Source organism: Ruegeria sp. CDSC052 (assembly GCF_059610685.1).
On record NZ_JBXWOB010000002.1, the window covers coordinates 110,993 to 165,397 of the forward strand.

The window sequence follows — 54,405 nt, forward strand, 5'->3', positions numbered from 1 at the left end:
GAACGAAGCTGCGAAAGAGGCGGATGTTGTTCTGACTAGTGGCGGCGCGTCGGCAGGGGACGAAGACCATGTCTCCGCGCTGTTGCGGCAGGCCGGAGCGATGCAGGAATGGCGTATTGCCCTGAAACCGGGGCGACCTCTGGCTTTGGGGATTTGGGACGGAGTGCCGGTTTTCGGACTGCCCGGCAATCCAGTAGCGGCATTGGTCTGCACCCTAATCTTTGCCCGCCCGGCGCTGGGCCTGATGGCTGGCGAGGGCTGGCGGGACCCGCAGGGGTTCGATCTGCCAGCCGCCTTTGATAAGCGCAAGAAACCCGGGCGGCGGGAATATCTGCGGGCCCGTATCCGAGACGGAAAAGCCGAAGTTTTCAACTCGGAAGGGTCCGGGCGGATCAGCGGGCTCAGCTGGGCCGAAGGGCTGGTCGAGATCGAAGACGGAGCGCGCCACATCCAACCGGGTGATCTTGTCCGGTTCATCCCCTATGGAAGTTTCGGAATCTAGTCGAAGGTTCCGGCCACACGCCCCAGCAACATGAAGGCCCGCGCGGTTCTTGTATCACCCAAAGCGGTCAGCTCTGCATCGCTGGCACGGGGTTCAAACTCGATGATCATGTGATCGAACCTGCGTAGAAAGTGATGGGCGGCGTCCCGGAAAATGGGATCCTGCTTCATCCGGGCCGAAGTCAGCGCCAGCGAGGAGCGGTCGCGAATGCCGCCCAAGGCCGCAACAGCCCGTCCGCGCCCACCCTGCGCAAATTGCCGCCAGATCTCGGGGCGGGCCATGTCAGGGCGCAGGTCATCCATATAGATGCCCTCTTGGCTGAGCAGGGTCAGCACGTCCTGAGAGGCCTGTACAAGCTTGGCTGTCTTGCGGTCCTTGAGCGCCAGCCGTAGGGCATCAAAGCCTTCGGTATCTTCCTGTGTTTCCGGAAAATTCAGCGCACGGATAAAGATGTCGGTGCCAAGCGGGGGCACGATATCCCCAGCTTGTGTACCCAGTTCCAGCGAAGTCTGATCGCCGTTCCCCACGGCTGTCGGTTGCTGTGCGGGTTCCCTGCGCTTGGTTGAAAACGTGGCCAGCGCGCTTTCGGCTTTCTTGGCCGTTTCCGCGATCTGATCCAGCTTTTTGGATACGGCTGGCTCATAGGTGCTGGAAGATCGCTGTTGCTGAGCGATATATGCGTTTCGGATGGCGTCAATCGAGGTTTGTAGTCGTGCGCTTTCCTCGCGCATGATCCGGCTGGCGCGCATGGCCATTGCCGCGACCCAGATCATCGCTACCGGCATGAAGACCGCCAGCAAGGTCACGACAAAGCCTCCGCCGTCGACCTCGTCGGGCAGCACCAGAAAAACAACCGAGACGATCAGCCAGATCACGCTGAGGGCGACGGCTGCAATTTCGATCTCGGTTATCGAAGGCTTGGTTGGCCTATCATATATGCCCAGTGAGGTTGGCCGATTGGCTTCCTGCTCTGGCGTGGGCTCGGACATTGTGAACGCTCCGGGGCTCAGGCGTAGGTGATACTCAGGACTTCATAAGAACGTACGCCGCCAGGTGTGCGTACCTCGACACTGTCGCCTTCGTCCTTTCCAATCAGGGCGCGGGCAATAGGGGATTTGATGTTCAGCAGGCCGGCTTCGATATTGGCCTCATATTCCCCTACAATCTGCCAGGTCTTTTCCTCGTCAGTGTCTTCGTCAACAAGCGTGACCTTGGCGCCAAATTTGATAGCACCAGACAGTTTGGCAGGGTCGATCACATCGGTCAGTGAAAGGATGCCTTCCAACTCTTTGATGCGGCCTTCGATAAAACCCTGCTTTTCCCGGGCCGAATGATATTCGGCGTTTTCTTTCAGGTCACCCAGTTCCCTGGCCGAGGCGATGGCTTCGATAATAGCTGGCCGCTCGACGGATTTTAGGTTCTTGAGTTCGGCCTGAAGCGCAGCATTGCCCGCAGGCGTCATGGGAATTTTTTCCATATTCTTGTCGTCCACGCTGAAATTGTAACGCCCCGCCGCATGGAACCAGCGCCGGGGCGATTTGATGGGTTGGCAAATACCTGACCCAAATGATGCGTGAAATGCAAGAGGTCAAAGAAGACAGCAAGCTGGATTTGCGACTTAACGCCGTTGGATCGGGCGCCGTGGGCACCTGTTACGCTGTCCAAACAGCTGACCGCGCTGCCATTTCCAGGTGGTTGAGGCCATCCAGAGTGCTTCAAGCATATTGCACCACCTCAAACTCGATGCCGTTCTCATCATCGAAATAGAACCGCCTGCCGGGCTCGTAATCTGCATGCGACTTGGGGGTGAAACCTGCTTTGACCACCTTGTCTTCGGTTGCGTCGATGTCTTCGACCAGAACGCCGACATGATTCAGCCCCCCGATGATGTCATAGCTGCTTTCACCCGAGGGTTTGGGATCGCTGGGTGCATAAAGCGCCAGGTAGGTATGTGCGCTACCGACATGCACGGTATAGCCACCCGCGATTGCAGGGCCTTCCCAGCGGGTTTTCCAACCGAAGACATCCTGCATCCATTTTGCCGAAGCCTGCGGGTCGCGGACGGTGAAATTGGTGTGTTCAAGTGTCGCCTTCATGGGATCTCCTATTCAATTTGAGGCTTGTCCCGACTCACCGTAATTTCTAAACCTAACTTTAGGTCAAGGAATTTTTTTTGAGGGCGAGATGGCGATTTCAGAGGGGCTGGCAATAGGCGCTTTGGCCCAGCGCACCGGGCTGGCGGTTTCAGCGATCCGATATTACGAGGCGCAGGGTCTGATCGCCCCATGGCGCAATGCGGGTGGGCAGCGGCGATATCAGCGCGCCGACATAAGACGGTTGAGTTTTGTGATGATAGCGCAGCAATTCGGACTAACCCTGCCCGAAATCCGAGAAGTCCTGTCCGGCTTGCCCGGAAATCGTACACCAACGCCGCAGGATTGGAAAAACATCAGCAAGGATCTGCGGTCGCATCTGGATCAGCGAATCGATACGTTGATGCGCCTGCGTGACAATCTGGACGGATGCATTGGTTGTGGGTGCCTTAGTTTGCCCAAATGTGCTCTTTACAATCCTGATGACCGTGCCAAATCCAAGGGAAGTGGCCCCAGATACCTGATGGGTGACACTCCGGACACGTGATCTGCCGCATAGCGGCATAGTTACGCCGTGTTTCGATTGACCTGTGGCTTTCCCAGCATGTAATCAGCCGTGAAACAAAATTGCGCCGACCGTGCGTTAGATGCGCCAATTCGGAAAGTTAGCGAAGGAGCCCGCAATGGCCGAGATTGAACGCGAAGCGATGGAATATGACGTGGTGATCGTGGGCGCCGGCCCCGCGGGACTGTCGGCGGCCATCCGTCTGAAACAGCTGGATGCCGATTTGAACGTCGTCGTTCTGGAAAAGGGCTCGGAGGTGGGTGCGCATATCTTGTCAGGTGCGGTGCTGGACCCGTGCGGCCTGGATGCGCTGATACCGGACTGGAAGGAAAAAGGTGCGCCGCTGAACACGCCGGTTACCGAAGATAACTTCTATATGCTGGGTGAGGCCGGAAAAATCCGCATTCCGAACTTCCCGATGCCGCCGCTGATGAACAACCACGGCAACTATATCGTGTCGATGGGCAATGTCTGCCGCTGGATGGCTGAACAGGCCGAAGAGCTGGGCGTGGAAATCTTCCCTGGCATGGCCTGTTCCGAGCTGGTCTATGGCGACAATGGTGAAGTCAAAGGCGTTGTTGCCGGTGTCTTCGGCCTTGAGGCCGATGGCTCCTACGGCCCGAACACCGAGCCGGGCATGGAGCTGCACGGCAAATATGTCTTCTTGTCCGAAGGTGTGCGCGGGTCGCTGTCCAAGGAAGTGATCGCGAAATACGATCTGCAAGCCGGAAAAGAAGTCCAGAAATACGGCGTCGGCATGAAAGAGATCTGGGAGATCGACCCGGCCAAGCACAAGGAAGGCACCGTCACCCATACGATGGGCTGGCCCCTGGGCAGCAACGCGGGCGGCGGGTCGTTCATCTATCACCTGGAAAACAATCAGGTCTATGTCGGGTTTGTGGTTCACCTGAATTACAAGAACCCGCACCTGTACCCCTATATGGAATTCCAGCGCTTTAAGCATCATCCGATGGTGGCCGAGCTGCTGAAAGGCGGCAAGCGCGTGGCTTATGGCGCTCGTGCGATTACTGAGGGTGGATATCAATCGATGCCCAAGCTGGTCGCGCCAGGCGTGGCGCTGCTGGGCTGTTCGGCGGGCATGGTCAATGTGCCGCGCATCAAGGGCAACCACAACGCGATGCTGTCTGGCAAAGCTGCGGCCGAGGCGGCATTTGATGCCATCAAAGCCGAGCGTTCGGGCGATGAATTGACTGTCTATGAAGCAGATGTTCGCGAAGGTGCCATCGGAAAAGACCTCAAGAAAGTGCGCAACGTCAAACCGATGTGGTCGAAGTGGGGTCTGATGCCCTCGCTGGCGCTGGGCGGTTTGGACATGTGGACCAACACTCTGGGCTTTTCGCTGTTTGGCACTCTGGGCCACGGCAAGAACGACGCGGAATCGACTGAAGAAGCCAGTAAACATAAACCGATCGACTATCCAAAGCCGGATGGCACGCTGTCCTTCGACCGCCTGACCAACGTCTCGTTCGCGATGACGAACCACGAGGAAAGTCAGCCTTGCCATCTAAAACTGTCGGACCCGGCGATTCCGGTCAGTGTCAATCTGCCCGAATTCGACGAACCGGCACAGCGCTATTGCCCGGCGGGGGTGTATGAGATGGTCGAGGATGAAAATGGTCCGCGATTCGTGATCAACTTTCAGAACTGCGTTCACTGCAAGACCTGCGACATCAAAGATCCCAGCCAGAATATCACCTGGACCACGCCGCAGGGAGGGGATGGTCCGAACTATCCCAATATGTAAGCGAAAAATGGGCAATGGCGGCGTCGTGAAGGCTCTGCCATTGCCTCTTTCTGGTCAAAGCCCTAGCTTATTGCGCAACCGACAATCGCAAGGCAGGAATTTGGTGACTTTTCTCATTCGTCGCACAGCGCTGGCTGTGCTGTTTACCACGTCATTCGCCATTCCGGCTTATGCCGACACTGGGTTCGGTGCGTATCTTGCCGGGCGTCAGGCGATTTTTCAGGACGACTATACGGCGGCTGAGAAATACTTTGCGCAAGCATTGCGCGCAGATCCTCAAAACGACCGGTTGCTGGAGAATGTCGTCGTTGCGCGCTTGTCGCTGGGCGAGGTTAAGCGAGCTTTGCCGATTGCCCAAACCATCGAAGAGTTAGGCCTGCCCAACCAGCCCGCGAAAATGGCGATTGCCGCTAATCTGGTGGCTGAAGGCAAGCTGGATGAACTGCTGGCCCGCGACCCCGAAACGCAAGGCGTCGGGCCGCTGGTTGACGGGTTAATATTGGGCTGGGCCCATATGGGCCAGGGTGCGATGACCAGCGCGCTGGAGCAGTTTGACCAAGTTGCAGCGCAGGAAGGTCTGCGCGAGTTCGCGCTTTACCACAAAGCTTTGGCACTGGCCTCAGTCGGAGACTTTGAAGGCGCCGAGGCAGTCTTTGCGGCCGATAACGGTGTTGTGGCGCGATTTACCCGCCGCGCAGCGCTGGCACGGACCGAGGTTCTGTCGCAGCTGGACCGCAATGAGGATGCGCTGCAGTTTCTGGATGACGTGTTCGAGTCCGGCTCTGATCCCTCGATTGAAGGGTACGAATCGCGTCTGAGCGCTGGCGAAACGCTGCCCTTTACTCATGTCCGCACATCGCAGGACGGTATCGCAGAAGTGTTCTTTTCCGTGGGAGCCGCGCTCAGCAGTGAGGCGGCTGAGAATTACGTCCTGCTTTATGCGCAGGTCGCAGCCTTTCTGCGCCCGGATCACGTGGACGCAATCTTGTTGAGTGCCGAACTTTTGGACGAGTTGGAGCAATACGATCTTGCCGTCGAGGCCTATCGCAAAGTGCCCGCGAGCAGCAGTGACTATCACGCTGCTGAACTGGGCCGGGCCGAGGTGCTTGTCACGGCAGGCAAAACCGATGCGGCGGAAGAAGTCTTGCAGACCCTTGCGACGCAGAGACCGGATCTGCCAAGTGTTCACGTGGCGCTGGCTGATTTGCAAAGACGTGAAGAAAACTATGCTGCGGCTGTCGAAACCTATAGCACAGCGATTGAATTGATTGATGCTGATGGTGGCGGCAACTGGTTCCTGCACTACGCCCGTGGTATCTCGTACGAGCGACTAAAGCAGTGGGACAATGCTGAGGCCGATTTCCGCCGTGCGCTAGAACTTAACCCCGACCAACCGCAGGTCCTGAATTATCTGGGTTATTCGCTTGTAGAACGGCGCGAAAATCTGGACGAAGCGCTTGGCATGATCGAACGCGCCGTCGCCGCACGCCCTGGTAGCGGCTATATCGTCGACAGCTTGGGATGGGTTCTGTTTCGACTGGGCCGCTATGAAGAGGCGGTCGAGCATATGGAGCGTGCCGTCGAGCTGATGCCGGTAGACCCAGTGGTGAATGATCACCTGGGTGACGTTTACTGGGCCGTGGGCCGCGCACGCGAAGCCGAGTTCCAGTGGAAGCGGGCATTGTCTTTCATTGACCTCGAAGACGCCGATGGTGAGGCCGACCCCGAGCGTATTCGCCGCAAGATCGAGGTCGGGCTGGACGAGGTTCTGATCGAAGAAGGTGCCGCGCCGCTGAAGATCGCCAATGAAGGCTAAGGCTTTCGCGCCCGCCAAGATCAACCTTACCTTGCACGTCACCGGCCAGCGCGTGGACGGCTATCACCTGTTGGATTCGCTCGTGGTGTTTGCCGATCTGGGCGATACGCTGCATTTCACCGCAGGTGAGGCGCTGTCGATCTCTGTCACCGGCGAACATGCGGTGGGTGTGCCAAGCGATAGTCGCAATCTGGTGTGGAAAGCCGCCGAGGCTGCAGGCTGGACTGGGCATATTGACCTGAACAAAGTGCTGCCGCATGGGGGCGGGATCGGAGGCGGTTCTTCCGATGCCGCCGCAACTTTGCGGATGATAGAAGATGAGGGTGGAGCTATCCCGCCGGGAACTGCGCTGCGCCTAGGGGCGGATGTTCCTGTTTGCACGGCGGCCAGCTCCAGCCGTATGCGCGGCATCGGAGAACGTTTGGACCCTGTCACGCTCCCGCATCTACCGGCCTTGTTGGTCAACCCGGGCGTAGAGGTTCCAACCCCTGCTATTTTCGCGGCTTTGCAATGCAGGGAAAACCCGCCCATGGCAGAGGATATCCCGGTATTTGAGGGGCCTCAGGATTGTGCCGAATGGCTGGGGAAACAGCGAAACGACCTGGAAGGTCCAACCACATCGCTGGCCCCCGAAGTCGCGCAGGTGCTGGACGCACTAAAGGATACAAAAAAGACGCTGTTGTCGCGCATGTCAGGGTCAGGATCGACCTGCTTCGCACTGTACCCCACGATGAAGGCCGCCCATTTCGCCGCCTATGAGATCGGCGCAGCCCATCCCGATTGGTGGTGCCGGGCGGTGCAGCTTAACTAAGGCGCGCGACTACGAAATCGGCGAGGTCACTCAGCAGGGTACGGATCTCATGATCGGGTAGGATGGTCAGCGACGCCTTGGCCTTATTGGCCCAGCCAAGCGCATCTTTGCGCGTCGCAGCAAGCGTACCGTATTTGCCCATAAGACCAAGAGCGGTTTCGAGATCACCGCTTTCCTGACGACCCTTACCTATGGTGCGCTGCCAAAACGCGCGTTCTTCAGGCGTGGCCTGCGCCACGGCCTTGATCACCGGCAGCGTCAGCTTACGCTCGCGGAAGTCGTCGCCGACATTCTTGCCGGTCGCTTTGCTGTCGCCCTGATAATCCAGCAGGTCATCAGCGATCTGGAAGGCAATCCCCAGCGCATCGCCATAATCGAAGAGCGCCTTGACCTGGGCTTCTGACGCTTGGGCGATGACCCCGCCCACCTCGGTTGCGGCTGAGAACAAGGCTGCGGTCTTGCCGCGCACAACCTGAAGATAGATGGCCTCATCCGTGCCCAGATCGGTTGCAGCAGTCATCTGAAGCACTTCGCCCTCGGCGATCGTGGCAGACGCATTGGCAAGGATGTCCAGAACCCTAAGAGACCCGGTCTCGACCATAAGCTGGAAGCTGCGTGAGAACAGGTAATCCCCAACCAGAACGCTGGACTTGTTGTCCCAAAGCAGATTCGCTGTTGGCCGTCCGCGCCTTTGTGCGCTTTCGTCAACAACATCGTCATGCAACAGGGTCGCGGTGTGGATGAACTCAACCGTTGCCGCCAGACGCAAATGATGGTCCCCGGCATAGTCGAACAGCCGCGCCGCGGCCAGTGTCAGCATCGGACGCAGGCGCTTGCCACCCGCTTCGACCAAATGTGCGGTGACTTCGGGAATGCGAGGCGCGTGTTCTGAGGCCATGCGCGTGCGTATCAGGTCATTGACCGCGTCCATTTCACCCGAAAGAATCTCGGCCAGCCGCTCATGCGGTTTTGAGACTGTGCTGATGTTCATCACACTCCTGATACAAGGCTCGACTTCCGCCTCACCTTGCCCTTACATCCATCCCCATGAAAGAACTTTTGCGCAGCACTGATCCGACGATCCTGGCCTTTGCATCCGCCCTACTTCAGGGCGAGGATATAGACTGCTTTCAGATGGACGTAAATATGAGCATCCTAGAAGGCGGCATCGGTATTTTCCCGCGTCGCCTTATGGTGCGGGCAGATGATTTGATCCGCGCTGAACGGGTGATGCGCGACAACGAGATCCCGCTGGGCCGATGACGCAATTCACTGACCCAGAGCTAAGTTTGAACGACTTTCTGAATGGGCGCGTTCGGCTTTGGCAGCCCCTGTCCGGCTATCGCGCCGGGGTCGATCCTGTCTTGCTGGCGGCAGCGGTACCGGCCAAGGCTGGGCAATCCGTGCTGGAGCTGGGATGTGGCGCTGGTGCCGCCATCTTGTGCCTGATGGCGCGCGTGCCGGGATTGAACGCTACGGGTGTTGAGCTGCAATCGCCCTATGCCGATCTGGCCACCCGCAACGCGGATCAGAATGCGCAGGCGCTGACAGTGGTGCAGGCCGATCTGAGCAAACTGCCAACTGAGCTGAAACAACAGCAGTTCGATCATGTGATTGCGAATCCGCCCTATTACTTGGCCGGTGCCCACAGCCCTGCGGCGGACTCGGGTCGCGGAATTGCCTTGGGCGAGGATACACCGTTGCGCGATTGGTTCGATTGTGCGGCAAAGCGCCTTGCACCTCGGGGCTATCTGCACATGATCCAAAAGGCCGATCGGTTGCCAGACATGCTGTCAGCCTGTGCGGGGCGGCTTGGCTCAGTCGAGGTTCTGCCTCTGGCCGCGCGGGCAGGTCGGAAGGCTGAATTGGTGGTCCTTAGGGCCAGAAAAGGCGGTCGGTCTGCGTTTCAACTGCATGCCCCGCTGATTTTGCACAAGGGTGTGCGTCACGAAAAAGACGGCGAAAGCTATACCTCTCAGATATCGTCCGTTTTGCGCGACGGTGCTGCGCTGAACGGGTTTTCGGATCAATAGGCGCCAACCAGCCGAATTTGTCAGATTTATTATAGAATCTGTGCGTCTGCAGCGTGACAGGCTGGAAACGATGTGCTCAACTTCCTACGTTATTCAGAGACACCAATGAAGGAGTATCGCCATGAGCGTGAGCGCACATCTGACGGAACTGAAGAAGAAGCACGAAACTCTCGGTCTCGAAGTAGAACAAGCCCAGCGCGCGCCAGGCATCGACGATCTCCATATCGCTCAACTCAAGAAACAGAAGCTAAGGCTTAAGGAAGAGATAGAGCGACTTTCCAGTTAACTTTTAAGGCTGGCGCGCGCGGCTATGGCCGCGCCGCCGGTGACCAGTATGGCTGCGATTGCCAGACCCCAGGATGGGGCTGCGATCCCGGCAACCACCAAAACGACGGTAGACAACAGGGGCGCTGCATAAGACGCGGTGCCAAGAATCTGAATGTCGCCTTGTTTGACCCCGATGTCCCAGACATAGAACGCCAGACCAACAGGCCCCAGCCCAAGTGCCGCGATCGAAGCCCAGCCAAAGGCCGTGCCCGGCCAAACGGTTTCTTCGATGGCTAGATGCAGACCACCCGAGGCGATGGCGGTAAAGATGCAGAACACAGCGACAGAGCTTGTGGGGGTATCCCCAAGACGACGGGACATAACGGAATAGCCCGACCATGTCAGAGCGCACAGCAGCGCCAGCCCGTAACCGGGCAGGTGGCTGGCCTGAAATCCTGCGCCACCACCCCCGGCGATGATCACAGCGGCCCCAGCAAAGCCCAGGCAGGCTCCGATCAGGTGCCCTGCACGCAGATTCTCGCCCGGCAGGAGGCCGGAGAACAGCACAATCAGCAGCGGCCAGAGATAGGCGATCAGCCCGGCCTCGGCCGCAGGGGCCATGCGCAGAGCCGAGAAATAGAGCGCGTGATAGCCAAACAACCCGATGGTGCCGAACAGATAGGTGGTCCAACGCACGGTCCGCAGCTGCCCCAGCCCGCCATTGGCCCAGGTCCAGATCAGCCCCAGCGTCCCCCCGATCGAGAAACAGATCGTATTCAGCAAAAGCGCAGGAACGGGGGCTGAGCCGACGGTGAACAGGGCCAGAAGGGACCAGAGTAAAACGGCGACAAAACCGATAGTAGTGGCGCGGTTCCGGGTCATGCGGCTGACAGGTCCTCGACTGGAATGATGTCGAACTCATCGGATATATGTGCGGTCTTTTCAATCTCGTCCAGAAACCAATCCCGAAACGCCGCAATCTGAGGGCGGTTCTCGGCCCCCGAGAGGCACAGGAAGCGAAAGCGCCCCTTTGTTTCGATGGCGGTCTTGAAAGGTGCGACCAGCGTGCCTTCGGTCAGATCTTTCAGGATCATGGCCCGGCGGCCAAGCGCGACGCCAACGCCCGCAACAGCCGCGTCAATTGCGTGATCGGCGTTCGAAAACTCGGCACCATGGGTCGGGGTATGTGCGATGCCCACGGCCCTGAACCAGGCGGGCCAATCACTGGGTGGGGTCAGAAAGCGGATCGAGGCGTCATGGATCAACGGTGCATCCCGCAGGCTTTCCGGCGTGGTGAACTGGCGGGCGAGCTCGGGCGTCATGACCGGCGTCAGCCATTCCCGGCGCACTGGCACGGAATACAGCCCCTTATCCGCACCTTCGCCAAATCGGATGGCCACATCCACATCATCCCGTTCAAGGTCGATGATGCGTAACGTGGCCGAGAATTTCAGATCTATTTCGGGATGTGCGCGGGCAAATTCGTACAGGCGGGGCGCCAGCCATTTGGCCGTCAGGGCAGGGCCCGCTGTGACGGTCAGGCTAGTGTCGTCACCCTGTCTGCTCACGGCGCGCCATGCGGCTTGTAACGTGGCAAATCCATCCGCGGCGCCCGGGGCCAGGGTGCGCCCAGTCTCTGTCAGCTCCACCGCGCGGTTCAGGCGGTGAAACAGAGGGCGGCCCAAATGCTCCTCAAGGGATTTGATCTGAAAGGACAGGGCCGCAGGCGTTACATGCAGCTCTGCCGCGGCTTTGGCAAAAGACATGTGCCGGGCGGCGGCATCAAAGGCACGCAAAGCGGTCAAGGGCGGCAGGTAGTCGCTCATAGTATAGAAATTCTTAACTGAATGTTCAAAAAAGCTCGTTTGCGGCTTTGCCAACTAGAGTTCATATTGCTCATAAGTCAAGGAAAACTGTTTTGAACTGAGAGGCTGCCATGATTGAGATGACAACAAATCCAGCTGCACAATCGGCGATTCTGCGCGCGCATGAGGCGCGGGGCAAAGCGGTTCTGAATGTGTTGAAGTGGATTTTCGGTTCCCGCTGATCGCAGCGCGCGCGGTCTTACGGGATAAAAGAAGGGCCGGTTCTGCTTAGAACCGGCCCGCTTGCATTTTGGCAGCCAACTTAGGCGAAGAACTGAGCACCATTGGCCGAGATGGTCGATCCGTTGATGAATTGCGAGTCTTCAGAGGCCAAGAAAGCAACGCAGCGTGCGATCTCTTCCGGTTCGCCCAGTCGGCCCGCCGGAATCTGGCTGATGATGGAATCACGAACCTTCTCGGGGACAGCCATGACCATTTCGGTTGCGATATAGCCGGGGCAGATAGCGTTGGCGGTGATGCCCGCGCGCGCGCCTTCCTGCGCCAGCGACTTCACGATTCCCAGGTCACCCGCCTTGGTTGCGGCATAGTTCACCTGAGCGAACTGACCCTTTTGACCGTTGATCGAGCTGATGACGATGACACGGCCAAACTTGCGCTCACGCATGCCAGGCCAAACCGGGTGAACGGTGTTGAATACGCCGGTCAGGTTGGTGTCGATCACCTGATGCCACTGCTCGGGTGTCATTTTGTGGAATGGGGCGTCCTTGGTGATGCCGGCATTGGCAACAACGATGTCGATCGGGCCAATCTCGGCTTCGACCTTTTCGATGCCCGCTTTGGATTCGTCATAATCCGCAACGTTCCATTTGTAGGTGGCGATTCCGGTCTCGTCGGTGAAATTCGCGGCGGCTTCGTCGTTCCCCGCGTAGGTGGCTGCAACATTGTACCCTTCGGCCTTAAGCGCCTTGGAAATTGCTGCGCCAATGCCGCGGGAACCGCCGGTGACGAGTGCTGTTCGTGCCATTTAGGAATCCTCCAATTTAAGTCGTCTTGGTAATGCTGTTACTATTCCGAGCCAACCAGCGCAACAATATTGCGCAGGCAAGTTGCCGCAGCGCTGGGGTTTTTGGTTTCGCCTCAGGGTAGTGTGAGGCCACGATCTTTACCCAATGCACGGCAATAGTCGATCCAGTCCTTATTTTCGTTCAGCAGAGCCAAATTGCCAAAGCGAACGTGCCATGTCTCGGACAATCGAACCTGCGCGGACTGGATGTGTTTGTAGGGGTTCTTAATGCCTTCTATTGCGGCCTGATCACGAGCTTCCACAACGAATAACGCCGCGCTGGCAAGCACGGCGTCTGTGGTTGTTTGGTCCTTGTTCCGGCGTGCTCTCAGCTCGGCCTGCTCTGTAAAGATGACGCTGCACTCCGTCAGGCTGGTCGAAAGCGGTTGACGGTTCTGTGCGTCTGCGGCCCCTGCAAAGCAAATCACAAGGGCCGAAATAAGAGTGGGCCGAGAAGGCATTGTTAGATCAGTCGCGCTCGACACATAGGGCGACGCCCATGCCGCCACCGATGCACAGAGTCGCCAGACCTTTTTTCGCGTCCCGCCGCTTCATTTCGAACAACAGAGTGTTCAGAACGCGGCAGCCCGAGGCGCCGATCGGGTGACCGATGGCAATGGCGCCGCCATTGACGTTCACGATGGACGGGTCCCAGCCCATGTCTTTGTTCACTGCACAAGCTTGTGCGGCAAAGGCTTCGTTGGCTTCGATCAGATCCAGATCGTCAACCGACCAGCCCGCCTTTTCCAGCGCCTTGCGCGAGGCATAGATCGGGCCGACGCCCATAATCGACGGGTCCAGACCAGCGGTAGCATAAGATGCAATCCGCGCCAGAGGCTCAATCCCGCGCTTTTCGGCATTTGCCGCCGACATCAGCAGGGTCGCAGCCGCGCCGTCGTTCAGGCCCGAGGCATTGGCGGCGGTGACCGATCCGTCCTTAGCAAAAGCCGGGCGCAGTTTGGCCATGGCTTCCATGGTTGCGCCGTGGCGGATGTATTCGTCCTTGTCCATCACGATGTCACCCTTGCGGGTCTTGATGGTAAAGGGGGTGATCTCATCGGCGAATTTGCCTGCCTTCTGCGCAGCTTCGGCCTTGTTCTGGCTTGCGACGGCGAATTCATCCTGCATATCGCGGCTGATCTGCCACTTTTCAGCAACGTTTTCGGCGGTTTGACCCATGTGATACCCGTTGAACGCATCCCACAGTCCATCGCGGATCATTGTGTCGATATACTTCATGTCGCCCATCTTTTGTCCGGCGCGCAGAGCGGCGGCATGGGGCGACAGGGTCATGTTCTCTTGTCCGCCAGCAGCGACGATATCAGCATCGCCCAGTTGGATATGCTGTGCGCCCAGTGCCACGGCGCGCAGGCCGGATCCGCAGACCTGGTTGATGCCCCAGGCCGCGCTTTCTTGCGGCAGACCGGCGTTGATATGTGCCTGACGCGCCGGGTTCTGACCCTGGGCTGCGGTCAGAACCTGACCCAAAATTGTCTCGCTGACTTCGCCTTTTTCGATTCCGGCGCGTTCGACAACGGCTTCAAGAACGGCTGTGCCCAAATCATGGGCTGCGGTGTTCGCAAACGAACCACCAAAGCTGCCGACGCCTGTACGTGCGGCGGATGCGATAACTACATTGGTCATTATGATCAGTCCTTTACCGTCATGGTCCGGCGGAATGTCTGACGGCGCAGGTCGAGAGGTTCCCCCCGCAACAAGAGCGCCCCGTAATCCCCCGCTCAAGTACCACTGCAATAGCGCAATGCTGCATTTGCAGCAACGGGCAGCTTGTCTCAGGACCCAAGGTCCCTAGTTTTTTGGGGTTAACCCGCCGATTTCTGTTCGTTTTCCGTTTTCCAGGGCGCAGAAACCGTAGGTGCGCCGAACAGAAATCCTTGCAGACAATCGACGCCATTGGCCACCAAAAACTCAGCATCCGCCTTGGTTTCGACCGATTCGGCCGTGACCAGAATCTCAAATTCCCTTGCTACTGCGATCAGGGCACGAACCAGCGCCTGATTATCCGGGTTTTCACTGATGCCGCGGATGAACTGGCCATCAATCTTGGCGGCATCAAAAAGAAACTCGCGGAAATGGCGGAAGCAGAAATTGCTGGCCCCAAAATCATCCAGCGCAAATGCAACGCCACGTGGTTGCAACCGGTCCATGAAATCGACCACGAGTTCCGGCACGGTCATGGCCGAACTTTCGGAAATTTCAAGGATCAGCCTTTCACCGATACTGGCATCTTTTTTCATGAACCGGTCAAGAACACGCGACCAACGTCCATATCCGATCGACCGTGCGGACATATTGATCGACATGCGGATGTCCGGGGTGCGTGCCAATGTGCGCAGGCCCATTTCAAGCGCGATGCAGTCCAATTCGCGGCCAATCGGGGTGTTTTCAAGCTGAGGCATAAACTCGCGTGCCGGGATGACACGACCGGTTTCGTCCAGCACCCGGATGAAGCCCTCGTAGAAGGCGATACCATGTGGCGCGTTAGCCTGCATGACCGGTTGAAAGGCCAGTTTGCACTGTTTGTGTTTGACAGCATCCGTAGCCATCTGGATCGTTGAGTTGTCGCGCGACAGCACAGCCGCGTTTAACGGGCTGTCTGATCCTTCGGGTAAATCTGCCAGTTTCCTGTCCCGCATGATCGAAATCGCTTCCCTACCGTCGTCGGTCAGGATCCAATTTCAGGGCAAAGATGTGAATCTGCGGTTAATGGAAATGAAAATGTCAGCGGGCTGCGTCCAGAACACGTCCCAGAGATCTCGCGGCACCAATAACTGCACCCGTAAAACCCAGCACCATCATGGCCAGTCCAAACGCGATCAGCGTTGCGGTCCCGGCGGCCAGCGCTGTCAGCATTGCGACAAGCAGGCCTATCAGTCCTAAAACTGTGGAAAATGTTGTCCAACGGGTCATGATAATCTCCGGTCACTCGTAATGCACATCGTTTGGATATGTGCAGGCTAAGCTAATTTTCAAGAAAATCAGCACATGACCGGCGGATTCAAGCTTGTTTTGCTTCGGATTTGTGCGTTTCGGTCTCAAAATGCTCAAATCCAGGCGTCCCTCGATCCCTGGGGTTGCGCGAGATATGCTTGGCTTTGATCTGCTCCGAGCTATCCCGGCTGCCGTCATGGCTGTAACCGGGTGGGGCAAAGCAATAGGCCAACCGCTGGCGCAAAGTTAGCCCCGATTGCGTGGCATCCTGCCAGATTCCGACCCATTCGTGAAAAGCGACGCGCAACGGGTTGAAGGTTCCGATATTGTGAACCAACCCATAGTCGACCTTGTCATCGACCTGCTCTGGCACAAAGGTGCCGAACATCTTGTCCCAGATGATGAACACGCCAGCATAGTTGCAATCCAGATAGCGCGCGTTGCGGCCATGATGGGCGCGGTGGTGGCTGGGGGTGTTCATAACCGCCTCGAACCAGCGGGGCATCTTGCCGATGGCCTCGGTGTGAATCCAGAACTGATAGATCAGGTTCAGACCGCCGACAAACAGAACCATTGCCGGATGAAACCCCAGCAGGATCAACGGCGCGCGCACGACCATCATGAAGGTGAATGTATAAGTCCAGGTCTGACGTAACGCCGTGGTCAGGTTGTAATGCTGAGAGCTATGATGGTTCACATGGCTGGCCCAGACCCAACGGATGCGGTGCCCGAACCGATGCACCCAATAGTACCGCAAATCGTCCAGAAAAAAGCACAGGATAATCACCGGGATCGAGGTGCCCAGGTTCAGCGGCGTAATCTGCCACAACCACATAAAGAACCCGTAGGCGATGAAACCGAGCAGAAACCCCGAGGCAATATTGCCCGCGCCCATGATCAGCGAGGTGACCGCATCCCGCGTTTCATAGCGCCCGCCCCGGCCTTTGAAAGCGATCCAGACGAACTCGGCCAGAATTGCGGCGATAAAGAACGGGACTGCCCATTGCACGGCATCGGGAAAGGAAATCTGGTCGGTCATGCGGGCTCCATCAGGTGTCGCCAGTGGGCGCGTTCGATGTCATCGAGGTGGATGCGGGTTGAGGGGGTTCCGAAATCATGAAACTGAACTTCGAATCCGTCCGGATGCTCGATCCAGTCATAATCCTGCAGGTGGCGAGCCACGGTATCCGCGCCGAACGACCACAAAAGGCCAGAACCGGTTGTGGTTCGGATCAGCGCGGAACGTTCGTCATGCGCTACGGTTACATCTGCGATCACGTCATCGGGGAAATGGCGCGACCATTGCGCGCGGGCCAGATCAGGCGTCAGGGCGAACTGCCGCGAACGGCCCGTCAGATGCAGCAGAATAGTAATTCCGCCGATCCCCCCAACGACCAGAACCAACAATATCTCAAGCGGCATGACATCCTCCTGACCGACAAACTGCAAAGCAGATGCGCGGCTGTCAAAGGTGGCGTCGCGTAAGCTGGAATTGGACCTGTGGCACCGGTTGGGAATCACGGCGCCTTTGTAAAGAGGTCAGTTGGTAATCGTATAGGTCCCCCCGGAATCACCCTTGCCCTTGTTGCGGGTAAAGGTCACCTGGTTCCCTTCTATCGTTACTTTCTGGCAATCCTGCGGGATCTGATTTCCGCCAACAACAAGCGTTCGGCACCAAAACCTTTTGTTCCAGGCCCATGCGCCCGAGAATTTGACCTTGTCGCTGGTTTGCCCGGAAATCTTCCCGTCGGGTGAAATAAGCACCCAGGTGCCGCCATTCACCAGTTTCTTACTGGCAACAGCATTCAGAAAATCTTGTTCTTTCTTGATGTCTTTGGCCTCGGCAACCAATGCCGAGCCCAAAACCAGACAGGCAGCAATGGCCAGAGTGAATACGTTCTTCATAAAGAAAGCCTCCTCGTTACAACGACGGGGAAGCTATCATAAATTCAGGACTTCAGGAAAACGACCTTAGCTTTCTTCCGCGACCAGTGCCGCAATGATCGCCTTGGCACTGTCTGAATTCCACTCGGCATCCCCGATCAGGCGGGCGACTTCATTGCCATCGGGGTCAAGAATGACCGTGATTGGCAGGGCAATGACACCGAACTCACGTGCCACAGCCGAGCCCGGATCTTGATGGCGCGGCAGGTTCTCGATGTTGTTTTCCTCGAAAAACTTCTTGATCCCCGCGGGTGAGTTGCGCCCGGTGGCCAATGTCAGGACTTCGAATTTGTCACCCCCGAATTCCGCCTGCAACTCGGCGATCTGAGGCATTTCCTTGCGGCACGGTGCGCACCATGTGGCCCAAAAGTTCAGCAGAACGTATTTGCCCTGATAGTCGGCAAGCGTTGCGGTGCCACCGTCATCTTCCAACTGAAATTCGACCAAGGTGTGCGGTTTGGGCTCTTTGTGCAGGATCAACCGCTTCAGGGTGCCTTCGCGCAGCGGACCCAGAGTTTCCGCATCTGTGGCCAAAGCCGCGTTTGCACCTAGCGCAAGGGCCATATAAAGGGGGATCAGACGAAATAGGCGCATATCAACTCCGGGTTTTCTTACATGACCGATCAATCTTCGAACCAGATGTGGGGCGGCCGCTTTGCCGCCGGTCCAGACGCGATCATGGAGGCAATCAATGCCTCGATCGGGTTCGATCAGCGGATGGCAGCCCAGGACATTGCAGGCTCGCGCGCCCATGCCGCCATGTTGGCTGCCACGGGCGTTATAACTGATAGTGATGCTGAGGCCATTCGGGAAGGGCTGCTCACCGTATTGTCAGAAATTCAGAGCGGGGCGTTCCAGTTCTCGACCGCGCTGGAAGACATCCACATGAATGTCGAGGCACGGCTGAAAGAGGTCATTGGCGAACCTGCGGGCCGTTTGCACACAGGCCGGTCGCGCAATGATCAGGTGGCAACCGATTTTAAACTGTGGGTGCGTGATCAGTTCGATGCCGCCGATACCGGTCTGCTAGCCCTGATCCGCGCGCTTTTGGCGCAGGCAGAGGCCGGGGCGGACTGGGTCATGCCGGGCTTTACGCATCTGCAAACCGCCCAGCCTGTGACCTGGGGTCATCACATGATGGCTTATGTCGAAATGTTCGGGCGTGATCTGTCCCGCGTCCGCGATGCCCGCGCGCGGATGAACGAATCCCCACTGGGGGCTGCCGCGCTGGCTGGAACCTCGTTCCCTATTGATCGGGTCATGACCGCCGAGGCGCTGGGCTTTGACCGTCCCGCTGCCAATTCGCTGGACGCTGTCAGTGACCGCGATTTTGCGCTGGAATTTCTGTCAACTGCTTCGATCTGTGCAATGCACCTGTCGCGCTTTGCCGAAGAACTGGTGATCTGGTCTTCTGCCCAGTTCCGCTTTGTCACCCTGTCTGACCGTTTTTCGACTGGCTCGTCTATCATGCCGCAAAAGAAGAACCCGGATGCGGCAGAACTGATCCGTGCCAAGGTCGGGCGCATTTATGGCGCCAACACCGCGCTGATGATGGTGATGAAGGGCTTGCCTCTGGCCTATTCCAAGGACATGCAGGAAGACAAGGAACAGGTTTTTGACGCTGCCGATAACTGGATGCTGGCGCTGGCAGCGATGGAAGGCATGGTCAAGGACATGACCGCCAACCGCAACAGCCTGGCTGCGGCTGCAGGGTCGGGTTTTTCGACCGCGACTGATCTGGCCGACTGGCTGGTGCGCGTTCTGGGCCTGCCGTTCCGCGATGCCCATCACGTCACCGGATCGCTGGTTGCGATGGCCGAGAGCAAGGGCTGCGATCTGCCGGACCTGACGCTTGCGGATATGCAAACAGTGCATGCGCAGATCACCGATGACGTCTTTTCTGTCCTTACGGTGCAAAATTCGGTAAACTCGCGCCAGTCTTACGGCGGCACGGCACCGGATCAGGTGCGGGCTCAGGTCAAGCGATGGAAGGCGTTGGTGTAATGCGAATTCTGACTGCGGCTCTGTTGATGCTGGCAGGGGTAACCCTGGCCGGATGCGGTGCGGATGGCGAACCGATCCAACCAACGATGAGCGCCAATATAGGCGTCGGCACCAGCGGCGCCTATGTCGGGGGCGGCGTTGGCCTGCAACGCGGCCCCCTGAGCGTTTTTCTCGGGCGGTAGTGTTTCCCGAGTTGCAGTTTCAGGACTCAGATCCCATTTCAGACCGATCAATGGCGCTTGGCCGTAAACCTTGGAAAAAGAAATGAATATGAAGATTTTAGGCCTGTTCTTTGGCCTCGCCATTCTTGCGGCTTGCGACCCATCCTATAAACCGCGACCCGATCCCGAACCCCAATCCGGCGGATCTGGAATTTCGATATCCGGTTATGGGCGGGTCGGCGTTTCGCATATTGAATGACGCGACACCCCTGTTTGCGTAGAATCCATTGATCCGCCGGGGCATTCTGGTCTAAGCGCGTCTTTATGGATCACTTTCTTTACCGCGACGGCGCGCTTTACGCCGAGGATGTCCCGATCTCCGAAATCGCAGCTGCGGTTGGGACACCCTTTTACGTCTATTCGACGGCGACGCTGCTGCGTCATTTCCAGCTGTTCGATGAGGCATTGGACGGGACCGACCACCTCGTATGTTATGCGATGAAGGCCGCCAGCAATCAGGCGATCCTGAAGACGCTGGCCGAGGCAGGCGCGGGGATGGACGTTGTTTCGGGTGGGGAATACCTGCGGGCCAAAGCTGCCGGAGTGCCCGGCGATAAGATCGTGTTTTCGGGCGTTGGCAAAACAGCCGAAGAAATTCGCACTGCTCTGACCGGTGGCATTCGTCAGTTCAACGTGGAATCCGAACCCGAGATGGAGGTGATCAACGCCGTTGCGCTTGATTTGGGCGTCGTTGCTCCGATCACCGTTAGAGTAAATCCGGATGTGGACGCCAAGACCCACGCCAAAATAGCCACCGGAAAATCCGAGAATAAATTCGGCATTCCGATCGCCCGTGCGTCAGAAGTCTATGCCCACGCTGCCAGCCTGCCCGGGCTGAAGGTCATTGGCATCGACGTCCATATCGGCTCGCAACTGACCGAGCTGGAGCCTTTTGCATTGGCCTATCAGAAGGTTGCTGAGCTGACCGAGACGCTGCGCAGTGAGGGCCACAATATTCGCCGCCTTGATCTGGGTGGGGGGTTGGGCATTCCTTATGCGCGCTCGAACGACGCGCCGCCGCTGCCTTTGGAATACGGTGCGCTGATCAAAGACACTCTGGGTCATCTGGGATGCGAAATCGAAATAGAGCCGGGCCGCCTGATTGCCGGTAATGCTGGTTTGATGGTCAGCAAAGTGATCTATGTGAAATCCGGCGAGGGCCGGGATTTCCTGATCCTCGACGGTGCCATGAACGACCTGATCCGCCCGGCCATGTACGAAGCCTATCACGATATCGTACCGGTGATCGAACCCGTGCCGGGCACGGAACAGCAACCCTATGATATCGTCGGTCCGGTTTGCGAAAGCGGCGATACATTTGCCAAGCAACGGCAGATGCCGCCACTGGGTGCTGGTGATCTGGTCGCCTTTCGCAGCGCAGGGGCCTATGGCGCGGTCATGTCCAGCGAATACAACACGCGGCCCCTGATACCCGAAGTTCTGGTGCACGGAGATCAATTTGCCGTAATTCGTGAACGTCCGAGCTTTGACGAAATCATAAACCGCGATACCATACCCGAGTGGCTCTGACGCAATAGACGCGCGGGCCGGTGAACGGAGGCCCGACTTGACCGCAAGAGAAACCTTGCCGATCCCCAGATTGTCTTTGCTGCTAACGCAGGTGGGGATGCTAAGCGAGCAGGTTTGGCGGTCTTTCTGGCCGTTTTTCTCAATTTCCATGGCGCTGTTGGCTGCGCTGATGCTCGGACTGCAGGACCATGTCGGGGTGGAAACCGTTTGGGTCGCGGGGTCGGCGGCGTTGTTTGGGTTGTTGGTTGCACTGATCCACGGCGCGCGGCGGTTCCGTTTCCCAACACGAAACGAAGCGTTGATCCGGATGGATGAGACCCTGCCAGGGCGTCCTATCCAGGCTCTGATGGATGAACAGGCCATCGGCGCGATGGATGCTGATTCTGTGGCCCTGTGGCGGGCTCATCAGGCGCGTATGGCGGAACGTGCCGCACAGGCTGCGCCGGTAAAGCCGGATCTCCGACTGGCCGACCGCGACCCCTATGCTCTGAGGTTCATAGCTTTGCTGGCGCTGGTGATTGCTGTGCTTTTCGGCTCATTTTGGCGCATAGGATCCGTGACAGAGATGACACCGGGTGCAGCTGTTGCCGGTCAGGGACCAAGTTGGGAAGGCTGGGTCGAGCCGCCACGCTATACCGGCTTGCCAACGCTCTATCTGGCAGATCAATCCGCCCCGACACTTTCGGTCCCGCAAGGCAGCCGCATCACATTGCGATTCTACGGCGAGGTCGGTGCGCACAGCTTGACCGAAACCTCGACACCGCTGGGCACGGAAGCGGTCACCGACCCTGAACAGGAATTTGTCGTCGAACGTTCGGGCCGAATGACGATAGACGGGCCTTCCGGACGCGATTGGGCGTTGGAAGTGATCGCAGATACGTCTCCGCAGATCACCGTGTCGGACGTTGCCAGATCCGAAGCAGGCGGCCAGATGAAACTGCCCTTTGCGGCCAAAGATGATTACGGTGTGATAGCAGGCTCTGCCCTGATCGAACTGGATCTGGATGCAGTTGATCGCCGCTATGGTCTGATGGCGAATCCAGAACCGCGTGAGGTGATCGAGGTTGAGTTACCGATGCCCATTACAGGCGACCGGGCCGATTTCACCGAGAATCTGATCGAGGATTTCTCACAACATCCCTGGGCGCATCTGCCAGTAAAGATCACTTTGATGGCGCGTGATGCTGCCGATCAGCAAGGGCAGTCTGAACCCTATACAACAGCACTTCCGGCGCGTCGGTTCTTTGATCCGCTGGCGGCTGCGATCGTTGAACAGCGGCGCGATCTGCTGTGGTCACGGGACAACGCGAAACGGGTATCTCAGATTCTGCGGGCGGTATCGTACCTGCCCGAGGACCTGTTCCGCTCGGATACGGCCTATTTACGCCTGCGGGTGACACTTCGGCGGCTTGAGACATTTACCGAATACGGGTTGAAGCCGACGCAGCAGGAAGAAATCGCGGCCTCACTATGGAAGCTGGCCGTATTGATCGAGGACGGTACGCTTGCCGACGCTCTTGAGCGGATGCGCCGGGCGCAGGAGCGCCTGACGGAGGCGATGCAGAACGGGGCAAGCGACGAAGAGATCGCTGAGCTGATGCAAGAGCTGCGCGAGGCCACCCAGGACTATCTGCAACAGTTACAGCGGTTGGCAGAGCAGAACGGCGAAGAAGGTCAGCAGGGGCAAGACGGTGAATCCTTGCAAATGACGCAGGATGATCTGCAACGGATGATGGATCGAATTCAGGATCTGATGGAGCAGGGCCGTATGGCCGAGGCGCAGCAGGCGCTGGAGGAATTCCAGCAGATGATGGAGAACATGCGCGTCACGCAAGGTCAGGGTCAAGGTCAGCAATCCGAAGGCCAACAGGCGATGGAGGGTTTGGCAGAGACATTGCGCGATCAACAGGGGCTGAGCGATCAGGCTTTCCGCGATCTGCAAGAGCAGTTCAATCCCGGTGCGCAGACTGGTGAAAACCAGGGCAATCAGGGCCGCAATGGCGGTCAGGGCCGTGGGCAGAGCCACGAAGGCCAGGGCGGACAGGGGCAGGGTTCGGACCAGGCTGATGAAGGTCAGCAGGGTCAGGGTTCGCTGGCCGATCGTCAACAGGCCCTGCGCGATGAGCTGGGCCGCCAGCAACAAAACCTGCCCGGTGCCGGTACCCCGGAAGGCGAAGCCGCCCGTGATGCGCTTGGGCGCGCTGGCCGCGCCATGGATGAGGCTGAGCAGGCTCTGCGGAATGACGAGCTGGCTGATGCTATCGACAACCAGTCCGAAGCGATGGATGCGCTGCGGGAAGGGATGCGCTCGTTAGGTGAGGCCTTGGCCCAGAACCAGCAGAATCAACCAGGTCAAGGCAGCCAGGAAGGTGATATGCAAGCCAACAACCGCGATCCGCTGGGCCGCAACCCTGGGGCAAACGGGTCGATGTCAACCGATGAGAGCCTGCTGCAGGGTGAGGACGTTTATCGCCGTGCCCGCGAGTTGCTGGACGAAATTCGCCGCCGGACCGGTGAATCTGAACGTCCCGAGATTGAATTGGAATATCTCAAGCGCCTGCTTGAACGGTTCTGATCAGTTCTGAGAAGCGCCAGCCTGGGTATCCAGCCAAAGCCGGGCTTGATCCACCAAAGACACATAAGGTTTGAGAACTGCATCCGCCTGAGGAACAGCCTCACTGATTTGCGGAGCATTGCCGTAGATCAGGAACAGGATCACACCAAGTATCAAGATCAGAGCGAACCCACGCAGAAAGCCACCGGATTTGCGGGGCGCAGGCGCTGATACCTCGGGCGCATCTGCAGAGGCGTCGCCGCGGAATCCAGAATTGATCGTCTCGACATCGGGCAGGGTGTCACCTTGCCCGGAATCTTTAGCGGTTTCTGTAGCTGTCAGTTCCTTGACCGCCTGTTCGGGGTCTGGTTCCGGCTCGGAAGGTGGATCAAGAGCAAGATCAGGCTGGCTTTCAAGGCTGCTGCCTTCCTGGGCCCGCAATTCGGCTTCGCGTGCGGCTTCTTCCTTCAGAATATCGGCGACCGAAGGATCCACATTGCTGACCGGCGCACCATCCTTTGGTGGGGTTTCGGGCTCGGGCTCGGTCTGGTCGGCGGTTTCTGGCTCCGCCGGTGGAACAGCCTTATCCTCGGCAGTCGTTTCATCTGCAGGTTGCTCAACGGTTGGATCCGCCGGATGTTTGGCCTGGAACCACGTTTTCTCGCAATTCGAACACTGAACATCGCGGCCTTCCTCTGGAATGACCTCGTCTGGCACCTCGTATTGGGCACTGCAGTTGGGACAAGTAAGACGCATGCTGCCTCCGGGCCGGGGGTTGGCCTGATAATAGTTTTTTTAAGAATGATATTCCGTTAGAACCAAACAGCAAAGCGCGTTTTCGGTTTCGCGGGCCAAGTGTCACCATTTGGACCCGGTACGGGCATTGAAACCTGAACCGCGCTGGGGCAAGAAGAGCGGCACAAAAATTGGGGGCCCCCGTGATCGAGCTGGACCATGTCAGCTACACCTATGGTGGAGGTGAATTGCTGAGCGACGTATCGCTTAAGCTTCAACCGGGGTCGTTTCATTTCCTGACCGGGCCGTCCGGTGCTGGCAAAACAACCCTGTTAAAGCTCTGCTATGGCGCATTGCTGCCCACATCGGGAAGGCTGAGCGTGTTCGATCAGGATATCGCCCGCCTTAACCGCGATCAGATGGCCCTGATGCGCCGCCGGATAGGTGTGGTGCATCAGGATTGCCGGTTTCTGGATCACATGACTTTGGCCGAGAATGTCGCTTTGCCGTTGATGGTATCCGGTAAGGCGGAAATTGCCGAGCAAACAGATCTGTCAGATCTGTTAAACTGGGTCGGGCTGGGTGCGCGTCTTGACGCGCTGCCACCAGAGCTGTCAGGCGGTGAACGCCAGCGTGCGGCGCTGGCCCGTGCGGTGATGCTGTCGCCGGATGTCGTGCTGGCCGATGAGCCGACGGGCAATGTGGATTGGGAAATGTCTCAGCGCCTTTTGCGCCTGCTGGTCGAATTGAACAAGATGGGCAAGACAGTCTTGATTGCGACCCATGATCTTAGCCTGATCCGTGCGGCGAAAAGCCAGGTGCAGGCGCGTGTTTTGCGCATCTCGCAGCGCCAAATTCAACTGGCGGGGGCGGATCTATGAACATGGAAACCTTCCGCAACCTGTTGAAACGTGATGGTCGTGCCGATCGAGTTGTTCCGCCCACTGGCTATACTGCACATCTCACACTGTTCGTGTCCGGTGCGATGGGCTTTCTTGCGGTGTTCGCGCTGGCTCTGTCATTGGCGTCGGGGCGAGTGGCAGACCGCTGGGCAAGCGAACTTGCCGGCGCTGCCACGGTGCGGATCAATGCCCCGGCCGACCAGATGGCCGCCCAGACTGAAACCGCGCTGATGGTGTTGTCGCAAACACCCGGTGTCGCCTCTGCCCGGGCGTTGACCATTGAGGAGCAGATTGCGCTGTTGTCGCCCTGGTTTGGCCCGGATTTGCCACTGGACACGCTGCCCGTGCCGCAGCTGATCGAAATTGTCGAAGGTGAGCCAGGTCTGGACGCAGCAGGATTGCGCCTGCGTCTTGGGGCCGAGGTGCCCGGAGCCGTTCTGGACGACCACTCGCGCTGGCGCGAACCTTTGGTTGATGCGGCCCGCTCGCTCCGGAGGCTTGGCTGGGTCTCAATCCTTCTGATTGGCGGAGCGACCGCCGCCATGATCACATTGGCGGCCAATGCGTCGCTGGCAGCCAACGCGCAGATTATCGAGGTGCTGCGTCTTGTCGGGGCCCGGGATCGATTTATTGCCAATGCGTTTGTTCGCCGCTTCACCTACCGCGCATTTTTTGGCGCGATGGTTGGAGTGCTGTTCGGAATGACAGGTGTGTTGTTGCTGCCCGAGGCATCGTCGGACGAGGGCGGCTTTCTGACGGGCCTGGGCTTTCAGGGGGCAGGGTGGCTGTTGCCAGCCCTCATCCCGGTACTGGGTGCTGCGGTGGCCTTTCTAGCCACATGGACTGCGGCAAACCGCAAATTGAAGGAGCTTTCGTAATGGCCACTCCAATTCAATGGATCCGCTCACTGGTCTTCATGATCGTGATCTACATGTGGATGCTGGTCCTTGGCCTCGTGTTTGCTCCTTACGCCATGTTTGCAAAGCGCGGAGCGCTGCATGCATGCAAGACCTATGCGCGCACAACCATGTGGCTGGCGCATTGGATGGTTGGTATTCGATGCGAAATTCGCGGGACTGTGCCAGTGGACGAGGTGGTCATCGGGGCCAAACACCAGTCTTTCCTCGACATCATCATGATCTTTAGCGCGATTCCTCATGGCAAGTTCATTATGAAGCGCGAATTGCTGTGGACGCCAGTCATTGGGCTTTACGCAAGCCGCCTAGGGTGCATCCCGGTCAATCGCGGCAAGAAGGGCGCCGCTGTGGCCAAGATGGTCCAGGATGTGGCGAAGGAATTTACAGAACCTGGCCAGTTGGTGATCTATCCGCAGGGCACCCGTGTCGCGCCAGGTGTTCACAAACCGTATAAGGTTGGAACTGCCGTCCTGTACGAAGGCTTGGGAATCCCTTGCGTACCTGTTGCAACAAATGCCGGAGTGTTCTGGCCCCGAAGCGGCGTGATGCGCAAACCCGGCCTTGCGATCGTCGACTTCCTTGATCCGATCGAACCCGGCGTCGAACGTGCGCGCTTTCTGGACCGATTGGAAGATGTGATCGAGACGCGCTCGAACGCTTTGATGACAGAAGTGGGGTTTGATCCTGATGCAGTTCATTGACGATATCGAAACGCTCGATGGACATTACAGCGCACCGGGCGCCCCATCATTGCGTAAAGTAGCGCACCGGTTGACGCCTCTGTACCGGCAATGGGTCATGGCTTCGCGGCTATGCGTACTCAGTACGGTTGGGCCCGAAGGGGTCGATGGCAGCCCACGTGGCGATGATGGTCCGGTGATTCTGGAACTGGATCCAAAGACATTGGCGATGCCCGACTGGCGCGGGAACAACCGGCTGGACAGCTTGCGCAATATCGTGCGCGATCCGCGTGTGTCATTGATGTTCATGGTCCCCGGGTCGAACAATGTTGTGCGCGTCAACGGGTCGGCCCGACTGACAGCGGACCAAGACCTTCGTACCCGGTTCGAAAAACAAGGCAGGCTTCCGGCCACCGTGATCGTCATCGACATTGCAGAGGTCTACACTCAGTGTGCCCGTGCGCTGATGCGTGCGCGGACTTGGAGCAGCGGGGACGAAGCCGCCATATTGCCAACAATGGGTGAAATCCTGGCCGAAGCGTCAGACGGCGAGGAAGGTGGCACGCAATATGATGAGGCCTGGGGGCAACGCGCCGCAAAAACGATGTGGTAGCCTGTTTACTTATCAAGGTTTGGTCAAAGAATCGTCACACGGGTAAGTAAGTAGATAACCGTGAGGCAAATACAGAATACAGGAGCCGTCAATGGAGCAGCTTAGTTCAGTTTGGGATTCTTTCCTGAACCACGCCCGTTATGTGTTTACGTCTCCTTTGGATCCCACGAACCGGATTTTCTATGTCTATGTTGGCAGTTCTCTGCTGATTGCCTTCGCCATCTATGCCGTGAAGCGCAGAAACGCGTCACATGTAGACGGAGAGAGCAGCTTTCTGGGGTTCCTGTTTCCCCGCAAGGTCTGGAACCATCCTTCTGCATGGCTCGATATCCGCTATTTCTTTTTCCACAAACTGATCGGGCATTTCCTGATATTGGGTCTGCTGGCCGGATCAGCCGCCTTGTCCTATCAATGGGCAAGCGGTGGGCTTGACCCCAATAACTCACCCCGGGCAGAGCCCTTGGTTGGCTGGTTGGGGGCTTTGGCTACCTTCACCTACATGCTCATTCTATTCCTGATTATGGATTTCATCGGCTACGCAGCCCATTACCTGCAGCATAAGGTCCCGCTGTTGTGGCAATTTCACAAAGTTCATCACAGCGCCGAGGTGATGCACCCGTTGTCGAATTTTCGCGAACATCCGATAGACAATATCCTCTACAATGTTGCGATTGGGTTTGGTGCCGGCGCAGTAACCGGGTTTGCGTTTCGACTGTTAGGGTACCAGCCGAACATGCCGGCATTGCTGGGCGTGCCGGTGCTGATGTTCTTGTTCAATGTCGGAGGCTATAATCTGCGACATTCCCATATCTGGTTGCGTTGGCCGGGTGTGTGGTCGAAAGTTTTTCCTTCGCCTGCGCATCACCACGTGCATCACAGTTGCCACCCGGACCATCTGGACAAAAACTTCGCCTTCATGTTTCCGTTCTGGGATGTGTTGTTCGGCACCTACATCATGCCCGAGGATAACAGGGACGTGAAATTCGGCGTGACCGAGAAGGACAAGGGTCACGAGATGGACACCTGCATGAAGCTCTATTTCCTGCCGTTCAGAGATGCGTGGCGTATTCTGAAAAAGAAACGGCGCCCATCGTCTTACCAAGCGCCCGATGCAGATGCCGCCAGTCGCCATTCGGTCAAATAGCGAGCATCTGAGGTGGTTGCCGGCCTGACGTGATCCGCTGATCGCCTGTGTCCGCCAACGCCTTGGCGGTGGTTTCGGCTGGGCATAGTGACGCAAACGCCCTCAAGCCGCGGCGGCTCCGATCTTGGCGATCTTGCTGACCCAGCGGTCCACGTGACCCGGTTTGGGATAACTTGCCCCGGCAAAATAGGTGAACCGGGTCGGCTTGAAGCCAACAAATCCCAATATCTGATCGCGTACCTGGCGGATCAGGGCCTGGCGATAGATCAGGCGCATGAACCAACCCGGCGTATCTGATGTCAGAATGACGCGCGCGGTGCGTCCGCTCAGCATCGGGGCGGGCAATCCAATCTTAGTGGTGTTTCGCGTGTCAAAGGTGCGTCCGGGGATGAACATCCGGTCGATCAGACCTTTGAGTTTTGCGGGCAATCCGCCCCACCACATTGGTGTGGTCAAGACCAGATGCTCGCTCCATTCGAAATCTTGCAATACCTGCTCAAGAACCGGTTCTAGCGGTTTGAAATCGTGATAATTGCCCTGGCCAAAATCAAAGTCGAACTGCATCTCACTCAGATGGACTAGACGTACGTCATGTCCCTTGCCTCGGGCGGCGTCGGCATAAGTTTCAGCAAAGGTCCGCGACAGGCTGCTATCGGCGGGGTGTCCGTCGAGGACGAGTATTTTCTTCGGTTGCATGGGGCTCTCCTGAAAATGACCGTGGTCACTTATAGAATCAGAAAATGACCGCGGTCAATAAAAATTTGACCATGGTCAGAAAACATGCGAGCAAACCATATGCAAAAACCACCCCAGAAACGAACTCTCAAAACTCGGGCCCGGCTTTTGGCGGCTGCCGAGGCGCTCATTGAAAACAGCGGATACGAGGCGCTGAGGGTAGAAGAGGTCGTCCAGAGCGCTGGCGTCGCCAAAGGGACGTTCTTCGCGCATTTTCGCGACAAGGATGCCTTGATGGAGCTTCTGATCGCAGATCGGCTGAATGCCTGCCTCGGTCAGGCCGAGGCTGGGACAGCGCCCAAATCGGTGAATGATATCATGACCGCCCTGCAGCCGGTTCACAGCTTCATGACATCCGAACGGTATGTCTTTGACTTGTTGATAAGATATTCGGGGGCGACGGCTATCGCCGATATCGGACCAATCGCATATTGCTTTGAGCGCTACTTTCGTGTGGTGATGATGTGGCTTGACGCTGCGGATGTCCGACAGGACATTCCGACCGAGCTGTTGGCCGAAGGTGTTCAGGCCTTTGCCATTCAGGCCATGTCCCTTAAGTTCTGCGCCTTGCACGCCTCGACCGGTTTTACCGACCGGTTGAGGGTCTATCTCGATGCATGGTTGACCCCGGCGACCTAGTCACCGGGGTCCTTTTTTAGCTGTGAATTGGCCCGTCACCGCAGGCCAGGGCCGCCTCACGCACCGCTTCGGAATATGTCGGATGCGCGTGACAGGTCAGCGCCAGATCTTCGGCCGAGGCGCCGAATTCCATCGCCACGCAGACCTCGTGAATCAAATCACCCGCAGCCGGGCCAATGATATGCGCGCCCAGAATGCGGTCGGTTTCCTTGTCTGCCAGAATCTTGACGAAACCATCCGAGGCAAAGTTCGCCTTGGCGCGGCCATTGCCCATGAACATGAACTTTCCGACCTTATAGGCACGGCCCTGTTCCTTGAGCGTCGCCTCGGTCTCGCCGACATTGGCGACCTCGGGCCAGGTGTAGATCACGCCCGGAATGACGCCATAGTTCACATGCCCATGCTTGCCCGCAATCTGTTCGGCAGCGGCCATGCCTTCGTCTTCGGCCTTATGCGCCAGCATCGGGCCTTCGGTCACGTCGCCGATGGCGTAGATGCCGGGGACGTTGGTCTGCCAATCGGCGCCTACCTTGATCTGACCGCGGGGTGTCATTTCAACACCCAAAGCGTCCAGCCCCAAACCATCCGAGAACGGTTTGCGCCCAGTAGCGACAAGGACGGTATCGGCGTCAATCACATGCTCGCTGTCATCCTTCAGCAGCTTATAAGTTACCTTGGCCTTGGTCTTGGTGGCTTCGGTCTTTTGCACCGCAGCACCCATGACAAAGTTCAGGCCCTGTTTCTTGAGGATGCGCTGGAAGGTTTTCTGAACCTCAGGGTCCATGCCCGGGGTGATTTCCTTGAGGAATTCGATAACTGTCACTTCGGCGCCCAGACGGCTGTAGACCGAGCCCAGTTCAAGCCCGATCACACCTGCGCCGATGACGACCATTTTTTTCGGGATTTTTCCCAGCGCCAACGCACCGGTCGAGGTCACGACAACCTTTTCGTCCACTTCGACACCGGGCAGCGCGGATGGCTCGGACCCGGACGCGATGATGATGTTCTTGGCTTCATGCACCTCGTCACCCACCTTGACCTGCCCAGCGGCCGGGATCGAACCCCAGCCTTTCAGCCAGTCGATCTTGTTCTTCTTGAACAGGAATTCGATGCCCTTGGTGTTGCCGTCAATGACTTCGTCCTTATAGGCCTGCATCTGCTTCCAATCGACCGAAGGGCTTTTGCCCTTGAGGCCCATCTTGGCAAAGTTATGTTCGGCCTCGTGCAGCTGATGGCTGGCATGCAACAGCGCCTTGGACGGAATGCAGCCCACGTTGAGGCAAGTGCCGCCCAGCGTCTCACGCCCTTCGACCACGGCGGTTTTCAACCCCAGCTGCGCGCAGCGGATGGCGCAGACATAGCCGCCGGGGCCTGCTCCGATTACGATGACGTCATAGTTTGCCATTTGTCCGGTCCTTGTATTTGGTGGGGTCGGATGCGCTTGTCCGCGCAATGCACCCCCATTGAATAATCTATGCGGCAGCTCGAATCAAAACACAGCTGCCAACAGCATTGCAGTGGTCGCCAGCAGCCCGATCATCCAGATCACCGTACGCCATGGTGTCCAGCCAAATGCATAGGCCGGAACATAGGAAGCGCGTGCGATCAGGTAGACCCAACTACAGGCGGCAGTAAAAGCGCTGGATTGCCCCGAGGTCGTAATGACCAAAGATGCGATAGAGAACAAAACCAACCCTTCGGAATGGTTGCTAAGTGCACGGTGCAGACGTCCCATTGCAGCAGGTTTGTCAAACGGGGTATCACGAGGTCCCAACGCGTGCAGCACATCGACCTTACCGTGGCCAGAGATCAAATAGGCGACAAATTGAGCGACCCAAAGAAGGGCTGCCAGCGACAAGACGGTCAATTCCGTGGTCATTCAGTTTGTTTCCTCGCACTAGGAACGGATGCGATAAATCGGTTTAAACTGGCGTCAGAAGCTTCACCTGAATATGCGCGATCCCGCCACGTTCGTGATGCATGGCCAATTCCTCGGAATCAAAGAAACTCAGGGCCTTTTCAAGATCAACCACCTCAAACATTGCAACGGCATGATCACGCTGATCGGGGTCTTTCCAGATGTGGAGGTCGCGGATACCCGCGGCCTCCCGCATTGGCTTGTCTTCGCGAAACACTTTCAGCCAGACATCAAAATCAGCAACGTCAGCCTGCCAGAGAACATGAGTTGCCATGGTCATAGATCCATCAGCAAGCGGCGTGGATCTTCCAGTGCCTCTTTCACGCGCACTAGGAAGGTCACAGCACCTTTGCCGTCCACGATCCGGTGGTCATAGGACAGAGCCAGATACATCATCGGGCGGATCTTGACCTCACCGTTGATGGCCATCGGACGGTCCTGAATCTTGTGCATACCAAGAATACCCGACTGCGGCGGGTTCAGAATCGGCGAGGACATCAGCGAGCCATAGACGCCGCCGTTCGAAATGGTGAAGGTGCCGCCCTGCATCTCTTCCATGCTCAGCTTGCCGTCACGGGCGCGCCTGCCCTTTTCGGCGATTGCCTTTTCGATCGCGGCAAATGACATCGAATCTGCATCACGGATGACCGGAACAACAAGACCGGTCGGCGTGCCTGCGGCGACACCCATATGCACAAAGTTCTTATAGACAATGTCGGTGCCATCAATCTCGGCATTCACTTCGGGCACTTCTTTCAGTGCATGACAGCAGGCCTTGGTGAAGAAGGACATAAAGCCCAGACGGACGCCGTGCTTCTTCTCGAACTGGTCCTTGTACTGGTTACGCAGGGCCATCACCTCTGTCATGTCCACCTCGTTATAGGTGGTCAGCATGGCGGCGGTGTTCTGGCTGTCTTTCAGGCGCTTGGCGATGGTCTGGCGCAGACGGGTCATGCGCACGCGTTCCTCGCGGCTGGCATCCTGTGCGGCAACGGGTGCGCGTGGTGCTTGGGCCGCTGGTGCAGGTGCCGCCGCTGCGGCCGCCGGGGCGGCGACTGCCTTGGCTACGTCTTCTTTCATGATACGACCGTCGCGACCGGTGCCGGTGACCTGATCAGCGGACAGGCCAGCCTCGGCCATGGCTTTTTGGGCCGAAGGCGCATTGGCGACGTCCTTGCCACCAACGGAATCCCCGCCGCTCGCCGGAGCGGCTACGACCGGAGCGGCGGCCGCCCCTGCTGCTGAACCCGAGATCACCGCCAGCTTGGCTGCGGCGTCTACAGTTGCGCCTTCAGGGGCAACGATTTCTGCCAGAACACCCGCCGCAGGGGCGGGAACCTCGACCGAGACCTTGTCGGTTTCCAGCTCACACAGCATCTCGTCCTGTGCGACGCTGTCACCGACCTGTTTGAACCAGGTCGAGACCGTCGCTTCGGTCACGGATTCGCCCAGCGTGGGCACCATCACATCAACGCTGCCGCCCGAGGCTGCCGGTGCTGCGGCAGGTGCAGGTGCGGCGGCTGGGGCCGGGGCGGCACCTTCTCCGGCGACGATTGTTGCCAACAGGGCATTGACGCCTACGGTTTCGCCTTCGGCGGCGACAACCTCACCCATCACGCCAGCGGCGGGCGAGGGGACCTCGACCGTGACCTTGTCGGTTTCAAGCTCGCACAGCATTTCATCGACCGCGACTGCATCACCGGGTTTCTTGAACCAGGTGGCAACGGTGGCTTCGGTAACGGATTCGCCCAGCGTGGGAACACGAACTTCAATGGACATCATTACTTTCCTTCAATGCTCAGCGCTTCGTTCACCAGCGCTTCTTGTTGGGCTTTATGTTGGCTGGCCAGACCCGTTGCAGGCGAGGCCGAGGTGGCGCGGCCGACATAGACCGGGCGGGTATTCTTGGCGCCGATCCGGGTCAGGACCCATTCGATATTGGGTTCGATAAAGGACCACGCCCCCTGGTTCTTGGGCTCTTCCTGACACCAGATGATTTCGGCTCCCTTGAACCGTTCCAGTTCATTGATCAGCGAATGCGCGGGGAACGGATAGTACTGTTCGATTCGCATCAGATAGACATCGTCTATGCCGCGCGCGTCACGCTCTTCCAGCAGGTCGAAATAGACCTTGCCGGAACACATCACGACCCGTTTGATTTTGTCATCCTTGACCAGGGTTGTGTCCGAGTTACCCTTTTGCGCGTCGTCCCACAGCACCCGGTGGAAGCTGGAGCCGGTGGTGAAATCCTCGGCCGTGCTGATCGCCAGCTTGTGGCGCAACAGCGATTTCGGTGTCACCAGGATCAGCGGCTTGCGGAAGGTTCTGTGCAGCTGACGGCGCAGGATGTGGAAGTAGTTCGCAGGCGTCGTGCAGTTGGCTACGATCCAGTTGTCCTGACCACACATCTGCAGAAAACGTTCCAGACGCGAGGACGAGTGTTCAGGCCCTTGCCCTTCGAACCCGTGCGGCAGCAGGGTCACCAGACCGGACATGCGCAGCCATTTGCTTTCGCCCGAGCTGATGAACTGATCGAACATGATCTGCGCACCGTTGGCGAAATCGCCGAATTGCGCCTCCCACAGGGTCAGAGCGTTGGGTTCAGCCAGGGAAAAGCCGTATTCAAAGCCCAGAACCGCGTATTCCGACAGCATCGAGTCGATCACCTCATATTGTGATTGACCAGCCCGGATGTTGTTCAGTGGATAGTACCGCTCTTCAGTTTCCTGATTGATAAAGCCGGAATGGCGCTGGCTGAACGTACCGCGCGTTGCGTCCTGTCCCGACAGGCGAACTGGATAGCCTTCGGTCAGCAATGACCCAAAGGCCAGCGCCTCACCCGTGGCCCAGTCAAAGCCTTTGCCGGTTTCGAACATCTGCTTTTTGTGGTCCAGCAGGCGGCCGACAGTTTTATGGAGTGCAAATCCCTCGGGGGCCCGGGTTAGCGATGCGCCAACCTCGGCCAGGGTTTCTGGTGCAATCGCAGTATCGCCGCGAACATATTCGTCTTTGTTCTTATCCAGATGCGCCCAACGCCCGTCCAGCCAGTCGGCCTTGTTGGGCTTATAGTCTTTGCCGGCTTCGAACTCATCATTCAGATGGGCCTGGAAGGCGGCTTTCATATCTTCGATCTCGCCTTCGGGGATCAACCCGTCCTTGACCAGCCGTTCCGTGTATAGTGACAGCGTGGTCTTATGGGTCTTGATCTTCTTGTACATGATCGGGTTGGTGAACATGGGCTCGTCGCCCTCGTTATGCCCGAACCGGCGATAGCAGAATATATCCAGAACCACGTCCTTGTGGAACTTCTGGCGAAACTCGGTCGCAACCTTGGCTGCGTGTACCACCGCCTCGGGGTCGTCGCCATTCACGTGGAAGATCGGGGCTTCAACCATCAGTGCGATATCCGTGGGATAAGGGCTGGAGCGCGAGAAATGCGGTGCGGTTGTAAAGCCGATCTGGTTGTTCACCACGATATGCATGGTGCCGCCGGTCCTGTGACCGCGCAGGCCGGACAGGCCGAATCCTTCGGCAACGACACCCTGACCGGCAAAGGCCGCATCGCCATGCAGTAGAATGGCCATGACTCTGGTCCGGTCGGTGTCGTTCAACTGATCCTGCTTGGCGCGGACCTTGCCCAGAACAACAGGGTTCACCGCCTCAAGGTGGCTTGGGTTAGCGGTCAATGACAGGTGTACGCTGTTGCCGTCAAATTCGCGGTCGCTTGAGGCGCCTAGGTGGTATTTTACATCGCCCGAGCCATCCACGTCCTCAGGCTTGAAGCTGCCCCCCTGGAATTCGTTAAAGATGGCGCGGTATGGCTTGGCCATTACATTCGCTAGAATGTTCAGACGTCCGCGGTGTGGCATGCCGATGACAATATCGCTTAGGCCTAGGGCCCCGCCGCGTTTGATGATCTGTTCCATCGCGGGGATCAATGCTTCGCCGCCGTCCAGACCAAAGCGCTTGGTGCCCATGTATTTCACGTGCAGGAACTTTTCGAACCCTTCGGCCTCGACCATCTTGTTCAGGATGGCCTTGCGGCCCTCTTTGGTGAACGCGATTTCCTTGCCATAGCCTTCGATCCGTTCCTTCAGCCAGGCAGCCTCTTCCGGGTTCGAAATATGCATGTATTGCAGCGCGAAGGTGCCGCAATAGGTGCGTTTCACGATCTCGACGATCTGGCGCATGCTGGCCATCTGCAGGCCCAGCACGTTGTCGATAAAGATCGGGCGATCCATATCGGCATCGGTAAACCCATAAGTCTTGGGGTCCAATTCCGGATGCGTGCTGGCAGCCCGCATGCCCAACGGGTCCAGATCGGCGGCCAGATGACCCCGAATACGATAGGCCCGGATCAGCATCAGCGCCCGCAGACTGTCCAAAACTGCGCGTTTAATCTGGTCTTCGCTGACGGCAACACCTTTGTCGGCGGCTTTTTCCTTGATCTTCTTGCCCGCCGCCTTGGCGTCGATCTCGGCCCATTCGCCAGTCAACGCACCGGTCAGATCATCCGTCGGCATCGGCGGCCAGTCGGACCGCGCCCACGAAGGTCCCTCGGCCTCGCGCTGGACATCAGGCGAGGCGTCGCCCATGGCCTTGAAGAACTCGGCCCAGGCGGCATCCACCGCGCCGGGGTTCTTGGTATACTGGGCGTAGAGCTGCTCCAGATATTCGGCATTATGCCCCTGCATAAAGCTTGAGGCGTGGAAGGCAGAGTTGGGCGAATGTTCGGTCATTGTAGGACCTCAAATGCGATTTCGGATTTGGTAGGATTTAGTTTTGCGGATCTTCGGGGTAGTTTCCGGCCTCGAATACCCAGGCCATTCTTCGTCGAACGATGTCTATCGTATCTGCGTCGAAATAATCGGGCACTGGAATGCCTTTTCGTCGTTCGGCCATCGACTTTTCGTGCGGCAATTCAAAGCTGTCTTCCGGCAGCCCAAAGGAGCGATAAATCTCTTTCAGATCTGACTGCAGGTTTTCCTTGCGGACGAACTTGTCCACGATCAGCTTGTTGTTGATCGAGACTATCTCCCAGTTATTGCCCCAGGCCTTTGACCGGATGAACTCTTTGAACTGAGCAATTTCGGTCTGCGGGTCTTCTGAGGGCAATCCTTGCTGATGCTTCCGAAAGTGGTAGTCGGATACAGCACGATCGAAAGGATTCCGCACATTGGCGATCTTTGTATAGGAATCAAAGGTCTTTGCCCCAAGATTGGCTCGAACCTGTTTCGCAGGCATATGGTTGCGCCATGCGTATTTGCGCCAAAACTGCCATTTTGGCCGGACCAAACCTGCAGTTTTCCCACGAGCACCGACAATACCGTATTTCGATACGCGGATTTGCCCATTTTCAAGCCGCGGAAGACCGGGTTCTTCGCATAAAGGCTGTAGCGCTATCTCGGTAGAGGTTCCCGCAGTCTTCGTCGTCTTGAGATAGATGAATTTGTGCTCATGGCAAACCAAAACCATGTCAGATGGCCTTTCTGGCCACAGGGGCCGCTTGTAGAGAGTTTACGCTCAGCAGGTTCATTGAGGGACCTCTGAAGGATTGGGACCGTATTGGTTGGTGCCTGGCTGGCTGGGGCGGGTCAGCCACCATAGGACCAGGAGGGGCGACACAAACAGGATCAGAAGCGTCGGAATGACGATCAGCAAAGTGGCACGGGTGAACAGGATGTCCAGATTGCCACCATGCTGGAAATGCGAGGCGAGGCCGATGCCAAAGACCATCACGGCCCCGGCGCTAAAGAACAGCAGGATCGGCAGTAGCGCATACAGCCCGCTGCGCCCGGTATCATGCATCCGCCGCCATGCGACAGCCAGATGCGGGAAGAACACGATTAGACCAACAATGCCCTGCACAGGCTGCGAAGAAGTGACGGACACGGATCTGGACGTCTCGGTTTCAGTCACAGCGACTTGCGTGAAGAACTGCGCGTCGATGATCCCGGCAATAATGCTCCAGATCAGGATGAACAGGAAAAAGAACCAGTATTCGGGCCGCGAGGCTCTCCCTGAGAAGGTGAAGAACTTGGCGAAACAGGTGCGGATGGCGTCAAAGAAGGTCATGGTTGTTGTTTGGCTCATGCCTTGCCCCTAATTTTGGACCGGGCAGTCGAAAACTGACTGGCGGCGTTCAAATAGCAGAAGTGAGCTGCCGACCGAAGTATCGGAAACAAGTCTAGCGGATCCTTCAAATTGCGAGCACCAAAAATCGGCAGCTGCTTGCAACTCTTCATCGTCGACACGAATGCTCAAATAAGTAAATGAGATGCGGTCATCGCCCAATGTTTTTGTCGAGCCACCTGTGATGCCAGGAATGGCGCGAACGATGAATTGATCCATCGGTGCTTCACTAGATGCGTCGGCGCTGGCTAGGTTACCTAAGCAGGCGGCCGCTACAACGAGTCCTGCCCAGCGGCATCGCCGGGCAGCGTCCGTCCACCCCGTTTTGCCGAAGGCAAACCAAAGAATTGACGGGCAGGTGCTTCGCACCCACCCGCAGTTGGGCGCCGCCCTCAGCTCATATGGGCAACAGGGAGTCACAGCTCACCCGATCGCTTCCAGCACAGCCTCACCCAGCTGCGCCGGGCTTTCGGCCACGACGATACCGGCTGCGCGCATGGCTTCGATCTTGTCTTCGGCACCACCTTTGCCACCGGCGACGATCGCGCCTGCGTGCCCCATGCGGCGGCCCGGAGGGGCTGTGCGGCCTGCGATAAAGCCGGCGGTCGGCTTGGAGCGACCCTTCTTGGCCTCATCCGCCAGGAACTGCGCGGCTTCTTCTTCGGCCGAGCCACCGATCTCACCGATCATGATGATCGAGTGGGTCTCGTCATCGGCCAGGAACCATTCCAGCACGTCGATATGCTCGGTTCCTTTGATCGGGTCGCCGCCGATGCCGACGCAGGTGGATTGGCCCAGACCCACATCGGTGGTCTGTTTGACGGCCTCATAGGTCAGCGTACCAGACCGCGACACAACACCGACCGAGCCGCGCTTGTGGATGTGGCCGGGCATGATGCCGATCTTGCAGGCGTCAGGCGTGATCACACCGGGGCAGTTCGGACCGATCAGGCGCGAGCTTGAGCCTTCCAGCGCGCGTTTGACCTTCATCATATCCAGAACCGGGATGCCCTCGGTGATACAGACGATCACTTCCATCTCGGCATCAATCGCTTCGAGGATCGAGTCAGCCGCAAACGGCGGCGGCACATAGATCACCGAGGCATTGGCTTCGGTCACATGCTTGGCCTCGTGGACCGAGTTGAACACGGGCAGGTCAAGATGGGTCATCCCGCCTTTGCCGGGGGTCACGCCGCCGACCATCTTGGTGCCATAAGCGATGGCCTGTTCAGAGTGGAATGTGCCCTGCGAGCCGGTAAAGCCCTGACAGATCACTTTGGTATTTTCGTCGATGAGGACTGCCATTTGGCGTTCTCCTTATGTATGCGAATGAGATCGCTGAAATCCGTTTCAAAAGGCAAAGACTGCAATGCCTCTTTGTTGGCCCTAGTCGTAGATGTAAGCCGCAACCTCCTCTCGAGGTACGGGTTTGGATATCAGAACGATATGCCGAAACTGGCCACTTTTTTCTTTGGCTTCGTAGACCATCACGCTGCCGTTTTTGAGCTGATAAGCGTAATTAAACCGACCGCTTGGGAAGCGATCTTTTGGGGCTCCACCCGTGCGTCGGCTTGCTGCGTCTAGGAACAATCCGCCGACTTCTTCACTATTATTGGCGCCCAAGAAAGCGACGGCGCATGCCGCTTTGCCGTCCTCTTGGAACACAGTGGCGGTCATGAATTTTTCACCGGGTGCTATGTAAGCAGTATTTTCGCCTCGCTTAACTGAGCCTGTCAAACCACGTTTTTCTACAACCTTTAGGAACCCGTCGAAGTTGGGTAGCGTCTTCAAACAAGCCTCCGAAAACAATTGAACGGGCTGGTTCGTTTCGGCTTCGCTGAATGAGACGGCGGCGATTTTTTCTGCAGAAGGTGCGCCACAAGCTGTCAGAGTCGCGACACACGCCAATAAGGCTGCTTTGTTAGTAATCTTCACAGCTTAACCCTTAACCGCCTTCACGATCTTCTCGGCACCGTCTTTCAGGTTGTCCGCTGCGATCACGTCCAGGCCAGAGGTGTTGATGATCTCTTTGCCTTTCTCGACATTGGTGCCTTCCAGACGCACGACCAGCGGAACTTGCAGGCCGACCTCTTTCACCGCGGCCACAACGCCCTCGGCGATCACGTCACAGCGCATGATGCCGCCGAAGATGTTGACCAGAATGCCTTTGACTTGCGGGTCCGAGGTGATGATCTTGAACGCTTCGGTCACTTTCTCTTTGGTCGCACCGCCGCCCACGTCGAGGAAGTTGGCAGGCTCAGCCCCGTAGAGCTTGATGATGTCCATCGTCGCCATCGCCAAACCGGCGCCGTTGACCATGCAGCCGATCTCACCATCCAGCGCGATGTAGTTCAGGTCGTATTTGCTGGCTTCCAGTTCCTTGGGGTCTTCCTCGGTCGTGTCGCGCAGTTCTGAAATATCCGGGTGGCGATACATCGCGTTGCCGTCAAAACTGACCTTGGCGTCCAGCACCTTGAGGTCGCCGCTGTCGGAGACGATCAGCGGGTTGATCTCCAGCATTTCCATGTCCTTCTCGACGAAGGCGGCATAGAGCTGGCTCATCAGTTTGACGCATTGTTTGACCTGTGCGCCCTGCAGACCCAGTGAGAATGCGATGCGGCGGCCGTGATAGGCCTGATAACCGGTGGCTGGGTCAACCGAGAAGGACAAGATTTTCTCAGGCGTGGCTGCGGCCACCTCTTCGATATCCATGCCGCCTTCGGTCGAGCAGACGAATGAGATGCGGCTGGTCTGGCGGTCTACCAACAGGGCCAGGTACAATTCCGTTTCGATGCCGGACCCTGCTTCGATATAGATGCGGTTGACCTGTTTGCCTGCGGGGCCGGTTTGATGGGTGACCAACGTGCGCCCCAGCATCTTCTTGGCTTCCTCGGCGGCCTCTTCAACCGATTTGGTCAGACGGACGCCGCCTTTTTCCCCGGCATCGGCCTCTTTGAAAGAGCCCTTGCCACGGCCACCCGCGTGGATCTGTGCTTTGACAACCCACAATGGGCCATCCAGTTCACCGGCTGCGGTTTTGGCTTCCTCGGCGCGCAGGACCGCGCGACCGTCGGAAACCGGGGCGCCATAGCTGCGAAGAAGCGCTTTGGCCTGATATTCGTGAATGTTCATCGAAACTGTCCCGTCTGACTACGATTGACCGATATAGGCGTGTCTAAGGGGTAAGTTTAAAGGCTTTTTTGATGTTGAGTAGGTTTTTCACGAAGATTTTCATTATTTGTGATCACAGCTTTTCAGGGTGTGATCACAAAACTTGAGCTGGTATTGAGCGTTGATTCGGCAGGAAATTCACCCAATAGAATATGACGTTTTCAAGCTAGCGCTAACCTATCCGCGTCTGAGGCGGACGATACCCTTTTTCACAGACATCACCAGTTTGCGCAATTTGCCCAACAAGCCTTTGTCGACCAGTGGTCGGACTTTTTTCGACGCGCCGGGCGTGAGCTGTGCGTCGGCTTCGATAAGGCTGTTGATATGACGTTCGAGATCGGGCCCTACCAAACCGGCGACAGTTCTAGCGCTGTCCAGCCGCTTGTCATGACGGCTGTGAAATTTGTAGTGATGCAGCAGGCGCGGGGCGCTGTGCAGAAAACCGAACATCTCGGCCTGACGATAATCGAGGAAGTTGTACTCGGGTGGCAGAACTGCCAGTCGCAACGCGCTGGCAAACAGCTTTTCGCGGATCAGCGCCTGATCTGAGGTCAGGTTTTCCGAGATGATAGTCTCTTGTACATCTCGCAGGAAATCCAGCACTGCGTCCGAAGTGCGAATTCCAACCAGCCCGCCATTGAGATGGGGAAATGCGTTGGGCAGCGGAGTTTTCCAAACACGTTGCGCATGGGCCGAGTTGCGCAAAGGGTCATGGACCATCGCGATATCAAACTGCTCTAGGACGGTGAAGATATCCGACATATCTGCCAGACAGCGCACATCGGCATCCAAATAGACCGTCTTTTCGAACCGGGACCGCACAAGGCTTTCGAACTTGGGTCGGAACCAGCTTTTGTCCAGCATGTGGATTTGGTCAAACACTTCTGTTCCCGGGATGTTTTCGAGGTCGGTGAACAGGTCGACCGGTACATCCGGCATGGCGACCTTTAACGACCGAGCCGCTGCCACCGCTGTTTCGATGTAATCCTTTCCGCTTGCGGCAATGACAAATCCCTGAGACGACATGGCAATCTTCCAAAAAATGACCCGGCCCACCATGGGTGAGCCGGGTTCTGTTTAACCGTATAAGACGGATCAGGCCAGAGAGCTGTCGATGCCTTTGCATGCTTCGATCAGGCCCTTCACGGCGTTGACCGAATTGTCGAAACCGGCCTGCTCTTCTTCGTTGAGCTTGATGTTGACGATACGCTCGATACCGCCTGCGCCGATCACGGTGGGGACGCCGACATACATGCCATCGACACCCAGCTCTCCGTCGCAATAAGCGGCGCAGGGCAGGACGCGTTTCTGGTCTTTCAGATAGGCTTCGGCCATTTCGATTGCCGATGTGGCAGGCGCATAGAAAGCCGAACCTGTTTTCAGCAGGCCAACGATTTCAGCCCCGCCGTCTCGGGTGCGCTGCACGATTGCGTCCAGTTTCTCTTGTGTGGTCCAGCCCATCTCGACCAGATCGGGAAGCGGGATGCCCGCAACGGTAGAATAACGAACCGAAGGAACCATGGTGTCGCCGTGGCCACCCAGAACAAAGGCAGTGACGTCGCGCATGGACACGTTGAATTCTTCCGACAAGAAGTGGGCAAAACGGCCTGAGTCCAGAACGCCCGCCATGCCGCAGACCTTGTTGTGCGGCATGCCCGAGAATTCACGCAGAGCCCAGACCATCGCGTCCAGCGGGTTGGTGATGCAGATGACAAAAGCATCGGGCGCGTTGGCGGCGATGCCTTCACCGACCGACTTCATGACTTTCAGGTTGATGCCCAGCAGGTCATCACGGCTCATGCCTGGCTTGCGTGGGACACCTGCGGTGACGATGCAAACGTCGGCGCCTGCGATGTCCTCATAGGACTGGGTGCCTTTCAGCTTGGCGTCGAACCCTTCGGAAGGGCCGGATTCTGCGATATCCAGCGCCTTGCCTTCCGGAGTGCCCTCGGCGATGTCGAACAGCACGACGTCACCGAGTTCCTTCATTGCTGCGAGGTGGGCGAGCGTGCCGCCGATCTGACCTGCGCCGATCAGCGCGATCTTGGGTCTGGCCATTTGGAAAATCTCCGGTCGGTATTGAAATCGCGGTTTTGCTAGTCCTAAAACCGGCGCTGCGCAAGCCTTCTGCGGCGCGGCATGCCACCGCATACCGTTTGCATGTCTCCTACCGATTGCGCTAAACCGCCTGTGACTCATGCATATTTACGGGACGCCGCATGTTCGAGATGGACCTGATGTTTTTTGCCGTGGCGATCCCTGCTGTGATCTTCGCCGGCATCTCGAAGGGTGGGTTCGGCTCGGGGGTGGCGTTTGCCGCGTCATCGATTCTGGCACTGATCCTGACACCGGGACAGGCGCTTGCACTGATGTTGCCAATTCTGATGGTAATCGACGTCGCTACGCTGGGCCCCTATTGGAAACGCTGGAGCTGGCCGGATTCACGCCTGCTGATCGTAGGGGCAGTGCCGGGTGTGGCAGTGGGCGCCTGGCTGTATCGCGCCACGAATGACGACCTTCTGCGCCTGCTGATCGGAGGGATTTCAGTGGGGTTCGTGATCTGGCATGTGGCCCAGAGAAAGGGCTGGATCCGCGGCTTTGCCAATCGCCTGCCGCCATTTGCGGGAATTCTTGCGGGGTTGGTCGCCGGATTCACCAGCTTTGTCAGTCATGCGGGCGGCCCGCCCGCCGCCGTCTATCTGATCTCGCAGCGTCTGTCGAAAACCGAGTTTCAGGCGAGCACTGTGCTGGTCTTCTGGGTTATCAATGTCGCTAAATTCATTCCGTATGCCTATCTGGGTCTGTTCACATGGCACACTGCGCTGGCCGACTTGTTGCTGGCTCCATTTGCCGTGCTTGGTGCATGGCTAGGTGTGCGCGCGCATTTCATGATATCCGAACGCCTGTTCTTCGGTATTGCCTACGTTTTGCTGATGCTGACCGGAACAAAACTGATCTGGGAGGCCCTGAGCTAGACATTGGGTGGCAGTGCTTCGGCCATATCTTCGTAGGACTGGCCCGAAGCCACAAGGCAGGTCATTCCATCCGGTAATGTCACCGTAATAGTCCAGCTTCCGCTTTGATCAGAGGCAAAGACTTCCATCACCGCACCTTGTCGGGCGATGCCAATGCTCTTACGCGTTTCGCCATAAGTCTCGGCCAGTCGAGTTATGACCTCGTCGCGGGGGGCGCAGCTTTGAGCCTGCACCTGCTGGGCGGCCAGAACCATGATACCCAGCCCCATTGTCATATTGAACAGCGTCTTGCTCATCGGTGAACCCTTTTGATTGCGATCTGCCAAGACGGTGACCGGTGCAGACCGAAATACGGTTAAAGGAACGCACGTTGCGTCGTTGATGCTGCGGTGCGGCAAGTTTGCGCTTGAACTTTCCTGCAGAAAATGCCCCATTCTGCGCAACATTATTTCAAGAGGCCGAAGCCAATGGACTCCCGTCAGCGACCCTACCGTTCCGTATTGTACATTCCCGGTTCCAAAGACCGGGCGTTGGACAAGGCCCGCAACCTGCCTGTTGATGCGGTTATTTTTGACCTCGAAGATGCGGTCGCGGCGGACGAAAAAAACAACGCGCGTGAAACGCTGGGGGCTGCCTTGGCTGCTGGCGGTTATGGGGCGCGGGTCAAGATCGTACGAATCAATGGCCTAGATACCGAATGGGGCCGGGCCGATGCCCAAGCCGTGCGGGACATGGACGTGGATGTGGTTCTGCTGCCCAAAGTGAATTCTGCCGCAGATGTGGATGCGTTGGCCGCAATAACCGGTGATCTGCCGATATGGGCCATGATGGAGACGCCGCGCGGGATGCTGAACGCCGCCGAAATTGCCGCGCATCCGCAAATGGCGGGCTTCGTCATGGGCACCAACGATCTGGCTAAGGAATTGCAAACACGGTTCCGCCGAGACCGCCTGCCGTTGCAGACGTCGCTGGGCCTGTGCCTGTTAGCCGCCAAGGCCGAGGGGCTGATCATCGTCGATGGCGTCTATAACGCCTTCAAGGACAGCGAAGGCCTGGCGGCCGAATGCGCGCAGGGCCGCGATATGGGTTTTGACGGCAAGACCCTGATCCATCCCGCACAGGTCGATGTCACCAACGACGCCTTCGCCCCATCGGATGAGGAAATTGATCTGGCCCGCCGCCAGATCACCGCCTTTGAAGAGACCGAAGCACAAGGGCAGGGCGTCGCGGTCGTCGATGGCAAGATCGTGGAAAACCTGCACGTTGCAACCGCCCGTGAAATTCTGGCAAAAGCAGAGGCGATTTCAGCTTTGCAAGCGGGGTAAGCCAGCATGGGCTTTGTTCTTCTGATTCTTGGTGTGGCGCTCTGGTGGGCCGCACATCTGTTCAAACGCGTGATGCCGGACCAGCGCGCGGCGATGGGCAAAGGCGGTGCGGGCGCGGTGGCGCTGGCGCTGCTGGCGTCAATCCTGTTGATGATCTTCGGTTATCGCATGACCGATTTCATCCCAATCTGGTCGCCGCCGACCTTTCTGATCCACGTCAACAACCTGCTGGTGCTGATCGCCATCTATATGATGAGCCCCGCAGGCCAAAAGGGTCGTCTGCTGAACAAGCTGCGTCACCCAATGCTGGGCGGCATGAAGCTCTGGGCCTTTGCGCATTTGCTGGTCAATGGTGATCTGGCCTCAATCGTCCTATTCGGCGGCTTGCTGGCCTGGGCGGTGGTCGAAGTGATCGTGATCAACAAATCCGAGCCGGACTGGACACCGGGCGAGCCGGGCACTTACGGCAAGGATGCGATGTTCTTTATCGCGTCGATCGTTCTGCTGGGCATTATCGGCTATATTCACGGGTTGGTCGGCCCGTCGCCGTTTGGTTCATAAAGGTTTGACAACATGGCAACACTCTATCGTCTGCTGACCGAGGAAGACACCGCAGCCTTCTGTCACAAAGTGTCGGACGCGCTGGCAAAAGGGTGGGAGCTGTATGGCGACCCGTCCTATGCCTTTGACACTGCAAACAACGTGATGCGTTGTGCGCAGGCCGTGACCAAAGAGGTTGCGACCGACTATTCCCCTGAAATGAAACTGGGACAGCAATAATGGCAAAAACCAATCCGGGCCGTTTCTTCGAGGATTATTCTGTAGGGCAAGTGCTGCACCACGCGGTGCCTCGCACCGTGACCGATGGCGAACGGGCGTTGTATCATGCGCTCTATCCGGCGCGTCATGCTCTGTATTCCTCGGATGAGTTCGCCCGGAATTGTGGCCTGCCGCAAAGCCCGATCGATGATCTGGCGGCGTTTCACGTGGTGTTTGGCAAGACTGTCCCTGATGTATCGCTGAATGCAGTGGCCAATCTGGGCTATGCTGAGGGGCGTTGGTTGAAGCCGGTTTATCCCGGCGATACGCTGCGGTCGGAATCCGAAGTGATTGGGGTCAAGCAGAACTCGAACGGAAAAACCGGTGTGGTGTGGGTGCGAACCCGTGGCCTGAACCAGCGCGATGAGGTGGTTATTGAGTATGTCCGCTGGGTGATGGTGCGCAAATCGAACCCTGACGCGCCCGCCCCGGACACGGTGGTGCCCGAGTTGAAACAGGCGCTGGAGCCTCAGGATCTGGTAGTGCCACAAGGGCTGAACTTTTCCTCCTATGAATTTGTTCAGGCCGGTGAAGCGCATCGGTGGGGCGATTACGCGATTGGTGAAAAGATTGATCATGTGGACGGCGTCACGGTGGAAGAAGCCGAGCATATGCTGGCCACGCGGCTTTGGCAGAACACTGCCAAGGTTCATTTCGATCTGACCTTCCGCCCCGAAGGCCGCCTGATCTATGGCGGGCACGTGATCTCGATGGCGCGGACCCTGTCGTTCAATGGATTGGCAAATGCGCAGATGATCGTCGGGTTGAACGGTGGCGCCCATGCCAACCCTTGCTTCTCAGGCGATACCATTAAGGCCTGGTCTGAGGTGCTGGACAAAGCCGAAACTGGCATCCCCGGCGTTGGGGCGGTCCGGTTGCGGCTGGTCGCCACGAAGGGTGGAGAGCCATTCGAGTTGAAAAATGACGATGGCCGATATCTGCCCAACGTTCTGTTGGACCTCGACTACTGGGCTTTGATGCCAGTCTGACCCCACATTCATTTGAACGCAGCCTGCAATATTCGTGCTAGGCTGCAACCATGTCTCTGCTTCGCTCTTTCGTCGCCTGTTTCTTTCTGGCCCCGACCGCCGAGGCGTGTGATCTTGCTTTGGCTCTGGCCGTTGATGTCTCGGGATCGGTGGATTCGAACGAATACCGCATACAAATGGACGGCCTGGCCGCTGGATTGCGTGACCCCATCGTCTCCGAGGCGCTGGTGCGCGGGAATGCGCGGTTGATGCTGGTCCAATGGACCGGAGCCTCTCGTCAGAAGGTGACGATCCCCTGGACACATATGGATAGCTTTGAAGCCATAGATAGCTTCGCCAGACAGGTGGCTGCGGATGCCAGAGTCTGGCGCAATTTTTCGACTGCAATCGGTGAGGCGCTTGAGACCACAATGTCCAGTTTCAGCGAGGTAACCGAATGCAAACGGCACCTGATTGATATTTCGGGTGATGGGGTTTCCAACGAAGGGGTTGAACCGTCCGAGATTCACGATGTGTTGCGTGGAAAAGGTGTCACGGTAAATGCCATCGCCATCGAGGAAAGCGAACCCGACTTGACGGCCTATTTCTTTGAGAACGTCATTGTAGGTGAGGGAGCGTTTGTCGTTTCGGCGGCCGGGTTCGAGGATTATCCGGCCCGCATCCGAAAGAAACTGTTGCGGGAAGTGACCCAGCAAACGGCCGGTCTGAAATAAGTGTGGCAGGGATTCGGAGCTGCAGGCGCTAACATCTGTTTCGTCTGATTTGATTTGTGATCACAAGAATATTTTGTGTGATCACTTTATCGCTTAATCTGTCATTTTGCGCGAATTCTGAGCTTTTTTGCAGCTGCAGCACGTGACAGTGTCGCAAAAACCAGTAAAACCTTCGGAAGCCAACCGAAAAGGAGCCGCCATGAGCGATGTAAATCGGGGCAACCGCCCGCTCTCACCGCATATCCGCATCTACCGCCCACAGATGACGTCTCTGTCGTCGATCATGGTTCGGATGACTGGATTGGCCGTGTTCGCAATCGCAGCACTTGTGGTGTGGTGGCTGTTGGCGGCGGCAACCTCTGAGGCGGCCTTTGCAGGCATAGACGGGTTTCTGCGCAGCTGGTTCGGTGATCTTGTCATGACCGGAGCGGCCTGGGGTTTGTGGTACCACACATTGGGCCGGTTGCGTCATGTCTTTTGGGATTTCGGCTACTGCCTGGATGTCGATCTATCTGAAAAGCTGGGATGGGGCATGTTCGTTGGTGCCACGATCCTGACCATCATCACCGTTTTTGTGGTTTAAGGAGACGTTCGATGCGATACCTGACTGACCGTAAACGCGCCGAGGGTCTGGGAGCGGGCAAATCCGGAACCCAAACACATTGGAACACAATGGTCCGGGCCATGATCCTGACTGTTCTGATTCCTCTCTTCATCTTCACATTTGGTGCGGGTCTGGGCGGAACCTACGAAGAGGTTCTGGCTTATTTCAGTCGCCCCTTCCCGGCGATCGTATGCGCGCTGACACTGATCGTTGCCCTGTTGCAGCTGATGTACGAAGCGCAGGAGGCCATCGAAGACTATATCCATGGTGTCGCCGAAAAAGTGACGCTGGTTGCGATGTGGGCGTTTGGCTACACGCTGATGGTTGCAGGGCTGTTCGCCCTGGTGAAACTCGCCCTGTGATGATGCGCGGTAAGGAATAAGAACAATGACAGCAGCATATGAATACGAAACCCACGAATACGACGTCGTTGTCGTAGGCGCAGGTGGTGCAGGTCTTCGCGCAACGCTGGGTATGGCGGAACAGGGTCTGCGTACGGCATGCGTGACCAAGGTGTTCCCGACCCGCTCGCACACGGTTGCCGCACAGGGCGGCATCGCGGCGTCGCTGTCGAATATGGGTCCTGACCACTGGCAGTGGCATATGTACGACACGGTCAAGGGCTCGGACTGGCTGGGTGATACCGACGCGATGGAGTATCTGGCCCGCGAAGCGCCCAAAGCGGTCTATGAGCTGGAACATTACGGTGTGCCTTTCAGCAGGACTGAAGAAGGCAAGATTTATCAGCGTCCTTTTGGTGGCCACACAACGGAATTCGGCGAAGGCCCCGCGGTTCAGCGGACCTGTGCCGCTGCTGACCGGACCGGCCACGCGATCCTGCACACGCTCTATGGTCAGTCGTTGAAAAACAACGCCGAGTTCTACATCGAATATTTCGCCATCGACCTGATCATGTCCGACGACGGACAGTGTCAGGGTGTCGTCTGCTGGAAGCTGGACGATGGCACCATGCATGTCTTCAACGCCAAGATGGTGGTGCTGGCGACCGGCGGCTATGGCCGGGCGTATTTCAGCGCCACTTCGGCCCATACCTGCACCGGTGACGGTGGCGGTATGGTGGCCCGCGCGGGTCTGGCGCTGCAGGATATGGAGTTCGTTCAATTTCACCCGACCGGCATCTACGGCTCGGGCTGTCTGATCACCGAAGGGGCGCGGGGTGAGGGCGGGTACCTGACCAATTCCGAAGGCGAACGGTTCATGGAGCGCTATGCGCCTCAGTACAAAGACCTGGCACCGCGCGACTATGTCTCGCGCTCAATGACTATGGAAATCCGCGAAGGGCGCGGTGTGGGTGCAGAGGGCGACCACATCCACCTGAACCTTAGCCACTTGCCTGCCGAGGCTTTGGCCGAGCGTCTGCCGGGTATTTCCGAAAGCGCCAAGATCTTTGCCGGTGTGGACGTGACCAAAGAGCCGATCCCGGTTCTGCCGACCGTGCACTACAACATGGGCGGTATCCCGACCAACTATTGGGGTGAGGTTCTGAACCCCACCGCCAAGGACCCAACCGCCGTGGTCCCGGGCCTGATGGCTGTGGGTGAGGCTGGCTGCGCCTCGGTCCATGGGGCGAACCGTTTGGGCTCAAACTCGCTGATCGATCTGGTGGTCTTTGGCCGCGCGGCGGCGATCCGGGCCGGCAAGGTTGTGGATGCCGATAGCGCCAACCCGGTTCTGAACCAGGGGTCGGTCGACAAAGCCTTTGATCGCTTTGACACCGTCCGTAACGCCAGCGGAGCGATCCCGACCGCCGATCTGCGGCTTGAGATGCAAAAGACCATGCAGGCTGACGCGGCCGTATTCCGCACCGCCAAAACCATGGCCGAAGGTGTTGAAAAGATGACGGCGATTGCCGCCAAGATGGACGACCTGAAAGTCACCGACCGCTCGTTGGTCTGGAACAGCGATCTGATGGAAACGCTGGAACTGACCAACCTGATGCCAAGTGCGCTGGCCACCATCGTCGGTGCCGAAGCGCGCAAGGAAAGCCGTGGTGCCCATGCGCATGAGGATTTCAGCGAACGCGACGACAAAAACTGGCGCGTTCACACGGTGTCCCGCGTGGACGGTAATAAAGTGAACCTCAGCTATCGCCCGGTGATCGTCGATCCGCTGAGCACCGAAGCAGAAGGTGGAATCAGCCTGAAGAAAATCGCGCCCAAGGCGCGGACTTTCTGATGTGATTGGGCAGTCCGCGACCAACCACCGGACTGCTCAAATTCTATGGGTAAGTAATATCTGTACTTAGCCAATCGGCTATGGCGAGATGAATGTTTCAATGTACTGATTCACATCGGCTTCAGAGATTTCCTGACGCTGTGCCAATATGTCGAGAATTTTCAGGCTGACATCTGTGAACCCAAAAACACCTTCGGTTAGAATTGCCAGTCGCTTTAGTATCTGGCTGTTCAGCTCTGCAGGATCAGACAAGTCCCTGAGATAGATAATGTCCCCATCCAGCATTTGTGTCGATTCAAAGTCCGAAAGAACTCCCGACCATTTCGATACGACCAGCCTGTTCTCGATATGCGCAAAACTATGGGGCAAAAACCCCAATTTTCTGAGAAATGTGTCAACCTCGCCAAAACCTGGCTGATTCTCGTACAATGGAAAAAACGATACTTCGGTCTGTATGGCGGCGACATTTTTCAGCGTGTTTTCCGCCGAGGTAAACACCGAAAGTTCGGCACCCTGAATGTCAATTTTCAGAAAATCCACTGGACCCAAACCTGCGATATCATCCAGCCGCTGGGTTTGCATCTCCATACTGCCAATTTGCCTTGCAGCATTGCGTAGGCCACGTAGGTAAAAAAGTGTTTTTTCCCTTATTTTCAGCAAGGATGTCAAACCCGAGCCCTTGTAGATATTCAACAAGGCCGGTTTGCCGTCTCCGACTGCAAAGTTGAAATACTCTTCATTTGCACCTTTATTGCGTACGACCTCTTTCATCGTGTCTTCCTGAGGTTCAAAACCGACGACATTGCAGAGGTCGTTCTTTAGCAAATCACGGTAAGGGGCGTCATGGCGCATTGGGTTGGCGCCAATATCCGCAATGCGCACAAAACTGGTCAAGTCCAGAAGATCGTACAAAGCGGAAATGCGGGCGCTGAAAAGATTATCCATTTCTTAGAACCGTAAGCGCTTCGGCCAACTTGCGGCTGATCCGCTCTGGCGCGCGTTCCTGAGCGAATTCGAAGCACGCCCTACGTTTTTCAGCCAGTTCTGAATCGGACATTTCCATCACCTTCATCATCATGCGGATCAGGCCTCGTGGGTTTTGTGCCGGATATAATAGATCGTGACAGGTTTCCGGGGTTGTCTGCCGGTGGGGTTCAATGTCAGGAGCGACAACTGGCAAGCCGAAGGTCATGGCAAGCATTGCGGTTCCAGAGGTGAAGGTTTGTGTAGACGGCAAAACATAGGCGTGAGCTTGGGAAAAAACACTCGGAATGGCCTCATCTTCTATGCGTTCGCCTATCACGGTTACGTTTGAAATGGCGTCCAGCCGTCGTACCAATCGCCGACTGGGCCGAAAGACTCGGCCTACCACTGACATATGAAAGTCGAAACCCCTGTTGGTTAGCTTCCGGATGGCGAAATGAAGCCGGTCCAACTCGCGGTTTCCGCGCATCGCGCCAAATGTCAAAAAATGGGTCTGATCGCGTGGTTGCATCAGGCGTGCAAGCGTGATTTCGGCGCTTTCATAAACGCCTAGATAGCTTGGGTGAGGGATCAGGCAAATCTTATTCGGTTCCGCGTCATATTGGGCGATCATATGTTGCCGCGCATTTGGGGTATGGACATGGATCATATCGACCAGCTCTGCCAACTTGCGTCGCGCTGCGTGAAATCCATCGTTGCCCTCACGCGCTGAATGCGCGGTGCGATTGTGAATGGTCCAGATGACGCGACCACCGTTTGATTTATACAGTTCAAGTCCCGACACGGCATCTTGAAACAGGGCGTTGTTCGCGGAATCTTCACCATCCTTGATCGGAAACAGCCTGTCATCCCATTGGATATGCAGGATTCCGTGTTCGGTCTGAAATTCTGGTTTCGCAATCTCTGCAAAGTTCAGCTGTTTCATTGCAGCTAGAGAAAACTCTGGCTCGCATGCGCTGTACATCATGTTTTGATAGGGGTTTTTGGTGCCGTAGGGAATATTCAATACTCGTGTCTGCATACGGCACTCAGCTTTTGCTTTCTCGGGTGCAGACTCCATGCACATAAGCTCAATGTAAAGGTGAAATCACCCATCTTTATTGACTGTTTTCAAGGCTAAATGGTTGGCTTTCGCACTTGCAGCGTGTATCTATACACGGGAATTTAGCGAGGTCGGAAATGGTACAACTCACCCTGCCAAAAAATTCTCGGATTACCACCGGAAAGACATGGCCCAAGCCAGAGGGCGCGACGAATGTGCGCAAGTTCCAGATCTATCGCTGGAATCCTGACGACGGTCAAAATCCCCGGGTGGATACCTATTTCGTCGATATGGACAGCTGCGGTCCGATGATTTTGGATGCGCTGATCAAGATCAAGAATGAGATCGACCCAACCTTGACCTTCCGCCGGTCTTGTCGCGAGGGCATTTGTGGGTCCTGTGCGATGAATATCGACGGGATCAACACGCTGGCCTGCATCTATGGCATGGATGAGATCAAGGGCGATGTGAAAATCTATCCTTTGCCCCATATGCCTGTGGTCAAGGACCTGATTCCGGACCTGACCCATTTCTATGCCCAGCACGCCAGCATCATGCCCTGGCTAGAAACCAAGACCAACCGGCCGGCGAAAGAGTGGAAGCAATCCATTGAAGACCGCAAAAAGCTGGATGGTCTTTATGAATGCGTGATGTGCGCCAGCTGCTCGACCTCGTGCCCAAGTTATTGGTGGAATGGCGATCGCTATCTTGGCCCGGCGGCTCTGCTGCATGCATATCGTTGGATCATTGACAGCCGAGATGAGGCAACTGGTGAGCGCCTGGATGAGTTGGAAGATCCGTTCAAGCTGTATCGTTGCCACACGATCATGAACTGCGCCAAAACCTGCCCGAAGGGTCTGAACCCTGCAAAGGCAATCGCCGAGATCAAAAAGATGATGGTCGAACGCACGGTGTGAGGCGGGCTTGATCCATGTGCCTGCTGTGTTGCGGCAGGTGCAATTCCCATTTGCAAGAATATGTGGTGTGAACGCCTGCAGCCTGTCCTATGTTTGGCTCAGGGAGGAGTGATTATGTCACAATGGGATCACTCCGATGAGAACCAAAACCAACTCCGCTGATGCCGCCGAAGCCCTGGAATTGCTGGAACAGGCATGGGCCTATTATACGCCAGAAACGGTAATCCCCACTTCAGAGCGGATGCCAGAGCTGTTCGAATACGCAAATGCTGCCTGATCTGCGATTGCAGGGCTTGAAAACAACCGACT

General features: G+C 57.3%; 63 protein-coding genes (1 of these 63 running past the window's edge). 30 read left to right on the top strand and 33 right to left on the bottom strand.

Annotated elements, in window-relative coordinates:
• On the top strand, positions 1–502 hold the 3' end of the coding sequence (locus AC2FIM_RS05885; protein WP_496731828.1) for a molybdenum cofactor synthesis domain-containing protein. Its footprint begins 764 nt before the window's first position; only the last 502 of its 1,266 coding nucleotides appear in the window; the start codon falls outside the window, past its left edge; it ends in the stop codon at positions 500–502.
• On the opposite strand, the gene AC2FIM_RS05890 is transcribed toward AC2FIM_RS05885, so the two are convergent.
• From AC2FIM_RS05890 to AC2FIM_RS05900, 3 genes are all read right to left on the bottom strand, one after another.
• On the bottom strand, positions 499–1,491 hold the full coding sequence (locus tag AC2FIM_RS05890; protein ID WP_142635394.1) for a hypothetical protein: 993 nt from the start codon (positions 1,489–1,491) through the stop codon (positions 499–501). The genes AC2FIM_RS05885 and AC2FIM_RS05890 overlap by 4 nt on opposite strands.
• A 17-nt stretch (positions 1,492–1,508) precedes the next feature.
• On the bottom strand, positions 1,509–1,979 hold the full coding sequence (greA, locus tag AC2FIM_RS05895; RefSeq protein ID WP_142635396.1) for a transcription elongation factor GreA: 471 nt from the start codon (positions 1,977–1,979) through the stop codon (positions 1,509–1,511).
• Positions 1,980–2,217: 238 nt separating this feature from the next.
• A complete protein-coding gene (locus tag AC2FIM_RS05900; RefSeq protein WP_271948494.1) occupies positions 2,218–2,598 on the bottom strand; it encodes a VOC family protein in 381 nt (126 codons plus the stop codon).
• An 88-nt stretch (positions 2,599–2,686) separates the two neighbouring features.
• Between AC2FIM_RS05900 and soxR the strand changes: the two genes are divergently transcribed.
• From soxR to AC2FIM_RS05920, 4 genes are all read left to right on the top strand, one after another.
• Positions 2,687–3,142: a redox-sensitive transcriptional activator SoxR gene (gene soxR / locus AC2FIM_RS05905; RefSeq protein ID WP_142635400.1), complete on the top strand. Its 456-nt coding sequence runs from the start codon at positions 2,687–2,689 to the stop codon at positions 3,140–3,142.
• Between the two features lie 136 nt (positions 3,143–3,278).
• The gene (locus tag AC2FIM_RS05910) at positions 3,279–4,925 is read left to right on the top strand and encodes an electron transfer flavoprotein-ubiquinone oxidoreductase (protein WP_271948491.1); all 1,647 of its coding nucleotides are present in this window, start codon (positions 3,279–3,281) and stop codon (positions 4,923–4,925) included.
• Between the two features lie 7 nt (positions 4,926–4,932).
• Positions 4,933–6,741, top strand: coding sequence for a tetratricopeptide repeat protein (locus AC2FIM_RS05915; RefSeq protein WP_496676628.1), 1,809 nt, complete (start codon positions 4,933–4,935; stop codon positions 6,739–6,741).
• On the top strand, positions 6,731–7,552 hold the full coding sequence (locus AC2FIM_RS05920; RefSeq protein ID WP_496676626.1) for a 4-(cytidine 5'-diphospho)-2-C-methyl-D-erythritol kinase: 822 nt from the start codon (positions 6,731–6,733) through the stop codon (positions 7,550–7,552). The genes AC2FIM_RS05915 and AC2FIM_RS05920 overlap by 11 nt, the downstream gene beginning before the upstream one ends.
• Here AC2FIM_RS05920 and AC2FIM_RS05925 read toward each other — a convergent pair.
• Positions 7,545–8,543 (bottom strand): polyprenyl synthetase family protein, encoded by a 999-nt coding sequence (locus AC2FIM_RS05925; protein WP_271948485.1) that lies wholly within the window; start codon positions 8,541–8,543, stop codon positions 7,545–7,547. The two genes, AC2FIM_RS05920 and AC2FIM_RS05925, sit on opposite strands and share 8 nt — an antisense overlap.
• A 56-nt stretch (positions 8,544–8,599) precedes the next feature.
• Between AC2FIM_RS05925 and AC2FIM_RS05930 the strand changes: the two genes are divergently transcribed.
• The 3 genes from AC2FIM_RS05930 (at position 8,600) to AC2FIM_RS05940 (ending at position 9,871) form a co-directional block, all read left to right on the top strand.
• Positions 8,600–8,815 carry a putative signal transducing protein gene (locus AC2FIM_RS05930; RefSeq protein WP_496676622.1) on the top strand — a complete coding sequence of 72 codons (216 nt, stop codon included), beginning with the start codon at positions 8,600–8,602 and terminating at the stop codon, positions 8,813–8,815.
• Complete coding sequence (locus tag AC2FIM_RS05935; protein WP_496676620.1) at positions 8,812–9,585, top strand: tRNA1(Val) (adenine(37)-N6)-methyltransferase; 774 nt, start codon at positions 8,812–8,814, stop codon at positions 9,583–9,585. Before AC2FIM_RS05930 ends, AC2FIM_RS05935 begins: the two co-directional genes overlap by 4 nt.
• A gap of 121 nt (positions 9,586–9,706) precedes the next feature.
• Positions 9,707–9,871 (top strand): YdcH family protein, encoded by a 165-nt coding sequence (locus tag AC2FIM_RS05940; RefSeq protein ID WP_142635414.1) that lies wholly within the window; start codon positions 9,707–9,709, stop codon positions 9,869–9,871.
• Here the strand turns inward: AC2FIM_RS05940 and yddG are convergent.
• From yddG to AC2FIM_RS05995, 11 genes are all read right to left on the bottom strand, one after another.
• Positions 9,868–10,734 (bottom strand): aromatic amino acid exporter YddG, encoded by an 867-nt coding sequence (yddG, locus tag AC2FIM_RS05945; protein WP_496676617.1) that lies wholly within the window; start codon positions 10,732–10,734, stop codon positions 9,868–9,870. The two genes, AC2FIM_RS05940 and yddG, sit on opposite strands and share 4 nt — an antisense overlap.
• Positions 10,731–11,678 (bottom strand): transcriptional regulator GcvA, encoded by a 948-nt coding sequence (locus tag AC2FIM_RS05950; protein ID WP_496707989.1) that lies wholly within the window; start codon positions 11,676–11,678, stop codon positions 10,731–10,733. Before AC2FIM_RS05950 ends, yddG begins: the two co-directional genes overlap by 4 nt.
• A gap of 301 nt (positions 11,679–11,979) precedes the next feature.
• The gene (gene phbB / locus AC2FIM_RS05955) at positions 11,980–12,702 is read right to left on the bottom strand and encodes an acetoacetyl-CoA reductase (protein ID WP_271948478.1); all 723 of its coding nucleotides are present in this window, start codon (positions 12,700–12,702) and stop codon (positions 11,980–11,982) included.
• Positions 12,703–12,815: 113 nt separating this feature from the next.
• The gene (locus AC2FIM_RS05960) at positions 12,816–13,202 is read right to left on the bottom strand and encodes a hypothetical protein (RefSeq protein WP_271948476.1); all 387 of its coding nucleotides are present in this window, start codon (positions 13,200–13,202) and stop codon (positions 12,816–12,818) included.
• 7 nt (positions 13,203–13,209) lie between these two features.
• The gene (locus AC2FIM_RS05965) at positions 13,210–14,385 is read right to left on the bottom strand and encodes an acetyl-CoA C-acetyltransferase (RefSeq protein ID WP_142635424.1); all 1,176 of its coding nucleotides are present in this window, start codon (positions 14,383–14,385) and stop codon (positions 13,210–13,212) included.
• Between the two features lie 179 nt (positions 14,386–14,564).
• Complete coding sequence (locus AC2FIM_RS05970) at positions 14,565–15,398, bottom strand: EAL domain-containing protein (RefSeq protein ID WP_271948473.1); 834 nt, start codon at positions 15,396–15,398, stop codon at positions 14,565–14,567.
• 85 nt (positions 15,399–15,483) lie between these two features.
• Positions 15,484–15,672 (bottom strand): hypothetical protein, encoded by a 189-nt coding sequence (locus tag AC2FIM_RS05975; RefSeq protein ID WP_281995235.1) that lies wholly within the window; start codon positions 15,670–15,672, stop codon positions 15,484–15,486.
• 88 nt (positions 15,673–15,760) lie between these two features.
• Positions 15,761–16,732, bottom strand: coding sequence for a sterol desaturase family protein (locus tag AC2FIM_RS05980; protein WP_282021645.1), 972 nt, complete (start codon positions 16,730–16,732; stop codon positions 15,761–15,763).
• Complete coding sequence (locus AC2FIM_RS05985; protein ID WP_281972562.1) at positions 16,729–17,115, bottom strand: hypothetical protein; 387 nt, start codon at positions 17,113–17,115, stop codon at positions 16,729–16,731. The genes AC2FIM_RS05980 and AC2FIM_RS05985 overlap by 4 nt, the downstream gene beginning before the upstream one ends.
• 117 nt (positions 17,116–17,232) lie before the next feature.
• Complete coding sequence (locus tag AC2FIM_RS05990) at positions 17,233–17,598, bottom strand: hypothetical protein (protein WP_496676609.1); 366 nt, start codon at positions 17,596–17,598, stop codon at positions 17,233–17,235.
• A 66-nt stretch (positions 17,599–17,664) separates the two neighbouring features.
• Positions 17,665–18,231 carry a TlpA disulfide reductase family protein gene (locus AC2FIM_RS05995; protein WP_271948463.1) on the bottom strand — a complete coding sequence of 189 codons (567 nt, stop codon included), beginning with the start codon at positions 18,229–18,231 and terminating at the stop codon, positions 17,665–17,667.
• A 21-nt stretch (positions 18,232–18,252) separates the two neighbouring features.
• Between AC2FIM_RS05995 and argH the strand changes: the two genes are divergently transcribed.
• The 5 genes from argH to AC2FIM_RS06020 all read left to right on the top strand — a co-directional run bounded on the left by argH (position 18,253) and on the right by AC2FIM_RS06020 (position 23,967).
• On the top strand, positions 18,253–19,641 hold the full coding sequence (gene argH, locus AC2FIM_RS06000) for an argininosuccinate lyase (protein ID WP_496676606.1): 1,389 nt from the start codon (positions 18,253–18,255) through the stop codon (positions 19,639–19,641).
• Positions 19,641–19,823 carry an argininosuccinate lyase gene (locus AC2FIM_RS06005; protein ID WP_142635440.1) on the top strand — a complete coding sequence of 61 codons (183 nt, stop codon included), beginning with the start codon at positions 19,641–19,643 and terminating at the stop codon, positions 19,821–19,823. Before argH ends, AC2FIM_RS06005 begins: the two co-directional genes overlap by 1 nt.
• 82 nt (positions 19,824–19,905) lie before the next feature.
• Positions 19,906–20,061, top strand: a complete 156-nt coding sequence (locus tag AC2FIM_RS06010; protein ID WP_185956656.1) for a hypothetical protein — start codon at positions 19,906–19,908, stop codon at positions 20,059–20,061.
• Between the two features lie 65 nt (positions 20,062–20,126).
• Positions 20,127–21,392: a diaminopimelate decarboxylase gene (gene lysA / locus AC2FIM_RS06015; RefSeq protein WP_142635442.1), complete on the top strand. Its 1,266-nt coding sequence runs from the start codon at positions 20,127–20,129 to the stop codon at positions 21,390–21,392.
• Between the two features lie 37 nt (positions 21,393–21,429).
• On the top strand, positions 21,430–23,967 hold the full coding sequence (locus tag AC2FIM_RS06020; protein ID WP_496707988.1) for a TIGR02302 family protein: 2,538 nt from the start codon (positions 21,430–21,432) through the stop codon (positions 23,965–23,967).
• On the opposite strand, the gene AC2FIM_RS06025 is transcribed toward AC2FIM_RS06020, so the two are convergent.
• Positions 23,968–24,702 (bottom strand): zinc-ribbon domain-containing protein, encoded by a 735-nt coding sequence (locus AC2FIM_RS06025; protein WP_496676603.1) that lies wholly within the window; start codon positions 24,700–24,702, stop codon positions 23,968–23,970.
• Between the two features lie 182 nt (positions 24,703–24,884).
• Between AC2FIM_RS06025 and AC2FIM_RS06030 the strand changes: the two genes are divergently transcribed.
• From AC2FIM_RS06030 to AC2FIM_RS06050, 5 genes are all read left to right on the top strand, one after another.
• A complete protein-coding gene (locus AC2FIM_RS06030) occupies positions 24,885–25,562 on the top strand; it encodes a cell division ATP-binding protein FtsE (protein ID WP_142635446.1) in 678 nt (225 codons plus the stop codon).
• Positions 25,559–26,461: a cell division protein FtsX gene (locus tag AC2FIM_RS06035; RefSeq protein ID WP_281972556.1), complete on the top strand. Its 903-nt coding sequence runs from the start codon at positions 25,559–25,561 to the stop codon at positions 26,459–26,461. The genes AC2FIM_RS06030 and AC2FIM_RS06035 overlap by 4 nt, the downstream gene beginning before the upstream one ends.
• On the top strand, positions 26,461–27,201 hold the full coding sequence (locus AC2FIM_RS06040; protein ID WP_496676601.1) for a lysophospholipid acyltransferase family protein: 741 nt from the start codon (positions 26,461–26,463) through the stop codon (positions 27,199–27,201). The genes AC2FIM_RS06035 and AC2FIM_RS06040 overlap by 1 nt, the downstream gene beginning before the upstream one ends.
• Positions 27,188–27,793: a pyridoxamine 5'-phosphate oxidase family protein gene (locus AC2FIM_RS06045; protein WP_496676599.1), complete on the top strand. Its 606-nt coding sequence runs from the start codon at positions 27,188–27,190 to the stop codon at positions 27,791–27,793. Before AC2FIM_RS06040 ends, AC2FIM_RS06045 begins: the two co-directional genes overlap by 14 nt.
• Positions 27,794–27,884: 91 nt before the next feature.
• Positions 27,885–28,937, top strand: coding sequence for a sterol desaturase family protein (locus tag AC2FIM_RS06050; RefSeq protein WP_142635454.1), 1,053 nt, complete (start codon positions 27,885–27,887; stop codon positions 28,935–28,937).
• 102 nt (positions 28,938–29,039) lie between these two features.
• Here the strand turns inward: AC2FIM_RS06050 and AC2FIM_RS06055 are convergent, their stop codons facing one another.
• Positions 29,040–29,633, bottom strand: coding sequence for an NAD(P)H-dependent oxidoreductase (locus tag AC2FIM_RS06055; RefSeq protein ID WP_142635456.1), 594 nt, complete (start codon positions 29,631–29,633; stop codon positions 29,040–29,042).
• 99 nt (positions 29,634–29,732) lie between these two features.
• On the opposite strand from AC2FIM_RS06055, the gene AC2FIM_RS06060 reads away from it, so the two are divergent.
• Entirely contained in the window at positions 29,733–30,311 is a 579-nt protein-coding gene (locus AC2FIM_RS06060) for a TetR/AcrR family transcriptional regulator (RefSeq protein ID WP_271948447.1), read from the top strand.
• 16 nt (positions 30,312–30,327) lie between these two features.
• Here the strand turns inward: AC2FIM_RS06060 and lpdA are convergent, their stop codons facing one another.
• The 13 genes from lpdA to mdh all read right to left on the bottom strand — a co-directional run bounded on the left by lpdA (position 30,328) and on the right by mdh (position 43,590).
• A complete protein-coding gene (gene lpdA, locus AC2FIM_RS06065) occupies positions 30,328–31,716 on the bottom strand; it encodes a dihydrolipoyl dehydrogenase (RefSeq protein ID WP_142635460.1) in 1,389 nt (462 codons plus the stop codon).
• Between the two features lie 84 nt (positions 31,717–31,800).
• Complete coding sequence (locus AC2FIM_RS06070) at positions 31,801–32,190, bottom strand: MAPEG family protein (RefSeq protein WP_142635462.1); 390 nt, start codon at positions 32,188–32,190, stop codon at positions 31,801–31,803.
• A 43-nt stretch (positions 32,191–32,233) separates the two neighbouring features.
• Positions 32,234–32,503, bottom strand: a complete 270-nt coding sequence (locus AC2FIM_RS06075) for a hypothetical protein (RefSeq protein ID WP_142635953.1) — start codon at positions 32,501–32,503, stop codon at positions 32,234–32,236.
• Between the two features lie 2 nt (positions 32,504–32,505).
• Positions 32,506–34,008: a 2-oxoglutarate dehydrogenase complex dihydrolipoyllysine-residue succinyltransferase gene (odhB, locus tag AC2FIM_RS06080; RefSeq protein ID WP_271948445.1), complete on the bottom strand. Its 1,503-nt coding sequence runs from the start codon at positions 34,006–34,008 to the stop codon at positions 32,506–32,508.
• Between the two features lie 2 nt (positions 34,009–34,010).
• Positions 34,011–36,968 carry a 2-oxoglutarate dehydrogenase E1 component gene (locus AC2FIM_RS06085; protein ID WP_271948442.1) on the bottom strand — a complete coding sequence of 986 codons (2,958 nt, stop codon included), beginning with the start codon at positions 36,966–36,968 and terminating at the stop codon, positions 34,011–34,013.
• Positions 36,969–37,005: 37 nt separating this feature from the next.
• The gene (locus AC2FIM_RS06090) at positions 37,006–37,704 is read right to left on the bottom strand and encodes a sulfotransferase family 2 domain-containing protein (RefSeq protein WP_496676596.1); all 699 of its coding nucleotides are present in this window, start codon (positions 37,702–37,704) and stop codon (positions 37,006–37,008) included.
• 57 nt (positions 37,705–37,761) lie between these two features.
• Entirely contained in the window at positions 37,762–38,304 is a 543-nt protein-coding gene (locus tag AC2FIM_RS06095; protein ID WP_496708002.1) for a DUF805 domain-containing protein, read from the bottom strand.
• Positions 38,305–38,331: 27 nt separating this feature from the next.
• Positions 38,332–38,580 (bottom strand): hypothetical protein, encoded by a 249-nt coding sequence (locus AC2FIM_RS06100; protein WP_496676591.1) that lies wholly within the window; start codon positions 38,578–38,580, stop codon positions 38,332–38,334.
• 204 nt (positions 38,581–38,784) lie between these two features.
• Positions 38,785–39,666 (bottom strand): succinate--CoA ligase subunit alpha, encoded by an 882-nt coding sequence (sucD, locus tag AC2FIM_RS06105; RefSeq protein ID WP_142635472.1) that lies wholly within the window; start codon positions 39,664–39,666, stop codon positions 38,785–38,787.
• Positions 39,667–39,747: 81 nt separating this feature from the next.
• Positions 39,748–40,296: a hypothetical protein gene (locus AC2FIM_RS06110; RefSeq protein WP_271948433.1), complete on the bottom strand. Its 549-nt coding sequence runs from the start codon at positions 40,294–40,296 to the stop codon at positions 39,748–39,750.
• A gap of 3 nt (positions 40,297–40,299) precedes the next feature.
• The gene (gene sucC / locus AC2FIM_RS06115) at positions 40,300–41,493 is read right to left on the bottom strand and encodes an ADP-forming succinate--CoA ligase subunit beta (protein WP_496707987.1); all 1,194 of its coding nucleotides are present in this window, start codon (positions 41,491–41,493) and stop codon (positions 40,300–40,302) included.
• 216 nt (positions 41,494–41,709) lie between these two features.
• Positions 41,710–42,558 (bottom strand): putative nucleotide-diphospho-sugar transferase, encoded by an 849-nt coding sequence (locus tag AC2FIM_RS06120; protein WP_185956640.1) that lies wholly within the window; start codon positions 42,556–42,558, stop codon positions 41,710–41,712.
• A 69-nt stretch (positions 42,559–42,627) separates the two neighbouring features.
• Positions 42,628–43,590, bottom strand: coding sequence for a malate dehydrogenase (mdh, locus tag AC2FIM_RS06125; RefSeq protein WP_496707986.1), 963 nt, complete (start codon positions 43,588–43,590; stop codon positions 42,628–42,630).
• Between the two features lie 161 nt (positions 43,591–43,751).
• Here mdh and AC2FIM_RS06130 point away from each other — a divergent pair, with 161 nt between their 5' ends.
• Entirely contained in the window at positions 43,752–44,507 is a 756-nt protein-coding gene (locus tag AC2FIM_RS06130) for a sulfite exporter TauE/SafE family protein (protein ID WP_271948427.1), read from the top strand.
• On the opposite strand, the gene AC2FIM_RS06135 is transcribed toward AC2FIM_RS06130, so the two are convergent.
• Positions 44,504–44,803, bottom strand: coding sequence for a hypothetical protein (locus AC2FIM_RS06135; protein WP_271948426.1), 300 nt, complete (start codon positions 44,801–44,803; stop codon positions 44,504–44,506). The genes AC2FIM_RS06130 and AC2FIM_RS06135 overlap by 4 nt on opposite strands.
• A 171-nt stretch (positions 44,804–44,974) precedes the next feature.
• Here AC2FIM_RS06135 and AC2FIM_RS06140 point away from each other — a divergent pair, with 171 nt between their 5' ends.
• The 8 genes from AC2FIM_RS06140 (at position 44,975) to sdhA (ending at position 51,153) form a co-directional block, all read left to right on the top strand.
• The gene (locus AC2FIM_RS06140) at positions 44,975–45,832 is read left to right on the top strand and encodes an HpcH/HpaI aldolase/citrate lyase family protein (RefSeq protein WP_271948424.1); all 858 of its coding nucleotides are present in this window, start codon (positions 44,975–44,977) and stop codon (positions 45,830–45,832) included.
• A 6-nt stretch (positions 45,833–45,838) separates the two neighbouring features.
• A complete protein-coding gene (locus AC2FIM_RS06145; protein WP_142635488.1) occupies positions 45,839–46,393 on the top strand; it encodes an NnrU family protein in 555 nt (184 codons plus the stop codon).
• A 12-nt stretch (positions 46,394–46,405) separates the two neighbouring features.
• Positions 46,406–46,612, top strand: a complete 207-nt coding sequence (locus tag AC2FIM_RS06150) for a DUF1737 domain-containing protein (protein ID WP_142635490.1) — start codon at positions 46,406–46,408, stop codon at positions 46,610–46,612.
• Positions 46,612–47,640, top strand: coding sequence for a MaoC family dehydratase (locus AC2FIM_RS06155; RefSeq protein ID WP_496676575.1), 1,029 nt, complete (start codon positions 46,612–46,614; stop codon positions 47,638–47,640). Before AC2FIM_RS06150 ends, AC2FIM_RS06155 begins: the two co-directional genes overlap by 1 nt.
• 50 nt (positions 47,641–47,690) lie before the next feature.
• Positions 47,691–48,353, top strand: a complete 663-nt coding sequence (locus tag AC2FIM_RS06160) for a DUF1194 domain-containing protein (RefSeq protein WP_142635494.1) — start codon at positions 47,691–47,693, stop codon at positions 48,351–48,353.
• 199 nt (positions 48,354–48,552) lie between these two features.
• Positions 48,553–48,936 (top strand): succinate dehydrogenase, cytochrome b556 subunit, encoded by a 384-nt coding sequence (sdhC, locus tag AC2FIM_RS06165; RefSeq protein WP_496676572.1) that lies wholly within the window; start codon positions 48,553–48,555, stop codon positions 48,934–48,936.
• Positions 48,937–48,947: 11 nt separating this feature from the next.
• Complete coding sequence (locus AC2FIM_RS06170; protein ID WP_142635498.1) at positions 48,948–49,319, top strand: succinate dehydrogenase, hydrophobic membrane anchor protein; 372 nt, start codon at positions 48,948–48,950, stop codon at positions 49,317–49,319.
• A gap of 25 nt (positions 49,320–49,344) precedes the next feature.
• Positions 49,345–51,153, top strand: a complete 1,809-nt coding sequence (gene sdhA, locus AC2FIM_RS06175) for a succinate dehydrogenase flavoprotein subunit (RefSeq protein WP_142635500.1) — start codon at positions 49,345–49,347, stop codon at positions 51,151–51,153.
• 78 nt (positions 51,154–51,231) lie between these two features.
• Here sdhA and AC2FIM_RS06180 read toward each other — a convergent pair whose 3' ends face one another.
• Both AC2FIM_RS06180 and AC2FIM_RS06185 read right to left on the bottom strand, forming a co-directional pair.
• Positions 51,232–52,098 (bottom strand): FkbM family methyltransferase, encoded by an 867-nt coding sequence (locus AC2FIM_RS06180; protein ID WP_271948418.1) that lies wholly within the window; start codon positions 52,096–52,098, stop codon positions 51,232–51,234.
• Entirely contained in the window at positions 52,091–53,062 is a 972-nt protein-coding gene (locus tag AC2FIM_RS06185) for a glycosyltransferase family 4 protein (RefSeq protein ID WP_271948416.1), read from the bottom strand. Before AC2FIM_RS06185 ends, AC2FIM_RS06180 begins: the two co-directional genes overlap by 8 nt.
• Positions 53,063–53,316: 254 nt before the next feature.
• Between AC2FIM_RS06185 and AC2FIM_RS06190 the strand changes: the two genes are divergently transcribed.
• Entirely contained in the window at positions 53,317–54,096 is a 780-nt protein-coding gene (locus AC2FIM_RS06190) for a succinate dehydrogenase iron-sulfur subunit (RefSeq protein ID WP_142635506.1), read from the top strand.
• Positions 54,097–54,232: 136 nt separating this feature from the next.
• Positions 54,233–54,373: a hypothetical protein gene (locus AC2FIM_RS06195; RefSeq protein ID WP_185956642.1), complete on the top strand. Its 141-nt coding sequence runs from the start codon at positions 54,233–54,235 to the stop codon at positions 54,371–54,373.
• Positions 54,374–54,405: the final 32 nt, after the last annotated feature.

Bases quoted from the DNA above. Each gene is read 5' to 3' on its own strand.
- AC2FIM_RS05890 (WP_142635394.1), bottom strand. From the start codon at position 1,491: ATGTCCGAGCCCACGCCAGAGCAGGAAGCCAATCGGCCAACCTCACTG.
- greA (WP_142635396.1), bottom strand. From the start codon at position 1,979: ATGGAAAAAATTCCCATGACGCCTGCGGGCAATGCTGCGCTTCAGGCC.
- AC2FIM_RS05900 (WP_271948494.1), bottom strand. From the start codon at position 2,598: ATGAAGGCGACACTTGAACACACCAATTTCACCGTCCGCGACCCGCAG.
- soxR (WP_142635400.1), top strand. From the start codon at position 2,687: ATGGCGATTTCAGAGGGGCTGGCAATAGGCGCTTTGGCCCAGCGCACC.
- AC2FIM_RS05910 (WP_271948491.1), top strand. From the start codon at position 3,279: ATGGCCGAGATTGAACGCGAAGCGATGGAATATGACGTGGTGATCGTG.
- AC2FIM_RS05915 (WP_496676628.1), top strand. From the start codon at position 4,933: ATGGGCAATGGCGGCGTCGTGAAGGCTCTGCCATTGCCTCTTTCTGGT.
- AC2FIM_RS05920 (WP_496676626.1), top strand. From the start codon at position 6,731: ATGAAGGCTAAGGCTTTCGCGCCCGCCAAGATCAACCTTACCTTGCAC.
- AC2FIM_RS05925 (WP_271948485.1), bottom strand. From the start codon at position 8,543: ATGAACATCAGCACAGTCTCAAAACCGCATGAGCGGCTGGCCGAGATT.
- AC2FIM_RS05930 (WP_496676622.1), top strand. From the start codon at position 8,600: ATGAAAGAACTTTTGCGCAGCACTGATCCGACGATCCTGGCCTTTGCA.
- AC2FIM_RS05935 (WP_496676620.1), top strand. From the start codon at position 8,812: ATGACGCAATTCACTGACCCAGAGCTAAGTTTGAACGACTTTCTGAAT.
- AC2FIM_RS05940 (WP_142635414.1), top strand. From the start codon at position 9,707: ATGAGCGTGAGCGCACATCTGACGGAACTGAAGAAGAAGCACGAAACT.
- yddG (WP_496676617.1), bottom strand. From the start codon at position 10,734: ATGACCCGGAACCGCGCCACTACTATCGGTTTTGTCGCCGTTTTACTC.
- AC2FIM_RS05950 (WP_496707989.1), bottom strand. From the start codon at position 11,678: ATGAGCGACTACCTGCCGCCCTTGACCGCTTTGCGTGCCTTTGATGCC.
- phbB (WP_271948478.1), bottom strand. From the start codon at position 12,702: ATGGCACGAACAGCACTCGTCACCGGCGGTTCCCGCGGCATTGGCGCA.
- AC2FIM_RS05960 (WP_271948476.1), bottom strand. From the start codon at position 13,202: ATGCCTTCTCGGCCCACTCTTATTTCGGCCCTTGTGATTTGCTTTGCA.
- AC2FIM_RS05965 (WP_142635424.1), bottom strand. From the start codon at position 14,385: ATGACCAATGTAGTTATCGCATCCGCCGCACGTACAGGCGTCGGCAGC.
- AC2FIM_RS05970 (WP_271948473.1), bottom strand. From the start codon at position 15,398: ATGCGGGACAGGAAACTGGCAGATTTACCCGAAGGATCAGACAGCCCG.
- AC2FIM_RS05975 (WP_281995235.1), bottom strand. From the start codon at position 15,672: ATGACCCGTTGGACAACATTTTCCACAGTTTTAGGACTGATAGGCCTG.
- AC2FIM_RS05980 (WP_282021645.1), bottom strand. From the start codon at position 16,732: ATGACCGACCAGATTTCCTTTCCCGATGCCGTGCAATGGGCAGTCCCG.
- AC2FIM_RS05985 (WP_281972562.1), bottom strand. From the start codon at position 17,115: ATGCCGCTTGAGATATTGTTGGTTCTGGTCGTTGGGGGGATCGGCGGA.
- AC2FIM_RS05990 (WP_496676609.1), bottom strand. From the start codon at position 17,598: ATGAAGAACGTATTCACTCTGGCCATTGCTGCCTGTCTGGTTTTGGGC.
- AC2FIM_RS05995 (WP_271948463.1), bottom strand. From the start codon at position 18,231: ATGCGCCTATTTCGTCTGATCCCCCTTTATATGGCCCTTGCGCTAGGT.
- argH (WP_496676606.1), top strand. From the start codon at position 18,253: ATGACCGATCAATCTTCGAACCAGATGTGGGGCGGCCGCTTTGCCGCC.
- AC2FIM_RS06005 (WP_142635440.1), top strand. From the start codon at position 19,641: ATGCGAATTCTGACTGCGGCTCTGTTGATGCTGGCAGGGGTAACCCTG.
- AC2FIM_RS06010 (WP_185956656.1), top strand. From the start codon at position 19,906: ATGAATATGAAGATTTTAGGCCTGTTCTTTGGCCTCGCCATTCTTGCG.
- lysA (WP_142635442.1), top strand. From the start codon at position 20,127: ATGGATCACTTTCTTTACCGCGACGGCGCGCTTTACGCCGAGGATGTC.
- AC2FIM_RS06025 (WP_496676603.1), bottom strand. From the start codon at position 24,702: ATGCGTCTTACTTGTCCCAACTGCAGTGCCCAATACGAGGTGCCAGAC.
- AC2FIM_RS06035 (WP_281972556.1), top strand. From the start codon at position 25,559: ATGAACATGGAAACCTTCCGCAACCTGTTGAAACGTGATGGTCGTGCC.
- AC2FIM_RS06040 (WP_496676601.1), top strand. From the start codon at position 26,461: ATGGCCACTCCAATTCAATGGATCCGCTCACTGGTCTTCATGATCGTG.
- AC2FIM_RS06045 (WP_496676599.1), top strand. From the start codon at position 27,188: ATGCAGTTCATTGACGATATCGAAACGCTCGATGGACATTACAGCGCA.
- AC2FIM_RS06050 (WP_142635454.1), top strand. From the start codon at position 27,885: ATGGAGCAGCTTAGTTCAGTTTGGGATTCTTTCCTGAACCACGCCCGT.
- AC2FIM_RS06055 (WP_142635456.1), bottom strand. From the start codon at position 29,633: ATGCAACCGAAGAAAATACTCGTCCTCGACGGACACCCCGCCGATAGC.
- AC2FIM_RS06060 (WP_271948447.1), top strand. From the start codon at position 29,733: ATGCAAAAACCACCCCAGAAACGAACTCTCAAAACTCGGGCCCGGCTT.
- lpdA (WP_142635460.1), bottom strand. From the start codon at position 31,716: ATGGCAAACTATGACGTCATCGTAATCGGAGCAGGCCCCGGCGGCTAT.
- AC2FIM_RS06070 (WP_142635462.1), bottom strand. From the start codon at position 32,190: ATGACCACGGAATTGACCGTCTTGTCGCTGGCAGCCCTTCTTTGGGTC.
- AC2FIM_RS06075 (WP_142635953.1), bottom strand. From the start codon at position 32,503: ATGGCAACTCATGTTCTCTGGCAGGCTGACGTTGCTGATTTTGATGTC.
- odhB (WP_271948445.1), bottom strand. From the start codon at position 34,008: ATGTCCATTGAAGTTCGTGTTCCCACGCTGGGCGAATCCGTTACCGAA.
- AC2FIM_RS06085 (WP_271948442.1), bottom strand. From the start codon at position 36,968: ATGACCGAACATTCGCCCAACTCTGCCTTCCACGCCTCAAGCTTTATG.
- AC2FIM_RS06090 (WP_496676596.1), bottom strand. From the start codon at position 37,704: ATGGTTTTGGTTTGCCATGAGCACAAATTCATCTATCTCAAGACGACG.
- AC2FIM_RS06095 (WP_496708002.1), bottom strand. From the start codon at position 38,304: ATGACCTTCTTTGACGCCATCCGCACCTGTTTCGCCAAGTTCTTCACC.
- AC2FIM_RS06100 (WP_496676591.1), bottom strand. From the start codon at position 38,580: ATGGATCAATTCATCGTTCGCGCCATTCCTGGCATCACAGGTGGCTCG.
- sucD (WP_142635472.1), bottom strand. From the start codon at position 39,666: ATGGCAGTCCTCATCGACGAAAATACCAAAGTGATCTGTCAGGGCTTT.
- sucC (WP_496707987.1), bottom strand. From the start codon at position 41,493: ATGAACATTCACGAATATCAGGCCAAAGCGCTTCTTCGCAGCTATGGC.
- AC2FIM_RS06120 (WP_185956640.1), bottom strand. From the start codon at position 42,558: ATGTCGTCTCAGGGATTTGTCATTGCCGCAAGCGGAAAGGATTACATC.
- mdh (WP_496707986.1), bottom strand. From the start codon at position 43,590: ATGGCCAGACCCAAGATCGCGCTGATCGGCGCAGGTCAGATCGGCGGC.
- AC2FIM_RS06130 (WP_271948427.1), top strand. From the start codon at position 43,752: ATGTTCGAGATGGACCTGATGTTTTTTGCCGTGGCGATCCCTGCTGTG.
- AC2FIM_RS06135 (WP_271948426.1), bottom strand. From the start codon at position 44,803: ATGAGCAAGACGCTGTTCAATATGACAATGGGGCTGGGTATCATGGTT.
- AC2FIM_RS06140 (WP_271948424.1), top strand. From the start codon at position 44,975: ATGGACTCCCGTCAGCGACCCTACCGTTCCGTATTGTACATTCCCGGT.
- AC2FIM_RS06145 (WP_142635488.1), top strand. From the start codon at position 45,839: ATGGGCTTTGTTCTTCTGATTCTTGGTGTGGCGCTCTGGTGGGCCGCA.
- AC2FIM_RS06150 (WP_142635490.1), top strand. From the start codon at position 46,406: ATGGCAACACTCTATCGTCTGCTGACCGAGGAAGACACCGCAGCCTTC.
- AC2FIM_RS06155 (WP_496676575.1), top strand. From the start codon at position 46,612: ATGGCAAAAACCAATCCGGGCCGTTTCTTCGAGGATTATTCTGTAGGG.
- AC2FIM_RS06160 (WP_142635494.1), top strand. From the start codon at position 47,691: ATGTCTCTGCTTCGCTCTTTCGTCGCCTGTTTCTTTCTGGCCCCGACC.
- sdhC (WP_496676572.1), top strand. From the start codon at position 48,553: ATGAGCGATGTAAATCGGGGCAACCGCCCGCTCTCACCGCATATCCGC.
- AC2FIM_RS06170 (WP_142635498.1), top strand. From the start codon at position 48,948: ATGCGATACCTGACTGACCGTAAACGCGCCGAGGGTCTGGGAGCGGGC.
- sdhA (WP_142635500.1), top strand. From the start codon at position 49,345: ATGACAGCAGCATATGAATACGAAACCCACGAATACGACGTCGTTGTC.
- AC2FIM_RS06180 (WP_271948418.1), bottom strand. From the start codon at position 52,098: ATGGATAATCTTTTCAGCGCCCGCATTTCCGCTTTGTACGATCTTCTG.
- AC2FIM_RS06185 (WP_271948416.1), bottom strand. From the start codon at position 53,062: ATGAAACAGCTGAACTTTGCAGAGATTGCGAAACCAGAATTTCAGACC.
- AC2FIM_RS06190 (WP_142635506.1), top strand. From the start codon at position 53,317: ATGGTACAACTCACCCTGCCAAAAAATTCTCGGATTACCACCGGAAAG.
- AC2FIM_RS06195 (WP_185956642.1), top strand. From the start codon at position 54,233: ATGAGAACCAAAACCAACTCCGCTGATGCCGCCGAAGCCCTGGAATTG.